The following is a 54,109-nucleotide window of genomic DNA, read 5'->3' on the forward strand; positions in this document are numbered from 1 at the left end:
CTTTCTGCGATGGCTCCCACAAAGGCAGCACGTTCGAGCCAGTCAAATACACCGCTGAGGCCAGCAAAAAGGTGTTCTTCTGTGGGTGTAAACATACGTCCAAGCAACCCCTGTGCGACGGGTCGCATTCCAAGCTCTGAAAGGCATTTCAGGTCCTGAGACTTCAGGCCTGTTCTGTTTGCGCGGCCTTGAGCGCGGCAAATTTCGCCCGATTCGGACAGGTCTGCGGTGCGTCTGTGCCCGCGGCCTGCCGATCCATCCATTCGGGGCAATCCTGCGCAGATGAGCACCCCCGGCAGAACTGGATCATCTCGGCCCATTCCTCTTGGCTGAGCTTACCGGACCGATGCGCATGAACAAGGTCTGCACCGGTTGTCTGCCCCATGCGCAGGACCAGACGGAAATGGGTCATGATGTTTCCCAGATGCGGCATCCCACTAACCCGCTCTAGGGCATCAGTTTGTGCAGCAAGTCTCGGTTGCGGCAATATTCAGGGGTCCGGCCTAGAGACGATGCTTGAGCCAGCAGCGTTTGGCAATTGTCGGGATTAGGGCAATCGGTGCAGCGCAGTACTGCGTCTGAAAGCTGGTCCATAGACACATCGCCCCGGATAGTGGCTTCCTCCAGATCGACATCCAGCATGTTTGCCATGTCGTCCACCAAACCGGCATGCAATCGCAGTGATTTCAGGCTGGGCATGTTGCGTCCTTTCCCTGTCGCGCTGGCAAACAGGGTAGCAAGCATGGACCATAGGACTTTGATTCAGGTCAAATTGGGGCGCTGATCCGGTCCAGATAGGTGCGCGTGGCGTCCTGAACACGACGAAAGCGGTCTCCGCCCAGTTTCTTGCCGCCATACCAGCGGGTGACGATGATCACGTGATTGCGCAGCCCCTCACGCTCCAACATACGTAGGATCACCATGCCAGCGCCGCTTTCGCCATCATCGGCCTTTAGCCCGCCAGTCGGCAAAACCGCCGCCCATGTATTATGCGTGGCCTTGGCATAGCTTTTGTCCGAACGCAGCGCGTCCAGCACCGCATCAATCTTGGCCCGCGATTCGACATGCGCGCCCGAGACCGCGTATTTCGAGCCCCGATCCGTCAGGACGACCCCCATCCGAAACACGTCCGTCATTGGGTCAATCCAAGCTGCCGGGCCGTTTCCTGAACGATCTGCACGCGCTGCGCGTTGGGCGGATGTGTGCTGAGGAACTTGTCAGCGGGATCCGGAATGCGGTCGAAATACTTGGCACCGACCAGAGGGTTATATCCGGCATTATAGGTAATGATGGTACCCAGTTGATCGGCCTCAAGCTCGAAGGTCTGGACATAGGCCTGCACACCCACTTTAGCACCCAGTTTCTGCGCCTCTTCAATCTCGGCGTCGCTGCCGCCGCGAAGCCGCGCCAAGTCTCCGAATTTCGCGGCACTGGCGCTGGCGTTTTCGCTTTGACGGGCGATATGACTCAGAACGTGATGCGCCGTCTCATGGCCCATGACAAAGGCCAGCTCATCCGCGTTCTGGGCAGACTGGATCATCGAGCGGGTAAAAATGATCACCGGCTGGTTTTTGTCGTCCAGTGTTTGAAACGCATTGGCCGGAGCCTTGGGGTTCAAGTCTACCAGAATCCGGAAGTCGCAGTTCTGCCCTTTTGAGGTACGCAGACATTGCGCGCGTGCTTCGTCACCGATTGCCTGGCTCACCTCACGGAAGGTCTCAACCGTCACGGGCGCGTCCGAGGCCTCCCACTCGGCGACGGATTGCTCACGCAGGGTTTCTGCGCTGCATGCCGCCAGAAACAGTGCAATCACCAGAAGAATGAGTCGACGCATCACGTTTCCTTCAAGCGGTCAGGCCTTAAGGGGAACATAGCGCGCGCGTGACGGCACGACCATACCCGGATCGCGCCCAAACGACTTGCATTGCGAGGCGGTCGCGCGCACTCTGAACTCATGTTTTCGATTGAGCATGAATTCGACTCGACGGTGATTACTCTGGTGGATGAAGGCGACAAGCCTTTGAACGAGGACGTTGTCATCAACAGCTTCGCGGAATGCGTGACACTGGAGCAATTTGATCCCCGCACCGGTGAGGTCCAGAAAATAACGCTGTCGCCTGAACAGGTGCGTGATCTGGCAGCCGCGCTGGACCTGCCCGAAGGCGTCTATCAGATTCGCGAAACGCAGGATTAAGACCCCCAGAGCGCGCGCATGGACGGCGACACGCCGATGCCTTAGATATCCCAAGTGTAGCCATTCAAACTCCTTTTCCGCAGGACGCATCGACCGGGCGGAAAAGACCCAGCGACCTTGTCCTGCCCCTTGAAACCCAAGCCGTGGCAACCAAAATACAAACCGCTGATGTAAAGGAAGTTAACATATGTCCCTGAAAAACCCCGCCGCGCTGGAATTTCTGCAGGTGCGCCGCTCTCGTCCGGCAAAAACGCTGATCGCTCCGGCTCCGACGCGGGATGAGCTGTTGCCGCTGCTGACCGCAGCCGCGCGCAGCCCTGATCATGGCAAGCTTGAGCCTTGGCGCTTCATCGTGCTGGAAAAAGGCGCCATGGCGCGTCTGGCCAGCCTGACCGAGGACTGCGGCACCGCTTTGGGCAAAAGCCCCGAAGACATCGCAAAGGCGCGCAGCCAGTTCGATTTGGGACATCTGGCGGTGGCCGTGATCGAGGTTCAGAAACCGTCCGAGAAAATCCCCACCATCGAACAGACCTATTCGGCGGGAGCGGTCTGTCTGGCGTTGTTGAACGCGGCATTGGCCGCAGGATGGGGCGCCAACTGGCTGTCCGGCTGGCAGACCCATGACCGTGCCTTCTGCCAAAAGGCATTTGGGCTGGCCGACAATGAGAGCGTCGCAGGCCTGATTCATATCGCCACCGAAGGCAGCGCCCCGCCCGAGCGTCCACGGCCTGATGTTGCCGCCCTGACGGAATGGGTCGCGGAATGATCATCCTCAACGCGTTTTTTGCAGCGCTGGGTCAGATCGGAGACCCAAAATTCCGCTCTGTCCTGTTTCGGGGTATCGGGCTGACAATCCTGTTGCTGATCCTAGCCTGCGCGGGCGCGATCTGGTTCATCAATTCGCTATCCGGCAACGAGATTTCACTGCCTTTCGTCGGCACGGTTTCGTGGCTGAACGACGTGCTGAACTACTCGGGTATTTTACTGGTGCTGGTGTTGCCGGTGTTCCTGATGGTGCCGGTCGCCTCGGCCATCACCTCGATCTTTCTCGAGGACGTGGCCCAGGCCGTTGAGGACAAGCACTATCCAACCCTGCCCAAAGCCCCAAGGATACCGGTCTCCGAGGCCGTCATGGATGCGTTGGGATTTTTGGGCGTTCTGATCCTGGCCAATATTCTGGCCCTGATCCTCTACGCGATCTTCCCACCCTTCGCGCCCTTCATTTTCTGGGCGATGAACGGGTTTCTGCTGGGTCGAGAGTACTTTACGCTGGCTGCCATGCGCCGTTTGGGCCGTGACGGGGCACGCAAGCTACGCGCCAAACACGTCACCACCATCTGGGCGGCAGGAACGCTTATGGCAATCCCGCTTTCCGTTCCTTTGGTGAACCTTGTGATCCCGATCCTCGGGGCGGCCACGTTCACCCATATCTACCACAAGCTTTCGGACACCTGAGGTTAACGCGGCTCCAACTGGTTCAACCAGTCGAAGTCGCGCACAGAAATCGCGCCTGATAGGATGATCCCGGCGATGATCGCCCATAGAATGATCGAAATGCCGGTGGTGATCCACATCTTCTTTTTCATGTGATGCTCTTCCGGCGCACCCGCATGGGTGCCCGGAACGATATCCCCCAGATCGCCCTGCGTCTTGATACGAATAGGCAGAACGATCAGCAGCGTCATGAACCAGATGACAGCAAACAGAACCAAAGCGGCAGTGATAGTCATGTCAGGCCCTCCGGGCTGGCGTTACACCTGTTCCAACTCGACCAGGCAACCGTTGAAATCTTTGGGGTGCAAGAACAGCACCGGTTTGCCATGGGCGCCGATCTTGGGTTCACCCGAGCCAAGGACGCGCGCGCCGGTTTCCTTAAGATGGTCACGCGCGGCGATGATATCGTCGACCTCGTAGCAGACGTGGTGGATACCTCCGGCGGGGTTCTTTTCCAGAAACCCGTTGATCGGGCTGTCATCACCCAGCGGATACAGAAGCTCGATTTTCGTGTTGGGCAATTCGATGAAGACGACCGTCACACCATGATCGGGTTCATCCTGAGGCGCGCCCACCTTGGCGCCCAGCGCATTGCGGTATTGATCCGATGCGGCCTCAAGGTCCGGAACGGCGATGGCAACGTGGTTCAGGCGTCCAATCATGATAGTCTCCTCTGTCCTGCGTTGCTTGGGTTATGGGGGCTGCCCGGTCAAAGAACAAGTGCGCCAAATTGCCCGTTAACCCTGTGTTAGCCAGAAGTTCCTAGCGTGAGGCATCTGCTGGATAGGAGAGCTGCCATGGACGATTCGGGACCATTGACCACCATTGCCACACCCACCGCGACCCGGCCGTTGCGGGGACAGACCATTCTGGTTGTCGAAGACAGCCGATACTCCTGCGACGTGATCCGCCTGATGTGCCTGCATAGCGGCGCCCGGATCCGGCGCGCAGATTGCCTGAAATCGGCCCGACGTCACCTGCAAATCTATCGCCCCTCGATTATCGTCGTCGATATGGGGTTGCCGGATGGCTCGGGCGCCGATCTGATTGCCGAACTGACGCAGGCTACCCCTCGGATCGGCGTGATCCTTGGCATGTCCGGCGATGACTGCACCCGCGAACAGGCGATGCAGGCCGGGGCAGATGGATTTCTGGATAAACCAATCAAATCCATGGCCTTCTTTCAAAGAACCATTCTCGAGCTGCTGCCCGAAGACCGCCGCCCCAGCGAACTACACGCGGTCCGGGATGAGCAGATCCATCCAGATCCCCTCGCCTATCAGGACGACATGGCCCATATCGCCGATGTGCTGGCCGGTCCGAATGATCACCGCACATTGGACTATGCAGCCCAGTTTCTCGGCAGCGTCGCGCGTGAGGCCAATGATCTGGTCTTGATCAAGGCGGCACAGGACCTTGCCGCGTCGCGCTCCGAGGGCACGCCGATCACCGCACGCGCCGCGCAAGTCGCCGGGATCGTTCAGGACAGATTGCAGCAGAAAGAGGCTATCTGAATTGATCACCGCCTATTTCATCACCGCATCGCTGTTGTGTTTGTGGATATACCGACAGGCCCGAAACTCGGCTCGGACCATCCGGGCGAAACGGGTCGGAGTGGCCAATCCTCTGGACTAAAGTGTGGCAGGGTATTCGTGTCGCAGGCTTAACCCGAAGCGATCTAGGTCAGGTTTGCTTGATGCGCTGAGCGACACCACCATCGCGGGAAGGTCACTGGCATATCAGGGGATTGAGGTGGCGAGACAGAACCGAAATACAAACGCAGTCTTGCCCCGGTGATCGACGCGATCAGGTGATACGCACTTAAAGCTTTGTTTCACCCCCTCAAAAGCAAACCGCCCGCTTGAAGCGGGCGGTAGTCTCTTTATTCCTGTGGGATGATACGAAGGCCCAGCTCCATCAATTGATCCGAGCTTGGATCGGACGGCGCATCCATCATCAAATCTTCGGCGCGTTGGTTCATCGGGAACATCATGACCTCGCGAATATTGGCCTCATCCGCCAACAGCATCACGATCCGGTCGATACCCGCAGCACAACCACCGTGTGGCGGCGCGCCGTAGTGGAACGCGTTGAACAGGGCGCCAAATCGGGATTTCACTTCGTCCTCACCGTAGCCTGCCAACTCAAATGCTTTCAGCATGATTTCCGGCTTGTGGTTCCGGATCGCGCCAGAAACCAGCTCATACCCGTTGCAGGCCAGATCGTATTGATAACCACGCACGTCCAGAGGATTGCCGTTCAGCGCCTCCATACCGCCCTGCGGCATCGAGAACGGGTTGTGTTCAAAGTCGATCGCGCCGGTTTCCTCGTCCTGCTCGTAAATCGGGAAATCCACGATCCAGGCAAAGGCAAAACGATCTTTCTCAGTCAGGCCCAGCTCATCACCGATCACATCACGCGCCTTGCCAGCGACCTTTTCAAAGGCCTTGGGCTTGCCCCCAAGGAAGAACGCCGCATCGCCGACGCCCAGACCCAGTTGCTGACGGATCGCCTCGGTCCGTTCGGGGCCGATATTCTTGGCAAGCGGGCCAGCGGCCTCCATCCCTTCGCCCTGATCGCGCCAGAAGATGTAACCCATCCCCGGCAGACCCTCTTTCTGGGCAAACGCGTTCATACGGTCACAGAACTTGCGGCTACCGCCAGTCGGCGCTGGGATGGCGCGGATTTCGGTGCCTTCCTGCTCCAACAGCTTCGCGAAAATCGCGAAGCCAGACCCGCGGAAGTGGTCGGAGACCACTTGCATTTTAATAGGGTTCCGAAGGTCGGGCTTGTCACTGCCATACCACAGGGCCGCGTCCTTGTAGGAAATCTGCGGCCAGTCCTGATCCACCTTACGGCCGCCACCGAACTCTTCGAACACGCCAGTCAAAACGGGCTGGATCGTGTCGAACACGTCCTGCTGTTCGACAAACGACATCTCAAGATCAAGCTGGTAGAAATCGGTCGGCGAACGATCAGCGCGCGGATCTTCGTCACGGAAGCACGGCGCGATCTGGAAATACTTGTCGAAGCCCGACACCATGATCAGCTGCTTGAATTGCTGCGGCGCCTGCGGCAGTGCATAGAACTTACCCGGATGCAGACGCGAGGGCACCAAAAAGTCGCGCGCGCCTTCGGGCGAGGACGCGGTGATGATCGGCGTCTGATACTCGCGGAAACCCTGATCCCACATGCGGCGACGCATTGATGCCACAACGTCCGAGCGCAGGGTCATATTCTGCTGCATCGCCTCGCGGCGCAGGTCGAGGTAGCGATAGCGCAGGCGGGTTTCCTCGGGGTATTCCTGATCGCCGAACACCATCAGCGGCAGTTCGTCGGCGGCACCCAGAACCTCAAGCTCTCGCACGTAAACCTCGATCTCGCCAGTTGGCAGTTTCGGGTTCACCAGATCGGCGTCACGCGCTTTGACGGTGCCGTCGATGCGGATACACCATTCCGAGCGAACTTTTTCAAGCTCGGCAAAAGCCGCGCTGTCGCCATCGCAGAGAACTTGTGTCACACCGAAATGGTCGCGCAGGTCGATGAACAGCACGCCGCCATGATCTCGGACCCGATGCACCCAACCGGACAGGCGGACGGTTTCACCGACATTGGCGGCGGTCAGAGCGGCGCAGGTGTGGCTGCGATAGGCGTGCATGGAATATCCCTTCGGGCGCAGAATTCGTCGCGCCGATACACCCTGTCAGGCTTGGAAAGTCAAGGCAGGTCGCGCCGTCAAAACGGCCTTTGAACGTTGCCGGAATAGAAATACACGCCCAGACCCACGGCAAAGATGATATTCCCTGCAATCGCGTGCAGCAGCACCGCGTAGAAGAAGGACCCTCGTTTGCGATAGGCCCAGCTGAACAGCAGGCCGCCAACAAAAGTCATGACGGCGACGATCCAGCTCCAGTACATCAGATGGGCGAAGGAAAAGATGGCCGCGTTCAGGAGGTCGGCCTTGCGGCCTTCAGGCAGGACCCCATGGTAGCGGCGGTAAAACAGCGGACGGAACAACAGCTCTTGCGGTAGCGCAGACAGTAGCGGATAGCCGACCCAGATAAAGGCCAGCATCTCGGGCCGGTGCATCAAAAGGAAAAAGGCGGCATCCGGGCGGGTCAGGTAGATAAGAGCAATGCAGAACAGTGCGGTAGCTGTCGTGAACGCGACCAGTTCACGGACCGACCAGTTTGCCCAATTGTAGCGAAGTTCGGCCCATTGGAAGCCCGGTGTGGCATGCAACAGGACAATGCCCAGCCCAGTGAATGCAAACAAAGCCGGGAACATCCAGTTGGGCGGGAACAGGACTGCAATCAGCAGAGGGACCGCAACGAAGAACGCACCGAACTCAAGCCGCAGACGCCCCATCGCCACCGGTCGGTGATCCAACGCGCTGTCGTTGCTCATAGTGCCACCAGCTTTGCGGGGATTAGGCCGCGCAGAGAGTTGCCCATATAAATCGCCTTGGCGGAACTCAGATCATTCATGGTTAGAACGGCCTCGGCCCAACCCTCCTCCAAAAGCTGTTCGCGCAGAATGCCCGGCAAAAGACCGCAGGACAGAAGGGGAGTAAGCCTGCGCCCGTCCGGCATTTCAATGAACAGATTGGTGATGGTTCCTTCGCACAGCTCTTCCCGCTCGTTGAGGAACATCAGCTCGTCAATGCCATCCGGCAGGGAGGCTCGGGCAGAATCGTAGACAGTGCGGCGCGTGGTTTTGTGCTGCAACCATATGTCGTCCGAGTTCAGCCGGGTCTGAGAAATCCCCAACCGCCAGATCTCAGGATTGCCAGCTAACGCGGCCGTGGTCAGGTCAAAGCCTCCATGGACATCCATGGTCAACCGACACCGCAAGGGGGCATCGCTAGTAGCGCCGGACAATATCGCAAGCACCGCATTGCGGTCGAAGGACAGCGCCAAGTCCTTTGCCGTACGTGCCATGCGGTCAAGGTGCCGATCACGCCGCACGAAGCCCTGATCGGGGTGAAAGCCAAGGGTTTCGATCAGGCGGAAATCAGGCTCAACTGGCGGGCGAATCGGGCTTTCCATAGTGCCTCCTCGTATTCAGATGGGGCTGTGCTGTCCCAAACCACGCCGCCGCCGACATTCAGGGTGGCGTTTCCATCGTCCATCATCAGTGTGCGGATGGCGACGTTGAATTCCGACCGGCCATCCGGCGCGGCCCAGCCGATAGTTCCGCAATAGATATCACGCGCCCAGGGCTCCAGCTCGGACAGGATCTCCATCGCACGGATCTTGGGCGCGCCGGTGATGGAACCACAAGGGAACAGAGCCGTGATGATGTCGGACAGCCCGGCCCCGACCTGCAGCTGCGCCCGCACCAGCGAGACCATCTGATGCACCGTAGCATAGGTTTCGACCTTGAACAGCTCGGGCACGTGAACCGAACCGGGCAGCGCCACGCGGCTGATATCGTTGCGCAGCAGGTCAACGATCATCAGGTTCTCGGCCCGGTTCTTCTCATCCGAGGACAGGAAGTTGCGGCGGCGGGCATCTTCTGCCATGTCCTCACTGCGCGGTTGGGTGCCCTTCATGGGCCGCGTTTCGATCCGGCCAGTCTCATCCGTGCGGAAGAACAGCTCGGGCGAGCGGCTTAGAAGGTCCGGCAGACCGTCCTGTTGAACCAGTGCTCCGTGGCCGACCGGTTGGCCGGACGTCAGCGCCGCGTAGAGCGCCGCGCTCTCCCCATCGACCTGCAGATCAATCGGGAAGGTCAGGTTCGCCTGATAAATATCCCCTGCCCCGATAGCATCATGCACTGCCCGGAAGGCCTGACTGTAGCGTGCTTCATCCCAACGCGGCTGAAACGCGGATACGCCGCCTTGCGCTTTGGGTAGCGCGCCTTGATCCGGTGCGTCATAGACGCCGAAACACAGCAGCGGCAGTTTCCGTTCACGCGGCAACAAACCAAGCAGCCGAGGTTCCAGCACATAGCCCAGCTCATAGCTGGCATAACCAGCCAGCCAACTACCCGCCGCGCGCGCGTCATCGAGGGCCGCCAACGCCTGTGGCACCTCGTCCGCGGCATCCGCCCGGATGATGTGGGATGGCCGGTCGAACCGGGTTCCCGGACCGGCAGGTCCCTGATCAAAACGAATACGCAAGTGCATCCTCATAAGCCGTGATGCGCGATATAGAGAATACTCTGCCAAGGGAAAGGGGGGAAAGCGGCAATTTCACCTCTGTTCCCGATACCTCTTGCACCTTTTCGCGCGGTCCCTATAACGCAGGACAATTTGGGCGCTGGGGCGGTGCCCTGACTCGCTGACAATCGAAGGAACAAGGCCATGCCGAGAAGAACCGACATCCAGTCGATCATGATCATTGGGGCGGGTCCCATTGTTATCGGACAAGCCTGCGAGTTTGACTATTCCGGTGCTCAGGCATGTAAGGCGCTGCGCGAGGAAGGGTACCGGGTCATTCTGGTGAACTCGAACCCGGCGACGATCATGACCGATCCGGGTCTGGCCGACGCGACGTATATTGAGCCGATCACTCCCGAAGTGGTCGCCAAGATCATCGAGAAAGAGCGCCCCGATGCCCTGCTGCCGACCATGGGCGGTCAGACCGGCCTGAATACCTCGCTCGCGCTGGAAGAGATGGGTGTGCTGGACAAGTTCGGCGTCGAGATGATCGGCGCCAAGCGCGACGCCATCGAAATGGCCGAAGACCGCGCCCTGTTCCGCGAGGCGATGGACCGGCTGGGCCTTGAGAACCCCAAGGCGACCATCGTGACCGCCCCCAAGCGCGAAGACGGCTCCACCGATCTGGATGCTGGCGTGCAGATGGCATTGGATGAGCTGGAAGAGATCGGCTTGCCTGCCATTATCCGCCCTGCTTTTACCTTGGGCGGCACAGGCGGCGGTGTGGCCTATAACCGCGAGGACTACATCCATTTCTGCCGCTCGGGCATGGATGCCTCGCCGGTCAATCAGATTCTCGTCGACGAAAGCCTGCTGGGTTGGAAAGAATACGAGATGGAGGTGGTGCGCGACACTGCCGACAACGCGATCATTGTATGTTCCATCGAAAACGTCGATCCGATGGGCGTGCATACGGGTGACTCGATCACTGTGGCCCCTGCCCTGACCCTGACCGACAAGGAATACCAGATCATGCGCAACGGCTCGATCGCCGTTCTGCGAGAGATCGGTGTCGAAACCGGCGGGTCGAACGTACAATGGGCGATCAATCCCGAAGATGGTCGCATGGTCGTGATCGAGATGAACCCGCGTGTATCGCGCTCATCCGCTCTGGCCTCCAAAGCGACCGGTTTCCCGATTGCCAAGATCGCCGCGAAACTAGCCGTCGGCTACACGCTGGACGAGTTGGACAACGACATCACCAAAGTCACGCCCGCGTCGTTCGAGCCGACCATTGACTATGTCGTCACAAAGATCCCGAAATTCGCCTTCGAGAAATTCCCGGGGTCTGAGCCCTACCTGACCACCGCGATGAAGTCGGTAGGTGAGGCAATGTCCATCGGTCGCACCATCCACGAATCGATGCAAAAGGCGCTGGCTTCGATGGAATCGGGTCTGACCGGTTTTGATGAGATCGAAATACCCGGCCTGAACGTCGGCGTTTGGGAAGAAGCGGACGACAAGGCTGCCGTGATCAAAGCGATCAGCCAGCAGACCCCAGACCGCCTGCGCACCATCGCGCAGGCCATGCGTCATGGTCTTTCCGATGATGAGATTTTCGGCGTTACCAAATTCGACCCTTGGTTCCTGGCCCGCATCCGCGAGATCATCGAGGCCGAACGCCAGGTCCGCAAAGACGGCCTGCCGGTCACCGAGGACGGCATCCGAAAACTGAAAATGCTGGGCTTCACCGACGCACGTCTGGGCAACCTGACTGGCCGTGACGAAGACAACGTCCGCCGCGCCCGCCGCAATCTGGGCGTAAAGGCCGTGTTCAAACGCATTGACACCTGCGCCGCCGAATTCGAAGCGCAGACACCTTATATGTACTCGACCTACGAAGCTCCGATGATGGGTGAAGTCGAGTGTGAGGCGCGTCCAAGCGACCGCAAAAAGGTCGTCATCCTCGGCGGTGGTCCGAACCGGATCGGTCAGGGCATCGAGTTCGACTATTGCTGCTGTCACGCCTGCTTCGCACTGACCGACGCGGGTTATGAGACCATCATGGTCAACTGCAACCCTGAGACGGTTTCGACCGACTATGACACCTCGGACCGTTTGTACTTCGAGCCGCTGACTTTTGAGCATGTCATGGAAATCCTGACGAAAGAGCAGGAAAACGGCACGCTGCACGGCGTCATCGTTCAGTTCGGCGGTCAGACTCCGTTGAAACTGGCCAACGCGCTTGAGGCCGAAGGCATTCCGATCCTCGGCACCACGCCCGACGCGATCGACCTGGCCGAAGACCGTGAACGCTTCCAGGCGCTGGTCAACGAGCTGGGCCTGAAGCAGCCGAAAAACGGCATCGCTTCGACCGATGAACAGGCGCTTGAGATCGCCGAAGAAATCGGCTTCCCGCTGGTGATCCGCCCTTCTTACGTTCTGGGTGGCCGCGCGATGGAGATCGTGCGCGATATAGATCAGCTGCGGCGCTACATCAACGAGGCCGTTGTGGTCTCGGGCGACAGCCCAGTTCTACTGGACAGCTATCTGGCGGGCGCGGTGGAGCTGGACGTCGATGCGCTGTGCGATGGCACCGACGTTCACGTTGCGGGCATCATGCAACACATCGAAGAGGCGGGCGTTCACTCGGGTGACTCGGCCTGTTCGCTGCCGCCCTATTCGCTTTCGAAAGAGATCATCGAACAGATCAAAGAACAGGCGTTCAAACTGGCCAAAGCGTTGAACGTGGTCGGCCTGATGAACGTTCAGTTCGCAATCAAGGATGGTGAGATCTACCTGATCGAAGTAAACCCGCGCGCCTCGCGTACCGTTCCCTTCGTCGCCAAAGCCACCGACAGCGCGATTGCGTCCATCGCAGCGCGGGTCATGGCGGGTGAGAAACTGGCGGACTTCCCGAAACGCCCGCCCTACAAAACAGTCGACGACAGCAAGATCGCCGACCAGATGACGCTGGCCGACCCGGACATGCCGTGGTTCTCGGTGAAAGAGGCCGTGCTGCCCTTCGCCCGCTTCCCCGGCGTCGACACCATTCTGGGCCCGGAAATGCGCTCGACTGGTGAGGTCATGGGCTGGGATCGCGACTTCCCGCGCGCCTTCCTGAAGGCACAGATAGGCGCTGGCATGGTGCTGCCGTCATCGGGCCGCGCATTCATCTCGATCAAGGACGCCGACAAAGGGCCGGACATGTTGGAGGCCGCGCGCGTTCTGGTCGATCAGGGCTTTGAACTGGTCGCCACACGCGGCACGCAAACCTGGTTGGACACGCAGGGCGTACCTTGCGAAGTGGTCAACAAGGTCTATGAGGGACGCCCCGATGTGACTGACCTGATGAAAGACGGCGGTGTTCAGCTGGTGATGAACTCAACCGAAGGCGCACAGGCGGTGGAAGACAGCCGGTCGATCCGCTCAATCGCTCTGTATGACAAGATCCCCTATTTCACCACCGCCGCCGCCAGCTACGCAGCAGCGTTGGCGATCAAGGCGCAGGCCGAAGGTGACGTCGAGGTGAAATCGCTGCAGGGCTGACCTGCAGCACCAAGGAAAAAGCAAAACCCCCGGTCGTTGACCGGGGGATTTCATTTAAGCAGCAACCGCTTGCCGTTTCTCATCTCGCTGAAAGAACAGCAGGTAGAAGACCGGGGCCGCGACCATGGTCAGGACCGTAGCAAAAGCCAGCCCGCCCATGATCGTAACTGCCATCGAGACGAAGAAAGCGTCGGTCAGCAGCGGGGCCATCCCAAGGATCGTTGTAATCGCCGCCAGCATCACCGGCCGCAGACGCGAGACGGATGCTTCGATGATCGACTCCTGCAGCGGTTTGCCCGTCGCGCGGACCAGGTCAATCTCTTCGACCAAAACGATACCATTCTTGATCAGCATCCCCGACAGGCTGAGCAGACCCAGAAGCGCCGTAAAGGTGAACGGCAGTCCGGTGCCCAGCAAACCGATCACCACACCGTTCACAGACATGGGAACCAAAAGCCAGATGATGACCGGTTGGCGGATTGCATTGAACAGCAGCACCGAGATCAGCACCATGATCAACAGGCTCAGTGGCAATTGCCTACCAAGGCTTTCCTGGGCATCGCCCGAGTCCTCGAACTCACCTCCCCATTCCATACGATAGCCGGGTGGCAGATCCATCTCTTCAATCGTTGCGCGCACCTCGGAATGCACCTGCGCTGCGGTCACATCTGGTAGGATATCCGCGCCAACGGTGATTGTCAGAACCCGGTTGCGCCGGTGGACCTCGGTGTTGAGCAACTGGTATTCGAACCCATCCACCATCTGTTCGATGGGCACGAATTGGCCCGACTGATCGGAATATACGACCTGATCGACAATCGAATAGTCACCCTCGGCAGGGCGGCGCAGAATGATCGGTATCAGGCGGTCACGCTCACGCAGGACACCTCCGGTGATGCCGTCGGTCGAGAATTGCAGCGTGGCCGCAATATCCTCACGCGATACGCCAGCCGTCTGCGCGCGTTCGGTCGCGTAGATCGGTTGCACCGCCAGCTCTTTCTCGCGCCAGTCATGATGGATGTTCAGCGCGTTCGGCGTAGCAGCCGCCATGCGTTGAACCGCTTCGTCAGCCAACTGCCGCAGCACGGCTGGGTCGCTACCCGAGAAGCGGGCTTGAATCGGCGTGCCTCCACCCGGACCAAAGACCAGCCGTTTGGTGCGAAACTCGCTTTCAGGGAACTGAGCCACCCCAAAGGCCTCAAGCTCGGCCTGTAGCGTTGGGATATCCTCGAGCGTTTCCGTCCGAATGATCATGTGACCATAGCTCGGGTTCGGGTCCTCAGCGCTGTAGGTCAGCATGAAACGGGTCGCGCCCTGCCCGACAAATGTGGTGACGGACACCACATCGTCACGTTCGGCCAGCCAATCCTCGACCACGGCCATATCTGCTGAGGTACGCGAGATTGGTGTGCCCTGAGGCAGCTTGTAGTGGACAAAGAACAGCGGCGTATTCGAATCCGGGAAGAACTGCTGCTTCATCAAGCCAAAGCCCGCATAACAAGCCACCGTCACAGAGATCAGCCCGGCCACAACGAGCCAGCGGAACCGCAACGCCCAGCGCAGGATCGCACCGTAAACACGGAAAAGAAGGCTGCCATAGGCGTCAACTTCACCCTCTTTGCCTTGCTTGAAGAAGTAATGCGCCAACATCGGGGTTACGGTGATTGCCAGAACCCAGCTAAGCAGCAATGAGATCCCGATAACTGCAAAGAGCGAGAACAGGAATTCTCCGGTCGCATCGGGGCTGAGACCGATGCCCGCAAAGGCCATGATGCCGATGACTGTGGCGCCCAGCAGCGGGATCTGCGTTTTCGAAGCCACCTCATCCGCCGCATCGCGCGAGGATTTGCCGCGTAGCATCGCGATCTGCATGCCCTCGGCCACCACGATGGCATTGTCCACCAGCATCCCCATCGCAATGATCAGGGCACCCAGCGAGATGCGCTCCATCTCAATCGAGAACAGCGCCATGAACAGTAGTGTCCCGACCACGGTCAGCAGAAGTGTCCACCCGACCACAACGGCAGCGCGCCATCCCATAAAGAGACCCAGAACAGCGACCACAATGATCACCGACATGGCGAGGTTCACAAGAAAGTCGTTCGAGGCTTGCTCGACCACCACATGCTGCTGGTAGATAGGCAGAATTTCCACGCCAAAAGGGATTTGCGTATCCAGTTCCGCAAATTTGGCATCCGCGCGTTTGCCGACTTCGACGATATTCTCGGCGGCCAAACCGGCAATGCCCAAAGTAAAGGCCTCGGTCCCATCGAAGCGGATCATGATATCTGGGTCGGTCTGACGGGCGCGGTAGACGTTGGACATGTCAAACAGGTTGATCACCTGTCCTTGCGAGCCGACGGACAACCCGGCGATGGCCGATACACTATCCGACCCTTCGGCTGTCAAAATGGTGGTGCGGTCGTTCTCGGACCGAACCGAGCCGGAGGAGTTGACCGAATCCGCGTTGGCAATTGCCTCGTTGATGGCTTGGATGGGGACGTTCTGGTTCACCGAGATGGACAGATCCGGTTCGATGAAGATCGCCTCTTGCGGCAAGCCCTGAACTTCGACATCGGCAACGCCGTCGACCGTTAACAGCTCACGCCGCAGAAAGGTCGCCAGTTCGTGCTTTTCAGCGTCCGAGAACCCTTCAGCAGTTACCGCATAGAACAAGCCGAACACGTCGCCGAAACCATCATTGACATAGGGCTGGTTTACACCGGATGGCAGGCCCCGCGCCGCATCGCGCACTTTGGCACGCAGGCGCGTCCAGATGGCGGGCAATTCGCTGCCGTCATATGTGGATTTGATCTCAACCTCGATCAGGGACTGCCCCGGCTGGTTCAACGAGGTGATCGTATCCACCTCACCCATTTGCTGGATCGCCGATTCCAGAGGTTCAGAGACTTCCAGCGCCACCTGCTCGGCCGTAGCGCCGGGGTATTGCGTGACGATCACTGCGTTTTTGATTGTAAAAGCCGGGTCTTCCAGGCGCCCCAGGGAAAGGAAGCCCCAAATACCGCCAAACAGGGCGATCAGGATGATCAGCCACGTGTAAAGCGGCCGGTCGATAGATGCGCGTGCAATTCTCATCCGCCCGCCCCTTAGTTCGAGAAGCCGGTGAAACGGCGCACGACTTGGCCGTCTGTCAACGCCGAACCGCCCGCGACAACAACCTCATCGCCATCTTCCAAGCCAGTTAGAACACGGACTTCGCCGGTCTGAGTCGGTTCGATGGTTACGGGTGCAAGGCGTACCGTGCCCTCATCTGCGCCAGCCGGAGAAAAGACCATCACGCCCAGTGCACCATCCGCGCCAGCGACGATGGCAGACGCCGGCAGAACGATCCCCGTGCGGCCATCCCTTACGTGTACGTTTACCGACACGGACGAGCCGGGCAGGATCTGCAGCCCCTCAGGCGGGGTCAGGCCGAACTGAATGCGGAAAGTCTGCCCAACACTTGAGGTCTCAGCGTCGAACTCGCGGATTTCCAGCGGGAAGACCTCGTCGCTTACGGGGAATTTTGCGGTGATCGTGATGTCATCCTGCTGCCCCGAGCGTTGGAACAGGATCTCGGGGACGTCCACCTCGATCCGCAGCTCCGACATATCGTGAATACGCACGATCGGCGTCCCCGCCGACACTGTTGTAAAAGCCTCAACTGCGCGACTTGACACAAGCGCGTCGAACGGGGCTGTCAGTGTCGCGTGTTCCAGCTCGTATTCCGCGTCGCGTACGGCGATAGCGGCCAGTTGCGCTTCGGTTTCGGAATCATCGACTGCCACTTGGCTGGCGGTAGTGCCGCGCAGCCGCGACAGGCGCGCGACGGTGCGGTCAGCCTGTTCTTTCTGCAGGCGGGCGCGATCCAGCCTGAGTTCAAATGGCTCCTGATCCAGACGGGCAATCAGACCGTCCTTTGGGATGACGAACCCCTCGGTGACGGGCATCTCGACAATCTGCCCCGGAACCTGAAAGGCCAAATCAACGGTCTGACGCGCAGCAACGCGGCCGAAAAACTGCCGTGTGAAACCCGGTGCCGTTTCCTGCACCTGCATTAGCTTGACCGGTTTCGCGGTCTCTTGCGCGACAAGCGGCGTCGCCAAAACGGCCAACAGAAGGCCCAGAGAAGTCAGCTGTTTCATTTCTTCAATCCCTCGGGAATTCCCGTTTTCAGTACGTTGTCACGAATCTTGCTCGCCATCCGGGCGAACTCGGCTGTTTCTTCTGCATTCAGGCCAGAGGCCTTGTGAAACAGATCTCCGGCTGCTGACACCAACATGTCACGCGCGCGCTCGCCTTGTTCGGTCAGCACCAGCAACCAGGCACGGCGATCGTTGGGATCGCGCTGGCGCGCCAGATAGCCGGCTTCTTCCAAAGCATCCGCAGTGGCCGTAATTGTGGATGGCACGCTGAGCATATCGGCTGCCAGAACACCCATTCGCTTGGGTTCATCCAGCTTGATCAGCATATGGCATTCCGGGTGGCTCAGGTCAGTTTCGATAGTGTCGAAGGTCTCTTCGAGTTTCCAATAGAGCGCATAGACGCCCATGATGGCCTGAATTTCTGGGCTCAGGCGGCCAAGCCTGTCGCTGATACTGTCTGACATTGAAGAGACTCCGAGACGTCGTTGCGGGTCATATACTTCAAATTATGAACTATTCAATAACTGAAGTGGAGAATCACCCTCCGGCCTAGCTTCCCTCGGGTAACCAAGACTTGATCAAATGCCCCTGTGACTGCATTTTGAGCAAACCCAAAACGTTCAGGACTTGCCATGTATATCCCTGCAATCACCGGTACAGGCGTTTTCACGCCCGAAAACGTCATCACCAATGCCGAGCTGGTGCAAGCCTTCAACGCCTATGCCGATAAGGTGAATGCAGAGAACGCCCAGGCCATCGAAGCCGGACAGATGGAGCCGATGCAGCATTCGTCCGAGGAGTTCATCGTCAAGGCGTCCGGCATCGAAAACCGCTATGTGATGGATAAATCCGGCGTGTTGGACCCCGACACCATGCACCCCGCTTTGCGCCAGCGCGGCGATGACGAGCCAGGGATCATGACCGAAATGGCGGTGGATGCCTGCAACAAAGCACTGGCGCAGGCTGGTCGGACGGCGGCAGATGTCGATCTGGTGATCTGCGCGGCCTCGAACCACGAACGGGCCTACCCGGCCATTGCCATCGAGATACAGCAGGCTTTGGGCATCAAGGGTTTTGGGTTTGACATGAATGTCGCATGTTCCTCGGCCACGTTTGGCATTCAGGCGGCAGCGGATATGGTGCGGTCGGGTTCAGTTCGGTCCGCATTGGTTGTGAACCCCGAGATATGCTCGGGCCATCTGGAATGGCGCGACCGGGATTGCCATTTCATCTTCGGCGATGTGGCCACGGCCACCCTGATCGAACGCATCGAAGACGCGCAAGGCCCGCATTTTGAGGTCCTGTCGACCCGCTGCGCCACCAGTTTCTCGAACAATATCCGCAACAATAACGGCTTTCTGCGCCGCTCGCGCCCTGATGGGATGATCGACCGGCGCGACATGCAGTTCATGCAGAACGGGCGCAAGGTCTTCAAGGAAGTACTGCCCATGGTCAGCCAGCATATCAGCGACCACATGGAGGCCGAAGGCATCGGCAGCGACGACCTGACACGTCTGTGGCTGCATCAGGCCAACAAGACTATGAACGATTTCATCGGCAAGAAGGTCCTTGGACGTGTCCCAGAGGCGGGTGAGCAACCCAACATCTTGCAGGACTATGCCAACACGTCCTCAGCCGGATCGATTATCGCCTTCTCCAAATACTCGGACGATCTTGAGGACGGGGATATCGGGCTGATCTGCTCATTCGGGGCTGGCTATTCGGTTGGCTCCGTAATTGTGAAACGGAAATCCTGATCTGACACTGTATAGTAGAAGCCGTCAGGTGGCGGTGCAAAAAGCACGTTCTAACAACGACCGCCCAAAGGCGCCTGGTGCCAACTCTTAACTGACGCTCTCTTCTTCGAGATGCAGTTTCATCTCGATCAGTACCTGCTGCAAAAGGCTGGTTTCCTTCAGCAGGCGCTTGGCTTCGTTGACGGTAATGATCCCGTCTTCGATGGCCGCCTGATACTCGGTCATCAGCATGGCAAACCGCTGGCTCAGGGCGATGACATCCGCGTTAACGCCACCTGTACGCGGGGAATCCGTATTGCGATCCCCGTAAGACAGGGTGATGTTCTTCAGATCCGCCAGTGCCGAGGTAACATGCGGATAGTTGGCCGCGTTCTCTAGCCGCGCCACCGCGTCAACGGGCATGAACCGATCCGCGTGTTCCGAGTTGTCCGAATAGTAGCGGCCGAGCGTTGCCTTTGATTTGCCTGTGATCTCGCACGCGGCTTCAATCCCGACATCTTTCACCAAGGCTTCGGTGTGTTTCTTAAGATAGGCCCCGATATCTGCCATAGTTCTACCTTTGCTACCTGCACGCGCCGCCCCTTCTGTCCGTTTTGGGGGAAAGCGTAGGGAAATTTCCCATAACCGAGTCATAATTGAAATGCCATAAATTAACTATCCCTCAGATATGCGAGGGTTTTGTGAGTGAGTGGCGGCCGTTCAGTGCCGGTAATGAGTAATCGTGAGGCAATATTGTTCAGCCTCACTCCGTTTTGGTCACATGTTGACCGACGGCGTCGCTGTTGCATGCGCAAGGTTCCATCCCCAAAGAGCATCTGCTCGGCCTCTGCAATGGTAACGGCGACGTCGCTTCCCCCTGCTCGATTGATGGCTTGTTCGATTGGCGTCCGCGCTTTAGACCCGCCGCATGGCAAAACTGTATTTCAACTACTCGACGATGAATGCGGGCAAATCGACCGTATTGCTGCAGGCCTCGCACAATTACCGCGAGCGCGGCATGAAGACCTATCTGATGACCGCCGCCGTGGACGGGCGCGCCGGTGTGGGGCGGATCGCCTCACGTATCGGGATTTCAGAAGAGGCCGATACCTTCCGCCCGGAGGATGACGTTTTTGCCATGATCGAAACGCGCCAGAAGGCCGATCAGATCGCCTGTGTCTTTGTGGACGAGGCCCAGTTTCTGTCCGAGGATCAGGTCTGGCAACTGGCTCGCGCCGTGGATGACCTGAAGCTCCCAGTGCTGGCTTATGGCTTAAGGGTAGATTTCCAGGGCAAACTCTTCCCCGGTTCAGCCGCCTTGCTGGCGTTGGCCGATGAGATGCGAGAGGTCCGCACCATCTGCGAATGCGGACGCAAGGCCACGATGGTGATTCGGCAGGACGAGAATGGCCGTGCGATCACCGAGGGTGCTCAGGTTCAGATCGGCGGGAACGAGACCTATGTCTCGCTCTGCCGCAAACACTGGCGCGAGGCGGTCGGCGACTAGACCGGATTCGGCAAGTCGCACCCGGCGACAAAGGCGGCCACATTGTCCAGAGCCATATGCCCCATGCCAGTTCGCACCTCTTCGGTGGCAGTGCCAAGATGCGGCAGCAGGGTGACGTTCTGCATCTCGCGCAGTTCCTGCGGCACGGCCGGCTCGAACTCGTAAACATCCAGCCCGGCCCCTGCGATCTGCCCTGCTTGCAGCGCGCTGATCAGAGCGGTCTCATCTACCACTTCGCCCCTCGCGATGTTCACCAGTATAGCTGAGGGGTTCATGGCCTCGAGCACTGCAGCATTGATCAGATGGCGTGTCTCAGCCCCGCCCGGAACGGCCAGAACAACATAATCGACCGAGGCCGCAAGTGCCGAGAGATCGGGGATGTACTCTGCCTCAAACTCCAACTGCTTGGCACTGCGGGATTGATAAGCGACATGCATGCCAAACCCGAAGTGACAGCGCCGCGCGATGGCCTGACCGATGCGACCCATGCCGACGATCCCCACTCGTTTGCCCGTTACATGATGCCCCAGCATCTGCGTGGGATGCCAACCCTGCCAGTTATTGGCCCGCACCAGACGCTCCCCCTCACCCGCGCGGCGCGCCGTCGAGAGCAACAAGGTCATGGCGATATCGGCGGTCGCGTCGGTGACCGCTCCGGGCGTGTTGGTGACACCGATGCCTAAAGCGCGCGCAGCCTCGACATTGATATGATTGTAGCCGACGCCGAAATTGGCCAGCAGCTTGCAGCGCGGCTCAGGCACTTTAGCGAAGATCTCGGCCGAGAACAGGTCGCCCAGAGTGGGTACGACCACGTCATACGCCTGCAACGCCCGCACCATCTCATCCTCGGAAAGCGGAGTGGTTGCGGGGCGAACCTCAACATCGAACTCAGCGGCGGCCCGCTCTTCGACCGCTGGAGTCATAGGGCGTGTGATCCAGAGTTTCATCAGTGCATCCTTCCGCCAACGGGGACTTTGCCATCCGGGCCGATCAACACGATCTCACCTTTTTCATCCGGCAGGCCAAGGACCAGAACCTCGGACATGAATTTCCCGATCTGGCGTGGCGGGAAGTTGACCACAGCCATCACCTGCTTGCCGATCAGTGTCGACGGATCGTAATGCGCGGTGATCTGGGCCGAGGTTTTGCGCTCGCCAATCTCGTCGCCGAAATCGATCCAGATCTTGATCGCGGGCTTGCGGGCTTCGGGATAGGGCTCGGCGCGGATGACCTCACCGACGCGGATGTCGACCTTCAGGAAGTCATCGAAGGAAATCTCACTCACGGCCCAACTCCTTGGAACGGTCGGTCGCGGCCTTGACGGCCCTGTGCAGCAGATTTGGGAAACCCTCTGCTTCGTGCATCAGAACCTCTAGCGCGGCCTGTGTTGTGCCATTGGGCGAGGTCACGTTGACCCGCAGTTGGGAGGGGTCTTCCTCGGCGGCCATGGCCAAGGCACCGGCGCCGGCGACCGTGGATTTCGCCAGCTTCATGGCCAGCTCATGCGGCAGACCCTGCGCCTGCCCTGCGGCGGCCAGTGTTTCGATCAAGTGGAATACATAGGCCGGGCCAGAGCCGCTGACGCCGGTGACCGCATCTATCTGAGCCTCATCCGACAGGCGCACGGTTTCCCCAATCGCCGACAGCAGGTTTTCCGCGAGGTCCAAATCGTCACCGGACACATGTGCGTTGCCGATCATCGCCGTGATACCCTGACGGATCGCCGCCGGTGTGTTCGGCATTGCCCTCACAATCGGGGTGCCTTCGCCCAGCACGTCTTCGAACGTTGCAATCGAGGTGCCCGCTGCAACGGAAACGAACAGGCTGCCACCACCACCGAGGGCCTGAATCGCAGGCAGCGCCTCACCCATCATTTGCGGTTTGACGGCCACCAGCACGACTGCGGGGGATTCGGGCAGTGGCGTGTTGATGTTGACGCCCTGCGCTTTCAGCCAGTCCGAGGGGTAAGGATCAATCACCCAAACGGAAGCGGCGGGCAGGCCGTGATCCAGCCAACCCGCCAACATCGCGGACCCCATCTTTCCGCAACCCAATAACACAAGGCCCTGCTCGGCCACGCGCGACATGTCCATCTGTGCCCCTCCCCTATTCAACGGTTCAGGGCAAAGGTTTACGCTCGGCCGTAGGCCTCTGCAATGGCGACTTGCATCGCCTCTTCCGGATCGCGATTGCCCCAGGTGACCAGCTGAATCGCCGGGTAGTAGCGCTCGGCGCTCAACACCGCGGCGTTGATCATCGTGTCGATCTGATCGGGGCTTGCGGTCTGACCACCGGCCAGAACCAGGCCGTAGCGATAGACCATCAGCTTCTGGTTCGCCCAATAGGTGAACGCGCCCGCCCAGCACTGATCATTCATTTTGTTGAGCAGCTCATACAGCTCACTCTCACGCTCGGCCGGAGGCTCCATCTCGAATGAGCAAACCATGCGCAGCGTTTCGTCATAGTTGGACCAGGCCAACGTGATCGAATAGGTTCGCCACTGTCCTTCGACGGCCATGGCGATCTGATCGTCACCGATGCGGTCAAAATCCCAGTCGTGATGTTCGGCCAGATGTTCAACAATATCGATTGGATGAAGGTCTTCTTCGAGAAACTGCTCGGAAAGGGCCATAATGCCACCTCACTACTCTCTAGCATTTCGGGGCTGGCAGCGCCCCAGCGCTAGTTGCCTGCTCTACAAGCCGGGCTTCCCCCTTAAGCCTGTACCAAATATGGTGCGCCGCGAGAGGGTGTCTGGCAACCCCATTTCTTGGGGATAACAGCAATAAGTTGTGGACAGTCGGCAACGACAATCAAAATATTGGCGCGTCATGCAGCTTTGCCTTGATTAATTTCTGCAAAGCGGCATGATACACAACACCGCACAATCCGACCCTGGATTGCGCGGCGCTAATCTTGTCTTCAAAATCTGGATATCGGCGTTACTTGTCCAGTTTCGCCTCAAGCGCGGCGATGCGCGCCTCAAGCGCGGCGTTCTCTTCGCGGGCCTTCTGGGCCATGGCGCGCACAGCGTCGAATTCTTCACGCGTTACGAAATCGCGGTCGGCCAGCCAACGGTCGATCATCGACTTCATCGCATTCTCAGCCTCTTCGCGTGCGCCCTGCGCCACACCCATGGCGTTGGTCATCAGCTGGGAAACGTCGTCGAGGATCTTGTTGCGGGTTTGCATGGCTTTTCTCCGAAATCGCGGTTGTATCCTATATGGGGAAGGAATGGCGCAGGCTCAAGGTTGACTTGCCCTGCAAACCCCGGGCAATGAGACGCACATGCAGGCTGTTCTGAATTTCCCCGATCTGTCGCCCGAGCTGTTCTCGATCTCACTGTTCGGGATGGAGTTCGCGCTCAGGTGGTACGCGCTGGCTTACATTGTCGGCATTCTGATTGCCTGGCGTCTGGCCGTGATGGCCCTACGGCGTCCGGCCCTTTGGCGCAATGAGACGCCACCCATGAAGCCCGAACAGTTGGATGACCTGCTGACCTGGATCATCATCGGCGTCATTCTCGGTGGGCGGCTGGGTTTTGTGCTGTTCTATCAACCGGTCTACTACTTGTCGCACCCGGCGGATATCCTAAAGGTCTGGCAAGGCGGCATGGCCTTTCACGGCGGGCTGCTGGGGGTGATCGTCGCCTCATACCTCTATGGTCGCCGTCACAACATTTCGACCCTGTCGCTAGGCGATTTGGTGGCCTATACCGTCCCGCCCGGCCTGTTGCTGGGGCGGCTTGCCAATTTCATCAACGCCGAGCTTTGGGGCCGACCAAGCGAGTTGCCCTGGGCCGTGATTTTTCCCGGCTTCGCAGCGCAGGACTGCCCCGGTGTCGTGCCAGGCATGTGCGCCCGTCACCCCTCACAGCTATACGAAGCCGCGCTTGAGGGTGTCTTATTGGGCGCAGTCCTTCTGTGGCTGGTCTACCGGCGCGGCGCGTTTCGGAAACCCGGACTGATCATGGGCGTTTTCCTGGCAGGCTACGGGGCGTCCCGTTTCGTGGTCGAGTTCGTCCGTCAGCCCGATGCGCAGTTCATCTCGCCCGGCAACCCGCTTGGGCTGGCGTGGCATATCGGCGGCTACGGCCTGACAATGGGGCAAATCCTGTCTCTACCAATGATTGCCTTAGGTCTGTGGTTCGCCCTGCGCGCCCGGCGAACGGCATGAGCCTGCACGAACTCCTGATCGCCCGAATCCGGCAAGACGGCCCGATGACGCTGGCCAATTACATGACCGAATGCCTGCTACATCCAACTTTGGGCTATTACTCAACGCGCGATCCGTTCGGCGCGCAGGGGGACTTCACGACTGCACCGGAAATCAGTCAGATGTTCGGCGAGTTAATCGGGCTATCACTGGCGCAAAGCTGGAAGGACCAGGGGCAGCCATCAACGTTTGCACTGGCCGAACTTGGACCGGGTCGCGGTACGCTGATGGCGGATATCCTACGGGCAACCCGCTCGCTTCCCGGTTTTCATACGGCGGCCAAGGTTGTTCTACTGGAAGCCTCCGAGACGCTCCGAGACGTGCAAAAGGCAACCCTGAAAGATCAAAATCCGCAGTGGATCAGCGATGTGGCGGAGCTGCCGGACTTGCCGATGTTTCTGGTGGCGAATGAGTTCTTTGACGCGCTCCCCATCCGCCAATTCCTGCGCGACGGCCCTGCTTGGCGCGAACGATTGATCGGAGAGGCCGATGGCGCGCTGAGTTTTGGCCTTGGCCCCGCTGCGCCGCATACTGCGCTGCAGGACAGGCTGTCCGATACGCGAGACGGGGATCTCGTCGAACTCTGCGCACCTGCCATTCCGATTCTGACCATCCTCGCCAGCCGAATCGCGCAGAACGGAGGGGCAGCTCTGATCGTGGACTATGGTGACTGGCGCTCGTTTGGCGATACGCTTCAGGCCCTAAAGGCGCATGAGCGTGTGGACCCTCTGCAAACCCCCGGTCAGGCAGACCTGACCGCGCATGTGGATTTTGAGCCCCTTGCGCTCGCGGCAAAGGCCGCAGGCTGTGCTCATACCCGCCTGACACCACAGGGCATTTTTCTGGAACGTCTGGGAATCACCGCCCGTGCACGGGCTCTGGCCAAGGGTATAGGCGGCTCCAAGCTTGATGAACTGGTGGCCGCACATCGCCGGTTGACGCATCCCGATGAAATGGGAAATCTGTTCAAAGTGCTGGGCCTCTACCCGCCCCAAGCTGCGCCTCCACCGGGACTGGAACCATGACTTTGGAAATTCTCACGTCGGATATGCTGGCCCCCGTAAAACACGGCTTTTTCAGCCGCAGAGGCGGCGCATCCTCGGGTGTCTTCGCTGGATTGAACTGCGGTTATGGATCATCCGATCAGACCGAGATCGTCGCCCTGAATCGCCGACGAGTTGCTGACGCGATGGATGTCACCCCCGAGGCGCTGGTTGGTATTCATCAGGTGCATTCACCCGACGTGGTGACCGTCGATGCGCCCCTTACGGGTGACAAACCTAAGGCGGATGCGCTTGTGACCGCCACGCCCGGGTTGGCGCTGACCATTCTGACCGCGGACTGCCAGCCTGTGCTATTCTGCGACCCTGACGCGAACGTGATCGGCGCCGCCCATGCTGGCTGGCGCGGAGCTTTGGACGGTGTCTTAGAGGCCACATTGGACGCGATGGAGGCATTGGGCGCCACGCGAGAAAACACACGTGCCGTGATCGGGCCATCCATTTCGCAGGCTGCCTATGAGGTCGGCCCCGAGTTTCTGGATGCGTTCATGGCAGAGTCTCCAGAAAACAGCCGATTCTTCGCCAATGGAACCGAGGACCGGATGCAATTTGATTTGCCAGCCTTTGGCCTGCATAAACTGCGCCAAGCGGGTGTCGGGCAGGCAGAATGGACCCGGCACTGTACTTATTCCGATCCAGATCGCTTTTATTCATACCGCCGGACAACACACGCCAAAGAGGCGGATTACGGGCGTTTGATTTCGGCGATCAGATTGTAGATTAGGCCCCAATTAAGGCAAGACCGCCACCTTTCCGCCACATTTATTGTGTTTATCTGACTCAGAATCGTAGTGAATTTTGTGCCAGTACTCAGAAGGTTATCTGTCTTTGCCGACAAATGAATGCTGGCACCTCAAACAGAGGAACCGCCAACCTTTATTTTTTGTCCGTTTTTGATCCCGGTTAAGCCTTATCCCTGCCGCAAACACGCGGCACGTTAAGTCTACACACACGGAATGAGGCTCAGACCTCCGATCGAGCAGGACCAGAAAATGAAACAGAAATCTCGCTTTCTCAGCGCGGTCATTCAGGCCGCACAGGACCCAAAACTGGACATGCCGTGGAAGCGAATTTCAAGCCATTCTGTCAGGGTTGCCCGCCGTCTGGCGACGCGACGCTGAAACAGAAAGCCAACGGAACCAAGCTGCCGGTTCCATTGGTCAACGCGCACCGGGTAGTGCTCCGGTCCGGTGTGCGGGGGATGCAACAAAAAACTGCATCCTGAGTTCGGAGCGTGTTTGTGGGCATTTTCGCCCGCGCTGTACGAGTTTGTCTGGGGGGTCAATGGATTGACCAATGGAATGCGAAATTGCTTCGCTGTGCGCTGCGGCCATCGCCGGTGCCCAGAGGTTACCCATTTATTTCAAGACAAAGAACCGAACCGACAGATGGGCCTGCATGGGGGTATGCCCCGTCTGATCCGGTTCTAAAAGGAACGGAATATTAATGACTATTCCAAAATCACTGGCCATTGCTGCCAGAAATGCTGTCGAAACCTCGGTATTGCTCCGCGACACTCCGCGTCCGACTACAAAACAAAAAGCCCAATTGCGCCGTTACGAAGTGAGCGCCCTGCTCAAAAACGGTGACATCGCGCAAACACGGCATATCGCACCTGCTCTGCCGATGTTCGAGGACGCCTTTTGCGCCTTCTCACGGGGGTCGCTTGTGGAAACCGAACAAGGGCCGATGGCGATCGAGGATCTGTTGCCCGGCGACACGGTACTAACGCAGGATGGGACCTCCGAGACCGTTTTGTGGAAGGGCTCGGTGACGCTGATACCGGGTCGCGAGGATTCTCGCGGGCGCACTCGTCCGTTGACCCGCATCATGGCCGATACATTTGGCATGCAGAAGCCAATGTCCGGTGTGATTGCCGGACCTGCCGCGCGCCTGCTTGGCACGCCAGCCCATTTGCGGCACCTACATGGAGGGTCACCGATTCTGGCGCCTGTGGCCGAATTTCAGGACGGAATGGGTGTTGTGGAAACAATGCCGCCAACTCCGGTGGAATTGTTTCACATTTGCCTGAAAAAACACTCCGTCATCCGTGTAGACGGCCTGCCCTTTGAAACCTATCATCCAGGTGCTAATGCGGTTCGCATGATCAGCCATTCGTTACGGTCGATCTATCTGAACCTGTTCGCGCATATCGAATCGTTGAACGATTTTGGCCCGTTGCTTATGCCGCGCGCCGGAGACGGAGAGATCGACGCGATATCGGCGTGAAGTGTTAAAGAGTACTGCAGAGTGGGGGCTTTATGCAGATTTTGATAGGATGGGCTTTGACCCTGGCGGTGGTGGCTATGCTGCCACCCTGCCCAACAGAAACACGACGGATGTGGTTTAGGCCGAGCGGTTCATTCGGTCTTCCAGCACATCGAACGGGACGCCTGGGTCGTCTTTTGCGCCGCGGATAACAAGCGATGTCTTGACGCTGGCCACGTTTGGCGTGGTCAGTAGTTCTCCGGTCAGGAACTGCTGAAAACTGCTGAGGTCGGGCGCGACGCATTTCAGGATGAAGTCAACCTCGCCGTTCAGCATGTGACACTCACGGACCAGCGGCCATAGTCCGCATTGCGCCTCGAACGCGCTGAGTTCCGATTCAGCCTGGCTGTCCAATCCAACCATCGCAAAGACCTGAACTTCGAACCCAAGCTCGCGGGCGTTCACTTCAGCGTGGTAGCCGGTGATATAACCCGATTCCTCCAACGTCCGGACGCGGCGCAGGCACGGAGGGGCCGAGATACCGACCCTTTTGGCCAATTCCACATTGGTCATGCGACCGTCCGCCTGCAATTCCGCCAGAATCTTGCGATCGATTTCATCCAGCCGGGTCGTGACCATAAAACGCTCCTGATTTTTCGGTTCTTATATCAGCACCCAGCCCACGCGCAATAATGTTTCGTAGCTGCGCAATTTTCTTTGTTTTCAAATCGCTCATTTGCGCAGAGTCATTCCAATAAGGCATATCAGCTTCCCTTCATGAAGGGGCTTTAAGCCATGCCCGCCCATCGCTATATCCTTGCGACGGGCAAAAGGCCCAATTCAGGCAGTTCGAGCGGGGGTACCATGGCCGACACACGACACACCAAGGTTCTGATCATCGGGTCGGGGCCCGCAGGCTATACAGCCGGGGTTTATGCAAGCCGCGCGATGCTGGAACCCATCCTGGTGCAAGGGATCGAGCCCGGCGGCCAGCTGACAACCACCACCGAGGTCGAAAACTGGCCCGGCGATACCGAGGTCCAAGGCCCCGATCTGATGGTCCGCATGCAGGACCACGCCAAGGCTATGGGCTGTGAGGTCATCGGCGATATCATCAGCGATCTGGATGTCTCGAAACGTCCGTTCACCGCAAAAGGGGATAGCGGCACGGTTTACACCGCTGATGCGGTCATTCTGGCAACCGGCGCTCGGGCCAAATGGCTTGGCCTGCCATCGGAAGAGAAATTCAAAGGCTTCGGCGTCTCGGCCTGCGCGACCTGCGACGGGTTCTTCTATCGCGGGCAAGAGATCGTTGTAATCGGTGGCGGCAACACCGCCGTGGAAGAGGCTCTGTTCCTCACTAATTTCGCCAGCAAGGTGACCTTGATCCACCGCCGCGACGAGTTGCGGGCGGAAAAGATCCTGCAGGATCGCCTGATGAAGAATGAAAAGATCGAACCGCTCTGGTTCCACGAACTGGACGAGGTCATCGGGACCGACGCGCCCTTGGGCGTCGAAGGCGTGCGGGTCAAGAACGTGAAAACGGGCGAGATCTCTGAAATTCCGTGCAAGGGCGTTTTTGTCGCCATCGGCCATGCCCCGGCCAACGAATTGGTCAAGGACACGCTGGAAACCCATATGGGCGGTTATGTCGTCACCAAGCCGGGATCGACCGAGACCTCGGTTCCGGGCGTTTTCGCAGCAGGTGATCTGACAGATCACATTTACCGTCAGGCCGTCACAAGCGCAGGCATGGGCTGCATGGCCGCTCTGGACGCCGAACGCTTTCTGGCCGAACAGGATTAAGGGGCCACAGGGTCAGGCCACACCGACTTGACCCTATCCCCGCGCGGCCTCACACTGGTGCAAAACATGAGGGTCGCGCGTGGTCACAACGGACAACGCTCTTTGGCGTGGCGGGTGGTCAACCCGGCTTAGGATCGGCAGCGGGCTGGTCCTTTTTGTCTTTGCCTTCTTCCATTTTCTGAACATCGGCCTGGGCCTGTTTCACACCGACTATCTGCATGGCATGCAAGATGGTCGAAAGGCCGTAACCCGCCACGACGCCATGAGCGCGCTTCTCTACCTTGCGCTGATCATACATTCGGGCCTTGCGCTAACGTCGATCATACAACGACGGACCTTGCGCATGCCGTTCAGCTCAGCCCTCCAAATCGTGCTGGGGCTGCTGATCCCGATCCAGCTGATCGTCCACATCATTCACACGCGGTACGCGCATGAGATCTACGATGTGAATGACGAAATGGGCTATATCATCATTCTAATGTGGCCAAGCTCTGCGATTTGGATGCAAAGCCTGCTGTTGCTGATCGTGTGGGTACATGGCTGCATCGGGTTGCACATGTGGCTGCGGTTGACCCGGTGGTGGGGCAAGACCCTGCCCTACCTGATCGGTCTTGCGGTTTTTGTCCCCTGTTTCGCCCTCGCCGGTGTGCTGACCGAGGGGCGCCGGATCTGGGCCGATTTTGCCGATGACTTCCTGCGCGAACAGTATATCGAACACTATAACTGGCCCTCGGCCGAGGCCTTTGAGGCCATGTTCCGCGTCGAAGACAACGCCATGACGGGGTTTTGGGCCGCACTCGGGGCCACGGCGGCCTTCTATCTTGGCCGCAAGCTGTGGAGACGTCGGCATTCCGTGCAGGTCACCTATGCCCGAGGGCCCGAGGTTTTTGCCGAGAAAGGCATGACGCTGCTTGAGATGTCTCAGGCCAACGGAATTCCGCATGCCGCCCTATGTGGCGGCAAGGGCCGCTGCACCACCTGCCGCGTGATCGTTGAGGATGGCGGAGATCACCTGCCCCCGCCCAGCGAGATCGAAGCCCGCAGTCTGGCCGCTGTTGGGGCCTCGGCGCAGACGCGTCTGGCCTGTCAGATGCGCCCGACCGAGCCGGTAAAGGTCTTTCGTGTTTTCCGCCCCGACGGCAAGCACGACCGGGCTCATGCCAGTCAGGGGCAGGAACGTCAGTTGGCCGTGCTGTTTCTGGACATGCGCGGTTTTACCGCCCGAACGGCGGGGCAACTACCCTATGATATCGTCTTCCTTCTTAACAGGTTCTTTGATGCGATTGTGCCTTCGATCACCTCTCAAGGCGGGGTCGTCGACAAATATATGGGGGATGGGTTGCTGGCGGTTTTTGACAAACCCGACCCCCAGCAATCCGCCCGCGCCGGGCTGAAAGCCGCGATTGAGATCAGCCATGCGCTGGAACAATTCAACCGGCAGCTTTCATCCGAAGATAGCCCGCATATCCGCATCGGCATGGGGCTGCATCTGGGCGATCTTGTGCTTGGGGAAATTGGTGCGGCCGGTCATGCCGCGCAAACCATCATCGGGGACGCGGTGAATGTCGCCAGCCGCCTTGAGGCCGAAACAAAGCCGCTGGGGGTTGAGCTACTGGTGTCCGCCGAGCTGCTACAGGCCGCCGAGATGGATATCTCGGACGATCGTATTCAGCCCTTCAATCTGCGCGGCGTGTCGGAACCCGTTCCCGCCCTGCCGGTGCCCCGCGCCGCAGAACTGGAAACGACCTGAGACAACAGGAACACGCATACTTACTGTGGCACGTTTGCGCTAGATTGCCGGAACTTTGATCGCCCGTTTTCCGCCGAATTGGAAAATTCTTCCAATCACAAGAAAAACCGCTCATATCCTCCTTAGTTTTATCTGACCCTGTGGACTCTGACTCAGTGGCGGGGCACATGCCGTTTCAAATGCCAAGGTCACACTGGCGCACCATCACATCGACAAGAGAATTCCGATGACAATGTTAAGCAACCTCGCCCCCATTCCCGAACTCTACGTCTCTTATGACTCGGCCCAGAAGCTGAAGGTTGAGGCAGCGGATCTGACCAGCCATGACCTGTCTCCGCGCCAGATCTGCGATCTGGAACTGCTGATGAATGGCGGCTTCAACCCGCTTAAAGGGTTCCTGTCCGAGGCCGACTACGACAACGTGGTCGAGAACATGCGACTGGCCGACGGCACGCTGTGGCCGATGCCGATCACACTGGATGTGAGCGAAGAATTCGCCGAAAGCATCGAACTGGGCCAGGACATTGCCCTGCGCGACCAAGAGGGTGTGATCCTCGGCACCATGACCGTGACCGACCGCTGGACCCCGGACAAATCGCGCGAGGCCGAGAAGGTCTTTGGCGCGGATGACGATGCGCACCCGGCCGTCAACTACCTGCATAACGTGGCAGGCAAGGTCTATCTGGGCGGTCCCGTTGTCGGCATTCAGCAGCCCGTCCACTATGATTTCCGTGGCCGCCGGGATACTCCGAACGAATTGCGCGCCTATTTCCGCAAACTGGGCTGGCGCCGCATCGTTGCGTTCCAAACCCGCAACCCGCTGCATCGCGCTCACCAGGAACTGACCTTCCGCGCCGCGAAAGAGGCGCAGGCCAACCTGTTGATCCACCCGGTTGTTGGCATGACCAAGCCGGGCGACGTGGACCACTTCACCCGCGTGCGCTGCTATGAGGCGGTGCTGGACAAGTACCCGGCCTCAACCACCTCGATGTCGCTGATTAACCTGGCGATGCGCATGGCTGGCCCACGCGAGGCCGTCTGGCACGGCCTGATCCGCGCCAACCACGGCTGCACCCATTTCATCGTTGGCCGCGACCATGCCGGCCCCGGCAAAAACAGCCAAGGTGAAGACTTCTACGGCCCTTATGACGCGCAGGATCTGTTCCGCAAATACCAGGATGAAATCGGCGTTGAGATGGTCGACTTCAAGCACATGGTCTATGTGCAGGAACGCGCCCAGTACGAGCCGAATGACGAGATCCTCGACAAGGACAACGTCACGATCCTGAACATCTCGGGCACCGAACTGCGCCGCCGTTTGGCCGAAGGTCTGGAAATCCCCGAATGGTTCAGCTTCCCCGAGGTTGTGGCTGAGCTGCGCAAAACCAAACCACCGCGCAGCCAGCAGGGCTTTACCGTGTTCTTCACTGGCTTCTCGGGTTCGGGTAAATCCACCATCGCCAACGCGCTTATGGTCAAGCTGATGGAGATGGGCGGCCGCCCCGTGACGCTGCTGGATGGGGACATTGTGCGTAAGAACCTGTCGTCCGAGTTGGGCTTCTCAAAAGAGCACCGCGACCTGAACATCCGTCGCATCGGCTATGTCGCGTCCGAGATCACCAAGAACGGCGGTATCGCCATCTGCGCACCGATTGCGCCCTATGCCGCCACCCGTCGGGCCGTGCGGGAAGAGATCGAACAGTTCGGTGCCTTCTGTGAGGTTCACGTGGCCACCAGCATCGAGGAATGCGAACGCCGCGACCGGAAGGGCCTCTATAAGCTTGCCCGCGAAGGCAAGATCAAAGAGTTCACGGGCATCTCAGACCCTTATGACGTGCCTCAGAACCCTGAACTGAGCGTCGAAACCGAGAATGTCGAGGTCGACAATTGCGCGCATCAGGTTCTGCTGAAGCTCGAGAGCATGGGCCTGATCGCTGCGAACTAAGCGATTGAGCTAAGCCAGATTGGAAACGGCCTCCGGTCACCGGGGGCCGTTTTTCGTGCAAACCAACGACCGAGATTGACAAAGATGCGTGGCCTTGATGCAGTCAACCCAGTCAAGTTCGGTACGGCCCATCCACGATGCACCGCCTTCCTCAAATCGCCAGCTTCTGGTTTGGCTCCGATCTCAGCTGGCTCGAGGCGCTGTGCATTCAATCCTATCTGGACCATGGTCATTCCTTCACCCTCTACGCGGCGCATGACATCGCGAATATCCCGCCTGGCGTCGACCTGCGGCATGCGTCCGAGATACTGTGGCCCGCCCCTTTTGATCTACGGCCCGAAGATCGGCTGGGCGTTGCGGTGTTTTCGGACATTTTCAGGCTGAGGTTGCTGGAACGCACAGATTTCATCTGGGTGGATCTGGATGCGCTCTGTCTGAAGCCTTTCGATTTTGCGTCCCCTTTTGTCTTCGCCCCCTCTCAATCCGGCAAGTTTCCCAATGGGGTGCTCCGTCTGCCGCAAGAGTCCCAAACGCTTGCGCAGATGCTGGCATTTGTCACCTCTGCCAACCCGACCCAACCTTGGCGCGGGGCCAAACTGCGCAGACGCAATGAGCATCGCATCGCGGCGGGTGAGGCCTGGGGGATCGAGGCGTTGCCATGGGGATGTTCCGGCCCAAAGGCGCTGGGGCATTTTCTGCGTGAGACCGGAGAAGACATCCACGCTATGCCCGCCGATATGTTCTACCCGCTGGCGAATGAGGGGCTTTGGAAGCTGCACGACCCACGACTTCTGCCATCTGTCATTGAACGGGACGGTGTGCATTCCGTGCATGTCTTTGGGCATCAGAAGAAATTCATGGCCCAACAGACTGCTGGCCTGCCGGTGCGAGGATCGTTTCTCAGCACGCTATGCGCGCGCCACGGGATTGACCCACAAGACAACCCAATCGCACCGATGGCTTGGATGGGGTTTTAACCGGACGCGCCCGATAGCTCATGCCGCAGCGCCCGCACGGCGCGTTCTTCGAACTGACCGTATTCTGCGGCTGAGTCCTGAATCGCCTTCAGATGGGGTAGACGCTGTGCGTAGTCTTCTTCGGATGCAGACTGAATCGCTTGCTGTATCTCTGCCTGTGTCTCGCAGAGGATCATCCCCGCGGTGTCCATGAAATCCCCGATATTCGGGCAGCCCCAGTAGATCGGAACAGTCGCGCACAAGATCGAGTCGATCAGTTTCTCCGAGAAGTAATTCCGCTCCCGTACGTTCTCGATCACGACCGAATAGCGGTAAGGGGCCAGACCATCCGACTTCTGGTCGAAAGGCGTGTATCCCCGCCCCATGATGTCCACATCGGCCCCGGTTTCGCGGATCCAGTCGATCACGTCATGGCGTAGCTGGTGGCCCACGAGGTCTCGCTTGGCCGAGGCAATCAGCGAGCAGGATTTGACCTTCTCAGCCTGTAGCTCCTGCCAGTCTGGCACCATCGTCACGCCATAGGGTAGAAAAACGGCATTGGGCAGGTTTTCCAGTAGAACGTCGTGAAAGGTGAACACCCGAAAGAACCGCCGCCATGTCAGGCGCAGCTGTCGGTCATGCTTGGCGTGGATGGCCGACGGCTCGCCCATCACCAGTGAAATCCGCGCTTTCGTGCCCCGCCGCAATCGCCAGTGAACCGTTGAATTGGGATACATGATCAGATGATCCGTCGGCGCGAGGTCACCGACTGTTTTGCCCAGCAAACGATCGGGGCAGCCCTCGTGCCAGATCAGCTCGGACAGATGCAACTCGGCCAGTTTCGGGCCCAGACGGTGCCCGTAAGGCAAAACAGCAATCGCTTGAGTCATTGATCCGCCTCAGGCAAGTCGACCTGTCCGCGCATCAGAACATAGCCTTGCCCCGCCACCTTGATCCCGGTCATGGCATCGCTCGGACCGACACGCGTCACCGTTGCTTGCCCCGGGCGCCCCATGTCATGGCCTTGCTCAGCGATGAATTGGTCTTTCTTCATCAAACCGTATTTCCAAAGATAGGCCGCCATCGCGCCCGTGGCAGACCCAGTAAATGGGTCCTCGGGCGGGCTGGGCGGGGCCAGCAGCAGGCGCGAGAACGTATCCCCCTGTGTCGTCGCTCCCTGCAAGGTGACCAAAAACGGCTCTGCCATATCGGAACCAGAAAATCCCGCTAATGCTGCCACCTCGCGCAAAGGACCTTCGGCCAGCCGCGCTGCGCGCAAGGCGTCGTGATCCCGCAGCACGGTGATACAGAACGGCAACCCGGTAGAGACAAATCGCGGCGGAGAGATAATGGCCTCTTCAGGCAACGAAATCGCGCTGGCAACCAGATCGGCGGGAACATTTGCCCCAAATTCCGGCGCAACCTGCGTCATCTCAATCTCATCACCATTCAGACGAATGGCGACAAGGCCCGCCCCGGTTTCCAAAGTAAGAGAGTCACCCTCAACCAGACCGCGCGAACGAAGTGCCGCGACCGTTGCGATGGTCGGATGACCGGCAAAGGGGATTTCGCGACTGGCCAGAAAATACCGCACCCGGATATCGGCGACATCCGACGGGCCGGTAAAAGTACACTCGACCAGAGATGTTTCGCGCACATAGGCCATGCAGACCTCATCCGACAGATGGGCCGCGCCATGGACTACGGCGCAGCCATTGCCACCAAAGGCTTTGTCGGTAAATGCATCCACCCAGTCAAAATCGAACCAGCTCATCCAGCGTTTCCTTACATGCACATGCCATCCCGGATGCAATCCGGAGCTTGCGCATGTTTCGCTGGTGTCGGGCGGAATGTCACGCGCAAACGCGTGTGGCTGGGGCCGTTCAGTGAACGGCCACTGGCGAGAGATCATGCTCGCGGGCCAGCACAAAGGCCAGCTTGCGGTCGGCGACAAGCGCCAGTTGCTGCCCGTCTGAGTCATGAACGGCGTAAAGCTGATCCAGATCACCCGCCTGATCGCGCAGATCGCTGGGCAGATCGGCAACCTCAACCGTTTTGACATACACGATACGGTCGCCTTCGGTGTTGATTTCAATCGGTGTATTCATCGCTCTTACCCCTTCCGTATGTTGATTGTCTGCACCACGGTTTCCGGCACGGCGCGGGTTAGATCCACGTGCAGCAGACCGTTCTCCATTATCGCCTCGCCCACCTCGACACCGTCGGCCAGCACGAACATGCGCTGGAATTGACGCGCCGCGATGCCACGATGCAGAAAGATGCGCCCCTCGCTATCGTCGCGTTGACGGCCTCGGATCACCAGTTGGCGATCCTCGATGGTGATCGACAGATCCTCTTCCGCGAACCCGGCCACCGCCAGAGTGATGCGGTAGGAAAAATCCGAGGTCTGTTCGATGTTGTAGGGCGGATATCCTTCATTGCCAGCCTTTGCAGACCGTTCCAGAAGGCGTTCCAATTGCTCGAACCCCAACAGATGCGGGTATGAGCCCAAGGTAAGTTTTGACACGTGTTCTCGTCCTTTTATGTCAAAGCGACGTTTTGGGCGGCCCCGTTCTGGCAACCGCACAAGATAGAATATGGGAAGAAACCGGGAAGTCCACAAGGTCTGGCGCGATAACGTCTTGCACACTATCTTGTTGGGTAAGCACCACAACAAGCCCGAGTCGCCAATGAACGCGCCCACTGACCTTTCCATGAAAACCGACGAAGTTCTGCGGGTTGAGCTGGAGGTTTTTCGCCGTCAGCACCGCGATCTTGATGAGGCGATCGAGGCGTTGCAGGCCACGGGTACATCGGATCAATTGACGATCAAACGCTTGAAAAAGCAGAAACTGCGGCTGAAAGACATCATCCGCCTGATCGAGGATCGCCTGACCCCCGACATCATCGCCTGACGCATTGCCACGCATGCGGATTTGGCTATAGTGCGCGCTCTTTCGAACGGCAGGGACGCAAGCGGATGAGCGATGTGAAAGTGGGGATCATCATGGGCAGCCAATCGGATTGGCCCACGATGAAAGAAGCCGCCAATATCTTGGATGAATTGGGCATCGCGTATGAAAAACGCATCGTTTCGGCCCACCGCACCCCTGACCGCCTATGGGATTACGGCAAGACCGCTGCGTCGCGCGGATTGCATGTGATCATCGCAGGCGCTGGCGGGGCTGCACATTTGCCCGGCATGATGGCGTCGAAAACCCGCGTGCCGGTGATCGGTGTTCCGGTTCAGACGCGGGCGTTGTCGGGCGTCGACTCACTGTATTCGATTGTCCAGATGCCGAAAGGGTTTCCTGTGGCGACCATGGCAATCGGCTCGGCCGGTGGTGCCAATGCGGGTCTGATGGCGGCTGGTATTCTGGCCTTGCAGGACAGTGCTCTGGCCAAACGGTTGGACGCGTGGCGTGAGGCTCTGTCCGCCTCGATCCCGGAGGAGCCCGTCGATGAGTGACGCTTTGAAACCCGGCGCCCGGATCGGTATTCTGGGCGGAGGCCAATTGGGCCGGATGCTATCGGTCGCAGCCTCCCGCTTGGGGTTTGTGACACATATCTTTGAGCCGGGCGCGAATCCGCCTGCGGCGCAAGTCGCCGACCGCGTGACAACCGCGCCCTATGACGACGCCGACGCGCTGCTCGCTTTCGCCGACTCGGTCGATGTCATCACCTACGAGTTCGAGAACATCCCGACCGAGGCGTTGGACCTGCTGGAAGCCCACCGCCCAATCCGTCCAGGACGCGAGGCGCTGCGGGTCAGTCAGGACCGGCTGACCGAGAAGAATTTCCTGCAAGGTCTGGGCCTCAACACAGCACCTTGTGCGGACGTCACCGATCTGGCAAGCCTGAATACGGCCATTGAGGAAATCGGCACACCCGCGATCCTGAAAACCCGCCGGTTCGGCTATGACGGCAAAGGTCAGGCCCGCCTGCGCGCACCTGAGGATGCCGAGGCTGCTCTGGCCGATATGGCGGGCGCGCCTGCAATCCTTGAGGGATTTGTGGAGTTTTCGCACGAGGTCTCGATCATCGCGGCCCGCGGACTTGATGGTCAGGTCGCCTGCTTTGACCCCGGTGAGAACGTCCACCGCGACGGCATCCTGCACACTACAACGGTCCCTGCCCGCCTGCGCCCGGCGCAACGGACGGATGCGGTTCTGCTCGCGGCCAACATCCTGAATGCGCTGGACTATGTGGGCGTAATGGGGGTTGAGTTGTTCGTCACACCCTCGGGCCTGATCGTGAACGAAATCGCGCCTCGGGTGCATAACTCGGGCCACTGGACGCAGAATGGCTGCGCCGTCGACCAGTTCGAGCAGCATATCCGTGCCGTGGTCGGCTGGCCTTTGGGAGACGGGCAGCGGCATTCGGACGTGGTCATGGAGAACCTGATCGGCGACGATATGGACCGTGTGCCGGACCTGGCGCAGGAGCGGGACGTCGCCTTGCACCTGTATGGCAAAGCCGAGGTCAAGTCGGGCCGGAAGATGGGTCACTTCAACCGCATTGCTCGCTGAGGGAAATCGCGCAGTCTGCGCGATGCCTCCGGCGGAGGTATTTTTGAACAGAAGAAGATGGGGGGTCAGGCGAAAAATCTGGCCGCGATGTCGCCGGACATATGGCTGACACGCCCGCCAGCAAAGGTGGCGGCGACGCGGTGGGTTTTAGCGTCAAGGATGACGATATCGGCGCGTTGACCCGGCATCAGCGTGCCGCGATCTTTCAGGTCGAGAACTCGCGCGGGGCCGGATGAAACCAACGCCCAGGCCGCCGCAAAATCCAGCAACCCGCTTTTTGCCAACATCAACGCAGCGCGGCGCGGGCTGGGGTAGTGGTAGTCCGAGGCCAGAGCGTCACACAGCCCCATCGCGATCAGGTCCAGCGCGCTGGCGTTGCCCTTATGGGAGCCTCCGCGCACCACGTTAGGTGAGCCCAGGATGATGTGATCTCCGGCCGCGCGTGCGGCTTCGGCTGCAGCGAGGGTTTCGGGGAATTCAGCGATCGAAACACCGCGTTTGCGCCATCCTGCGCGGGTCTCAGGCGTGGCATCATCATGGCTGCCCAAGCGCACGCCGCTTTGGGTCAAGTCAGCGCAAAGCGCGTCAAGTGCGGCGGGGACTTCATCGCTGCGGGCATGCATGGATAGCAGCATCTCAAAATGCACATCGGGGTTGCGCCCCGCTTTCAGGGCCTGCCCCGTCAGACGCGGAGGTTTTCGCCCTTCGGCTAGGCGGTCATGCGGCAGGTGGTCGTTGAAGACGACATAAGGCACCTGCCAATCCGCAACCTTTTCGGCCAGCTCGTTATAGTCGTCCAGCATATGCGTCTCGAACCGCAATTGCGGGATCAGATCCGTGACGGTGCTGTCCTTGACATCGGCAATCGCCTTGAACACCTGCGAGGCAAAATCCGGCCCACGCACCCCGCCTTCCCAGCTGTAGAACTGGGCCAGAACGCCGGTGGTGATCCCATTGGCGGCAAGCTCGGCCTCGACCGACAGGATACCTTCGTTCATCTGCTTCATGGCACCACGGCGCGGGGCAATATGACGTTCGAACCCGTCCCCATGCAGGTCGATTATGCCGGGCAGAACCAAATAGCCTGACAGATCAACGTGTCGCCCGGTCCGGTCGCCCTGTACGACCCCTTCGGCAATTGACAAATCGGCGCGCGACAACCCAGCCTCCGGCAGCAGAACCTCTGCTCCGGTCAACGTCAGTTCCAATGCCGTCATTCCGTGCGCTCCGAGTCCGGCTCCGAGCAATCCTGCCCGATACAGATCTCGTCAATGACGTCCATCACCCCATCAAGCCAAGTGATTTGCGGGTCGAACTGTCCATATTCGATGAAGTGCAGCGCCTGGGCCATGACGCGGGGATTGTTCATCATAAAAGTATGCGTCACAGGCAGAACGATATGATCCGCCATACCTTCAACTCGGGTCGTGCGGATCGACACTTTGCCATCGTCTGGCCCATCAATCATCGACGAAAAGACCGGGTTCAGAGAGTTTTCACCCGCGATCACCCCAAGCTCGAACTCTACTGGAGGCAATTGGCGCGGGATACCCTCTGGGCCCGTGCCCAACTGCAGCCCTGCCGGACCGTTGAGGTAGCCGAACACCTCCCATGCGCCTAATTCATCAACCAACTGGCTGCCTTGATTGGGCGGCCCAAGCATGACAACGCGACCCAAATTCTCTGGTTCGTGATCCTGCAACCAATAGCGCAACAGGATACCGCCCATGGAATGCGCCACGACATTTGCGGTGTCGTCCCCGCATTTGGCGAACGCATCGGGCAGAGTTTGCTCGGCCAGTTCCGGAATGCCCAAATCGGTCGACGGATAACCAGGGCGAATGACTGTGTAGCCATGCACCTCGAACAATTGCTCCATCACCGAAAAGGACGCCTCGGTCCGAGCCAGCCCATGCAGCAGGATCACGCATTTCGCCTGGGCCGCAGCCGGGAGCAGGAGAAAAAATATGGCAAGCAGAACTCTCATACCCGCCAGATAAGGCCTAATTCGGTTCGGGGAAAGATGTGACCTCAGGTTCTGCGCTGTACTGCCAGCGCGATCCCGCCCAAAACCAGTGCCGCGCCGATGATCAAGCGCATGCTTGCCACCTCACCCAACAACACAATTCCCGCAACGATTGCGATGACAGGGACGCTGAGCTGTACGACCGCAGCGACCGAAGGGGCAAGCTGCGGCAACACGCGATACCAAAGCGCGTAACCAAGACCCGAGGTCACGCCTCCGGACAGAGCCGCCAGAAAGTAGCCAAACCCAGTCATCTGCCAAGTGCCGCCCGCCACCAACAAGGCCATAGCCGTGACGGGCAACGCGACGACAAAATTGGCCGCCGTGCCCTCTAACGCGTTCGGTTCGGACCGCCCGGCCAAGGAATAGGCGGCCCAGCCGATCCCTGCCGCAACCATCAGTGCAGCCCCCAAGGCGTCTACTTGCAAGGTCCCCGATGGCCAAAGCACATAGGCCAACCCGCCCAGCGCAACCGCTGCGCCTGCCAATTGGCGCACCGTCGGGGTCGCTCCGGTCATAGCCCCGACTGCGAACATGGTGATCTGAACGACACCAAACAGGATCAACGCCCCCAACCCGGCGTCCAGCGTCAGGTAAGCCACAGAAAAGCCAATCATATAGAGAGACAGTGACCCCGCCCCGATGATCCGACGTGGTGAGCGAAGCGGCAGAACCCCGCCTTTCAAAAGAACCAACACGGCCAGAACAACCGCCCCCGCGAGAACACGGACAACGGCGAACCCCGCAGGATCACTCGCCCCGCTCTCAATCGCCAGCCGGTTCAAAATCGAATTGGCCGCAAAGGCGCACATGGTGAGGGAGGTCAGAAGAAACAGTCTCATGAAACCCGCATAGCGCGTTGGCCACGCTTTGCACACTCACTTTCCAGCTAAGTGCAAAGCTCGCCCTTCTTCTGTTCAAAAATACCTCCGCCGGAGGCATGCCCGCGCAGCGGGTGTTCCAAACGCAAACGGGGCCGCCCAAAGGCGACCCCGCTCGTAAGCAGTTTTGCTTTCCCTCTCGGCAGCTTGGCCTTTCGGCCAAACGCCTGTCGGGGTCGGCAGAATTTCCTAACGGAAATTCGCCGTGCTTACATCATGCCGCCCATGCCGCCCATGTCGGGCATGCCGCCGCCCGCAGGCGCGCCTTCTTTGGCGGGTTTGTCGGCAACCATTGCTTCGGTGGTGACCAGCAGACCAGCAACCGAGGCCGCATCTTCCAGCGCGGTACGGACAACTTTGGCCGGGTCGATCACGCCGAACGAGAACATGTCGCCATATTCTTCGGTCTGCGCGTTGAAGCCGAATGCTGCGTCAGCGGATTCACGGACTTTGCCCGCAACAACCGCACCGTCAACACCTGCGTTCTCGGCGATCTGGCGCAGCGGCGCTTCGATTGCCTTGCGAACGATGTTGATGCCAGCGTTCTGGTCAGCGTTTGCACCTTCCAGAGTTTCCAGCGCTTTGCCGGCCTGAACCAGAGCAACACCACCGCCGACGACAACGCCTTCCTGCACAGCAGCGCGGGTCGCGTTCAGAGCATCGTCCACACGGTCCTTGCGCTCTTTCACTTCAACTTCGGTCATGCCGCCGACGCGGATAACAGCAACACCGCCTGCCAGTTTGGCAACGCGCTCTTGCAGCTTCTCACGGTCGTAGTCCGACGAGGTTTCTTCGATCTGAGTGCGGATCTGAGCAACACGTGCTTCGATCTCGGCTTTCTCGCCTGCACCGTCAACGATGGTGGTTTCGTCTTTGGTGATCTCGATCTTCTTGGCGGTACCCAGCATGTCCATGGTGACGGACTCGAGCTTCATGCCCAGATCTTCGCTGATGACCTGACCACCGGTCAGGATCGCGATGTCCTGCAGCATGGCTTTACGGCGATCGCCGAAGCCCGGTGCTTTGACGGCAGCAATTTTCAGGCCGCCGCGCAGTTTGTTGACAACCAGAGTTGCCAGCGCTTCGCCTTCAACGTCTTCCGCGATGATCAGCAGAGGCTTCTGCGACTGGATCACCTGCTCGAGCAGCGGAACCATCGGCTGCAGCGAGGACAGTTTCTTTTCGTGCAGCAGGATCATACAGTCGTCGAGTTCTGCGATCATCTTGTCTGCGTTGGTGACGAAGTAAGGCGACAGGTAGCCACGGTCGAACTGCATACCTTCGACAACATCGGTCTCGGTTTCCAGACCTTTGTTTTCTTCGACGGTGATAACGCCTTCGTTGCCAACCTTCTGCATCGCGTCTGCGATTTGGCTGCCGATTTCAGCTTCACCGTTGGCCGAGATGGTGCCAACCTGAGCAACTTCGGCCGAGTCTTTAACTTCGCGCGACGCTGCCTTGATGCCTTCAACAACCTTGGCTGTTGCCAGGTCGATGCCGCGCTTCAGGTCCATCGGGTTCAGGCCCGCTGCAACCTGTTTCAGACCTTCTTTGACGATGGACTGAGCCAGAACGGTTGCCGTGGTGGTGCCGTCGCCGGCTTCGTCATTGGTGCGGCTGGCGACTTCTTTCACCATCTGCGCGCCCATGTTTTCGAACTTGTCTTCCAGTTCGATTTCCTTGGCAACCGATACACCGTCTTTGGTGATGCGCGGTGCGCCGAAGGATTTGTCCAGAACCACGTTGCGGCCTTTGGGGCCCAGGGTCACTTTAACAGCGTCGGCCAGGATGTTCACACCTGCCAGCATGCGGTTACGGGCATCGGTGTCGAACTTGACGTCCTTTGCAGCCATGTCGTTTCTCCTTGAGAAATAAGTTGTAAATGAAGATCAGAGTGAAGCGCGGCGGCTTACTCGATGATCCCCATGATGTCGCTTTCTTTCATCATCAGCAGCTCTTCGCCGTCGACCTGAACCTCGGTGCCCGACCATTTGCCGAACAGGATCTTGTCGCCAGCTTTGACCGCCATCGCGATCAGCTCGCCGCTGTCCTTGCGTGCGCCTTCGCCAGTTGCGACGACTTCGCCTTCGCTGGGCTTTTCTTTTGCGCTATCAGGAATGATCAGGCCGCCTGCGGTTTTCTCTTCGCTTTCTGTACGGCGAACCAGCACACGGTCATGAAGCGGTTTCAATGCCATCTTTGTAGCTCCTTGGGCTCAAAGTTTATCTATCCTCCCCCCGCCGACTGGCGAGGCGTTAGCACTCAAGGGTAAAGAGTGATAACGACGCATAGCTAGGGGGTGCAAATCCCCGAGTCAACAAGCTGTGATGGATTTTTTTCGACCCAGACCCTCAATCAGGCTGGTCCCAACTATAGGCCCAGTGCTTCAAGCCCTCCTGCCCCGCATCCGTCAGGGCATAAACACCTTTTTCAACCTTGTCGAACCAGCCGTAGTGATTGGTGCGCATCAGCCGAGTGGCCTCGGCTACGCCTGTCGACTTCGCGACCTCGGCCCCTTTGCAGGCGCCATGTTCGGCAAGATGCGCCGCGCATTTCAAAGCATCCTGACGATAAGCGGTGACAATGCCGTGCCGCGTTGCGCCGCCAGAGTTCGGGTCGCCTTGCAGCCGATCAAACTCTCGCAGCATCAGGCCTGCTTTGACCTTGTTCTTGCGCGGGGCATAGGGGCCGGGATCGCACTGCACCTCGACCGCTCCGTCCGCGCGCACGGTGATCAGGCCCAAGCCCAACCTGCGGCAGAGCGCCAGATTGTCCCGCAACGCTCGACGCGCAGTGCGTCCGGTTGGCTTGCCGACCCCCAGATAGACCTGATCCGTGATCCTGAGCCGCGCGACGGCCTGATGGAACAAAGCCAGCGAAAAGCGCAGTTTCAGCTCGACAATCACCGGCTCGGACCCGTCGCGCACGGCCATGATGTCGGCTGCGCCAACCTCACCTTTTACGGTATAGCCCTGCCTCTCGAACAATGCCTTGATGGGGGGATAAAGATCCTGCTCGCGCTCCATGGCCCAATGCTATGCGTTTCGTGTCGAAATACCAGATGGGTCGCCTTGAATATGCTGTATTTGGATGCCTAAATCTTATGTCGTCTGTTTGACCAACCGAGGAAGGACCGCCTATGCGCCTGATGGCCCTTTTTGGACTATTGCTTCTGCCCCTGACTGCACATGCCGCCTGCGAAGGTCACGACCTGCGGCCCTTGATGTCGGAAGAGGATCAGGCCGCCCTGCAACAATCCCTTGCCTCGGTCCCCTACCCCGAGGGCAATCACTGGATCGCCACCAAGGGCGACACGACCCTGCACCTGATCGGAACACTGCACACCAACGATGCACGGATGGGGCCGGTCGTCGAACGGCTGACACCCATCGTAGCCCATGCAGACGCGATCTATTTCGAGGTCACCGAGGCCAAAATGGAAGCGTTCGAGCAAGGCCTGGCCAATGACCTGAGCCCGGTGATGATCACCGAGGGTCCCACCCTGATCGACCTGATGAGCGCCGAGGACTGGGCGGCCCTTTCGACTTCTTTGGCCGAGCGCGGCATTCCCAGCTGGATGGCAGCCAAAATGCGGCCCTGGTTTCTGAGCATGATGCTGGGCATCCCGCCCTGCCTGATGCAGAACCCGGATGCGAACCATGGAATGGATGCCCGCCTAACGGACGTGGCCGAGGCGCACGGGATTCCGCAACACTCGCTGGAGCGGATCGAAGACCTGATGGCGATGTTCGACACGCTTTCACTGGAACAACAGGTCGACTCACTGGTCCGCCTGTCCGGAGCAATGCAGGCCGATGCAAACCACCTCGCCACGATGGCCAATGCGTATCTCGAGGAAAAACATGCGCAGATCCTGCAACTAGCCCGGATTCAGGGGTTCGAGGCCTCGGGCCTGTCGCAAGAGGATTACGACGCAGAGTGGGCGCAGTTCGAACAACAATTGCTGGTAGATCGCAATAGCAGTTGGATGGACCATATCCTGCGCATTCAGGATCAGACGGCAGTCGTCGCGGTAGGTGCCGGGCATCTTAGCCAGACATACGGCTTGCTCTCGCTTTTGGAAAAGGAAGGCTACACGTTGACACGCGCGCCGTTCTGATTTCTCGGCATGTCAGACCAACGGTCGCAGCGGCCCGCAAGCGGGTGACAAGCCCTGTCTCGCGCCCTATAAGGCGCGCAAATTTCCAATCCGCAGGACGCTGACATGACAACCCTAGTATTTGGTCACAAATCTCCCGACACCGATTCCACCGGCTCTCCGATCCTGTGGTCGTGGTACCTGAACGAAGTCAAAGGCGAGCAGGCTGAACCCGTGCTGCTGGGCGAGCCCAACACCGAAGCCGCTTTCATGCTGCAGCGCTGGGACCTGCCCAAGCCGCGCATCATCGAAGACGTGGAAGCGGACGCTCCGGTTATTATCGTCGACACCAACAACCCGGCCGAGCTGCCCGCCAGCGTCAACAGCGCCGACATCCGTGCCATCATCGACCACCACAAACTGGTTGGAGGTCTGGAAACCAAAGGCCCTATCGATATCACCGTTCGCCCTCTGGCCTGTACTGCGACCATCATGGTCGACCTGATGGGTGACGACGCCGCCAAGATGCCTGAAGCCATCAAAGGCGCAGCGCTGACTTGCATCCTGTCCGATACGCTGGAATTCCGCTCGCCCACCACCACCGCGCATGACCGCGAGGTGGCTGAGAAACTGGCCGCAGAACTGGGTCTGGATGTCTCGGCCTATGCGGCGGACATGTTCGCGGCAAAATCGGATGTGTCCTCGTTCTCGGATGCCGAACTGATCCGCATGGATAGCAAGGAATACGAAGTTGACGGCACCAAGTTCCGTGTCTCGGTTCTGGAAACCACTGCTCCGGGCGTTGTTCTGGACCGCAAGGGCAGCTTGGCCGCGTCGATGGTTAACGTAGCAAAGGAAGACGGCGTCGATCAGGTGCTGCTGTTCGTCGTCGACATCCTGAACGAAGAAGCCACCCTGCTGGTCCCAAATGAATTGGTCAAAACCGTTGCCGAGAAAAGCTTCGGTGCATCGGTCGACGGCGACGCTGTGGTCCTGCCCGGCATCATGAGCCGGAAAAAGCAGATCATTCCGAACCTCAAGGTCTGAGACCTTACTCTAAGGCGCCCCAAGCGGGCGCCTTTTTCTTTGTGCGAGGCTCTGCCTCGCGCTCCGGGATATTTTTAGCCAGATGAAGTGCGGATCCCCTGCTTCTTCTGTTTCAAAATACCTCGGGGGAGTCGCGGCTTGCCGCGGCGGGGGCAGCGCCCCCTCTGGCAAAACCTGCCAAGCTCTGCCATAGGCTTGGCTGTCCGCAGACCATGCCAAAGGGAATCCCATGACCCAGATCATCTCCGCCCTCCACGAGATCTCCGACCGTTACAAAGTACTTTTTGTCGATCTTTGGGGCTGCGTTCACAATGGGATCACTGCGTATCCAGAAGCGGTTGCCGCGCTGCAGACCTACCGCTCGAAAGGCGGTTTCGTTGTTCTGGTGACAAACTCTCCGAAGCCGCGCGCGGGCGTCGCCGCGCAGCTTTCGCAGTTCAACGTCCCCGCTGACGCCTATGACACCATCGCAACAAGCGGCGACTCTGCACGTTCAGCCATGTTCCGCGGAACAGTAGGCGAAAAGGTTTACTTCATGGGCGAATGGGAACGCGATGCGGGGTTTTTTGAGCCGCTGAAGCTGTTGGACCATCCTGTTCATATCGAGCGCGTCCCTCTGGATCAGGCCGAGGGGATCGTCTGCTGCGGGCCGTTTGATACGATGGCAGATCCCGACGTCAATCGCCCTGACTTCCTCTATGCCAAGCAAAAAGGCATGAAGCTGCTATGTGCGAACCCTGACATCGTGGTCGATCGAGGCGAAGTACGGGAATGGTGCGCGGGCGCTTTGGCGAAGCTCTATACCGAGATGGGTGGCGAGAGCCTGTATTTCGGCAAACCCCATCCTCCGATCTATGATCTGGCGCGTCGGCGTGTGCAGGAAATGGATGTTGACGTCTCGGACAGCGACATTCTGGCTATCGGTGACGGTCCGCATACCGACATCCTTGGCGGCATGGGAGAGGGAATCGATACGCTCTTTATCTCAGGCGGGTTGGCCGCGGCCGAGACGAAAACGTCGCACCACCCCCACGCAGAATCCCTAAGCGACTATATAGAAAGTGAAAAGATCAATCCCACCTATACAATCGGGCGTTTGCGCTAGTCATTTTTCACTTGATTTTCTGCAGTTGCGAAGTAATAAAGTTGCCAACGGATGGCCGATGGTAGACTTTTATTGCTCGGCAGATTTCAAGTGAGGGCACCATGTTGGACAATCTTCCACGCGGAACGATCTGTATTGAAGACATCGAGATGGGCATGTCTCGCCACCTTCGCAAAGTGGTGACGGATGAAGATATCGAGATGTTCGCGCAGGTCTCGACCGACAGGAACCCTGTGCATCTGGACGATGACTACGCCCGCGATACGATCTTCGAAGGTCGCATTGCGCATGGGATGCTGACGGCCGGTTTGATCTCGGCCGTGATTGGCGAGCAATTGCCCGGTCATGGGACGGTCTATATGGGTCAGTCGCTGAAGTTTTTGGCCCCGGTGCGTCCCGGCGACATGGTCTATGCCGAGGTCAAGGTGATCGACATTGATTTTGCCAAACGCCGCGTGAAGCTGGACTGCCACTGCGCAGTCGATGGCAAAAAGGTTCTGGTCGGTGAAGCCATGGTCCTTGCCCCATCACGTAAGTTCGACTGAGCGAGTAGGCACGCAACCTTGCCGAAGAGGGGCTCAATCTCTGCGGCAATGACCGGCGCGCTGTATCCGTCATCGCTGAACCGAATGCCGCATTGCCCCTCACCATCGGAACGGGCTGAATTGTACCAAATTCTCAAAGGTCACGCTTGAACATACTGTTGATGAACAGTACCCAAAGCGCATGCAGATCATCCGGGACTTCCAGTATATCGAGCCAGAAGATCGCGGCGCCAGCGTGGCGATCGGGAACTTTGATGGCGTCCATGTGGGGCATCAGTCGGTTATCGAGCTGGCGCGCAATGCGGCTCCGAATGCGCCTCTGGGCGTGCTGACGTTTGAACCGCATCCGCGTGAGTATTTTGCACCCGATGCGCCTCCGTTTCGATTGATGCGCGGGAACGCGCGGGCGCACCGGCTTGAGAAGCTGGGTGTGCAGAAGCTATACGAGCTACCCTTCAATGCCGCTTTGGCTGGGCTGGCCCCCGAGGAATTCGCGCGTAGTGTGATCTGCGACGGTCTGGGCTTGTCTCATATCGTTGTGGGTGCCGATTTCTGCTTTGGCAAAGGGCGGGTTGGAACGGCGCAGGATATGGTCCGCTTTGGCGAGCAAATGGGGTTCGGCGTGACCATCGCCCCCTTGATGGAGCGTTCCGAGAACGTCGTCTCTTCGACCGCGATCCGAACCGCTCTCAGCGAAGGCCGCCCTGGCGATGCGGCAACCATGCTGGGCCATTGGCACCGCATCGAAGGCGAGGTCATCGGCGGCGAGCAGCGCGGGCGCGAGCTGGGCTTTCCCACCGCAAACATGTCGATAGAGGGCCTGCACCCGCCGAAATTCGGTGTTTATGCCGTACTGGTGGATGTTCTGGACGGCCCCAACAAGGGCTCCTACCAAGGCGCCGCGTCGATTGGCGTGCGACCAATGTTCAATGGTGAGGTCCCCAATATTGAGACGTTCCTGTTTGATTTCTCCGGCGATCTTTACGGTGCAACCCTTTCGGTCGGATTGGTCGAGTTTCTGCGGCCTGAAATGAAGTTCGATGGTTTGCACGGGCTGATTGCCCAGATGGATGCCGATTGCGCGAAATCACGCGACATTCTGGCCGCGCGATGAGCGTGGATCCGATCAACCGCGCGGGTCTGTCTCCGCGCTTTTGGGAACGCAAACCCCTGCGCAAGATGAACCAGCGCGAGTGGGAAGCCCTCTGCGATGGGTGCGGCAAGTGTTGCCTGAACAAGCTGGAAGACGAAGACACAGGCGAGGTCGCGCTGACCTGCGTCGCCTGCCGCCTTTTGGACGATGAAAGCTGCCGTTGCACCCAGTATGATATCCGGCACCAGTTCGTGCCCGAATGCATCGTCATGACCCCAGACAACATCGACTCACACGCCTACTGGCTGCCCCAAACCTGCGCCTATCGCCTGCTGTGGGAGGGCAAGCCTCTCTATGATTGGCACCCCTTGCTGTCTGGCACAGCCGATAGTGTGCATGCCGCCGGCGTCTCGGTTCAGGGGCGTACCGTTTCCGAGTTCGAGACCCCCATGGAAGAGTGGGAAGACTATATCATTGAGGAGCCGACCTGATGTATTTTGCCTCTGACAACTCCGGGCCTGTCCATCCGCAGGTACTGGCAAAACTGGCCGAGGCCAATCAGGGCTATCAGATGGCCTATGGGGCGGACACGCTGATGAATGAGGTCCGGGACCGCCTTCGCAGCATTTTCGAAGCCCCCGGCGCGGCGGTCTATCTGGTGGCGACCGGAACGGCGGCGAATTCACTGGCGCTGGCCACCCTCTCCAACCCGTGGGAGACGATCTTTTGCTCTCCGGTAGCGCATATCCACGAGGACGAATGCAATGCGCCCGAATTCTACAGTGGCGCCAAGCTGACCCTTGTGCCGGGTACTGACAAGATGACCCCCGCGGCCCTGCGCCGGACGATTTCCGTAGAAGAAACGCGTGGTGTGCATGGACCGCAAAGAGGACCGGTGTCCATCACACAAGTGACCGAGCGAGGGTCGGTTTATTCACTGGAAGAAATGCAAGCGTTGTGTGCGGTTGCGAAGGAGTATGACCTGCCGGTGCATCTGGATGGCGCGCGGTTTACGAATGCTCTTGTCGCGTTGGGATGTTCACCGGCCGAGATGACATGGAAGGCTGGCGTGGATGCGGTCAGCTTTGGCGGCACCAAGAACGGGTTGATGGGGGTCGAGGCGGTGATCTTCTTCGACGAATCCAAAGCCTGGGAGTTCGAGCTGCGCCGCAAACGCGGGGCGCATTTGTTCTCGAAGCACCGGTATCTGTCTGCCCAGATGGCAGCCTATCTGGACGATGATCTTTGGCTGACATCTGCCCGTCAGGCGAATGCAAACTGTGCTCGTCTGGCTGAGGGTCTTCGGGCGAAAGGAGCCGATTTCCTGCATGAGCCACAGGCCAACATGATCTTCGCCTCCTTCCCGCGCGCCAAACACCGCCAGCTTCATGCGGTGGGCGCCGTCTATCACCTGTGGGGGGCGCAGTTGGAAGGCGAAGATGAGTCAGAGCCTCTGCCCTGCCGTCTGGTCTGCGACTGGTCGATCAGCCATGAACAGATCGACCAGTTTCTATCCCATCTGTAGGCTCAGCCTTTCAACTCGGCCAAATGTTGGTCGAGGTCGTCAAGGCTGTCCTGCCCCCAGAACCGCTGACCATCCGGCGTGATGTAGAACGGAGCGCCGAAAGCGCCGTTCTCCACGGCCTCTTCCAGATTGGCAGCGTAGGTCTCCGCCCCCACCAAAAGGCCGCTATCGGCCAGGTCGGCATCGAACCCGGCTTGCGTCAGACAGTCACGGATCACGTCGTCCTTCGCAACGTCTTTCTCTTCAGCCCAACAGGCCCGCAGCAGGGATTGGCATAGTTTACCCACATCCCCCGATCCATCTTTGGCTGCCGCAATCACAGCGTAAGAGGACGGAGCCATATTGGTCGGCCAATGCGCCGGTTTTAGGTTAAACGGTACGCCAAGCTTTTTCGCGACCCGCACCAGATTTTGTGCGCGGTATTCAATGCGGGAGATATGCCGGTCTTTTGGTGGCGTCCCGCCCGTGCGCCCGAACAGCGCCATGATGTCCAGCGGTTTGTAATTGATCGTCGCGCCGTGCTTGGCTGCGATCTCCTCCAGCCGTGTGCCCGCCAGATAGGTATAGGGTGAAATTGTCGCAAAATAGTAGTCAATCTGGGTCATCTGCACTTTCTCCGCTGCGTTGTCTTTGCGGAACGGTAAGGCCATGCTAAGCGGTGTCAACATCACGAATCTGTCACATTGCCAACGCTGCCCGGGGACTCCAGCCGATGCCGACACTCCACGAACCCAAGCTGATTGCTGGGAACGCTAACCTTCCGCTTGCCGAAACCATTTCACGCCGCATGAGCCTGTATCGTGGCGTAGATCAGGGCCTGGTCGATGCCCGCGTCGAGCGCTTCAACGACGGCGAGATCTTCGTCGAGGTGTTCGAGAACGTCCGTGGCGAGGATATGTTCATCATCCAGCCGACCTCAAACCCGGCGAATGACAACCTGATGGAGCTGCTGATCATCGCCGACGCGCTGCGCCGCTCGTCCGCGCAGCGCATCACCGCCGTGATCCCTTACTTTGGCTACGCCCGTCAGGACCGCCGCACCAAGGCGCGCACACCGATCTCGGCCAAGCTGGTCGCCAACATGCTGACCGGCGCAGGGATCGAGCGGGTTCTGACCATGGACCTGCACGCGGCCCAGATTCAGGGCTTTTTCGATATCCCGGTGGACAACCTTTATGCCTCACCGATCTTTGCCTTGGATGTTAAAAACCAGTTCAAAGACCATATGGATGAGATCATGGTGGTCTCGCCCGACGTCGGAGGCGTGGCCCGCGCGCGCGAACTTGCCAAGCGGATCGAAGCCCCCCTGTCGATCGTCGACAAACGCCGCGAAAAGGCCGGTGAAGTGGCCGAGATGACCGTCATCGGCGATGTCAAAGACAAGATCTGCCTGATCGTCGATGACATGTGCGACACCGCTGGCACCCTGTGCAAAGCGGCGCAGGTGCTGCTGGACAACGGCGCGAAAGAGGTCCACTCCTACATCACCCACGGCGTCATGAGCGGCCCTGCGGTCGAACGTGTGACGAATTCGGTGATGAAGTCTCTGGTTTTGACCGACACGATCCAGCCAACCGACGCGATCCTGAAAGCCAAGAACATCCGCATCGTGCCGACCGCGCCGATCTTTACCCAGGCCATCCTGAACATCTGGAACGGCACCAGCGTCTCGTCCCTGTTCGAGGACAAGACCCTGACACCGATCTACGAATCCATGTACCAGATGGACTAGTCTGACAGGGCGGCTTGCGATAGCCGCCCTTTTCTTTTCAGCAGCGGCAGATTAGGACGCCCCTGCCCTTTCTCCACCACCATATAGCGGGACAGCGTTCTCATGACTGACACCAAACGCGTCGTTCTTTCCAGCGACCACGCCGCCATCGACCTGCGCCAAGCCCTTGCCGCACATATCGCCCAAGCCGGGTGGGAGGTCGTCGATATCGGCCCCACAACGCCCGAAAGCACGCACTACCCTCTGCACGGCAAGGCAGCGGCGGAACGTGTCGCCTCTGGCGATTGTACGCTGGGTATCCTGCTGTGTGGCACTGGCCAGGGGATCATGATGGCTGCGAACAAGGTTCCGGGTATCCGCTGTGGCGTCTGCTCGGATACGTTCTCGGCCCGTATGATCCGCCAGCACAACAACGCCAACATGCTTTCCATAGGCGCGCGCGTCATTGGAGAGGGTCAGGCCCTCGATATCGTGGATGCGTTTCTGACGGCTGAGTTTGAAGGCGGCCGCCACGCAACACGCGTGGACATGATCGAAGAATAACCAAAGCAATGGCCCGCATGAACTGCGGGCCAGAGAAGCGTCTTATGAGATGTCCCAATCATCCTCATGGGCAACCTCACCAATTGCCGTCCATGAGGCGCGGATACGCGCGATCTTCGTATCGGACCATGTGCGAAACACGGCCGTGAACCCTTCGGCGGTGATCTCTTCGGCCTGAACCTCGGCACGCAGAGCCGAGGATGTATCCACATCCCACAAAGACACTCCGATCTGGATCACCGGGGTTGACCGGAACGGCTGGCTGAATTTCACCGGGGAACGGCGTTCACGCGGGCCATTGCCTGTCCACATCTC

General features: G+C 59.1%; 61 protein-coding genes (2 of these 61 running past the window's edge). 29 read left to right on the forward strand and 32 right to left on the reverse strand.

The window, feature by feature from the left end; genetic code table 11:
* On the forward strand, nucleotides 1-140 hold the 3' portion of the coding sequence (locus ACR0NO_RS03690) for a CDGSH iron-sulfur domain-containing protein (protein WP_170689272.1). It extends 103 nt beyond the left edge of the window; only the last 140 of its 243 coding nucleotides appear in the window; the start codon falls outside the window, past its left edge; it ends in the stop codon at nucleotides 138-140.
* Between the two features lie 23 nt (nucleotides 141-163).
* Here the strand turns inward: ACR0NO_RS03690 and ACR0NO_RS03695 are convergent, their stop codons facing one another.
* From ACR0NO_RS03695 to ACR0NO_RS03710, 4 genes are all read right to left on the reverse strand, one after another.
* Nucleotides 164-433: a DUF6455 family protein gene (locus ACR0NO_RS03695; protein ID WP_170468240.1), complete on the reverse strand. Its 270-nt coding sequence runs from the start codon at nucleotides 431-433 to the stop codon at nucleotides 164-166.
* A 14-nt stretch (nucleotides 434-447) separates the two neighbouring features.
* Complete coding sequence (locus ACR0NO_RS03700; protein ID WP_170374740.1) at nucleotides 448-699, reverse strand: DUF6455 family protein; 252 nt, start codon at nucleotides 697-699, stop codon at nucleotides 448-450.
* A gap of 68 nt (nucleotides 700-767) precedes the next feature.
* Entirely contained in the window at nucleotides 768-1,136 is a 369-nt protein-coding gene (locus ACR0NO_RS03705) for a YigZ family protein (protein WP_480723016.1), read from the reverse strand.
* Nucleotides 1,133-1,834, reverse strand: a complete 702-nt coding sequence (locus ACR0NO_RS03710; RefSeq protein WP_480723017.1) for a M48 family metallopeptidase — start codon at nucleotides 1,832-1,834, stop codon at nucleotides 1,133-1,135. The genes ACR0NO_RS03705 and ACR0NO_RS03710 overlap by 4 nt, the downstream gene beginning before the upstream one ends.
* Nucleotides 1,835-1,954: 120 nt before the next feature.
* On the opposite strand from ACR0NO_RS03710, the gene ACR0NO_RS03715 reads away from it, so the two are divergent.
* From ACR0NO_RS03715 to ACR0NO_RS03725, 3 genes are all read left to right on the forward strand, one after another.
* Nucleotides 1,955-2,194 (forward strand): hypothetical protein, encoded by a 240-nt coding sequence (locus tag ACR0NO_RS03715; protein WP_170460576.1) that lies wholly within the window; start codon nucleotides 1,955-1,957, stop codon nucleotides 2,192-2,194.
* 187 nt (nucleotides 2,195-2,381) lie between these two features.
* Complete coding sequence (locus tag ACR0NO_RS03720) at nucleotides 2,382-2,960, forward strand: nitroreductase family protein (protein ID WP_480723018.1); 579 nt, start codon at nucleotides 2,382-2,384, stop codon at nucleotides 2,958-2,960.
* Entirely contained in the window at nucleotides 2,957-3,649 is a 693-nt protein-coding gene (locus ACR0NO_RS03725; RefSeq protein ID WP_480723019.1) for an EI24 domain-containing protein, read from the forward strand. The genes ACR0NO_RS03720 and ACR0NO_RS03725 overlap by 4 nt, the downstream gene beginning before the upstream one ends.
* Nucleotides 3,650-3,651: 2 nt before the next feature.
* Here ACR0NO_RS03725 and ACR0NO_RS03730 read toward each other — a convergent pair whose 3' ends face one another.
* Nucleotides 3,652-3,924 (reverse strand): DUF1467 family protein, encoded by a 273-nt coding sequence (locus ACR0NO_RS03730; RefSeq protein WP_480723020.1) that lies wholly within the window; start codon nucleotides 3,922-3,924, stop codon nucleotides 3,652-3,654.
* 21 nt (nucleotides 3,925-3,945) lie between these two features.
* On the reverse strand, nucleotides 3,946-4,350 hold the full coding sequence (gene mce, locus ACR0NO_RS03735) for a methylmalonyl-CoA epimerase (protein WP_170374728.1): 405 nt from the start codon (nucleotides 4,348-4,350) through the stop codon (nucleotides 3,946-3,948).
* Between the two features lie 135 nt (nucleotides 4,351-4,485).
* On the opposite strand from mce, the gene ACR0NO_RS03740 reads away from it, so the two are divergent.
* The gene (locus ACR0NO_RS03740) at nucleotides 4,486-5,202 is read left to right on the forward strand and encodes a response regulator (protein WP_170643123.1); all 717 of its coding nucleotides are present in this window, start codon (nucleotides 4,486-4,488) and stop codon (nucleotides 5,200-5,202) included.
* 368 nt (nucleotides 5,203-5,570) lie between these two features.
* Here ACR0NO_RS03740 and aspS read toward each other — a convergent pair whose 3' ends face one another.
* The 4 genes from aspS to ACR0NO_RS03760 form a co-directional block, all read right to left on the reverse strand.
* Nucleotides 5,571-7,346: an aspartate--tRNA ligase gene (aspS, locus tag ACR0NO_RS03745; protein ID WP_480723021.1), complete on the reverse strand. Its 1,776-nt coding sequence runs from the start codon at nucleotides 7,344-7,346 to the stop codon at nucleotides 5,571-5,573.
* A gap of 77 nt (nucleotides 7,347-7,423) precedes the next feature.
* Complete coding sequence (locus ACR0NO_RS03750) at nucleotides 7,424-8,095, reverse strand: CPBP family intramembrane glutamic endopeptidase (protein WP_480723022.1); 672 nt, start codon at nucleotides 8,093-8,095, stop codon at nucleotides 7,424-7,426.
* Nucleotides 8,092-8,736, reverse strand: coding sequence for an aminotransferase class IV family protein (locus tag ACR0NO_RS03755; RefSeq protein WP_480723023.1), 645 nt, complete (start codon nucleotides 8,734-8,736; stop codon nucleotides 8,092-8,094). The genes ACR0NO_RS03750 and ACR0NO_RS03755 overlap by 4 nt, the downstream gene beginning before the upstream one ends.
* A complete protein-coding gene (locus tag ACR0NO_RS03760; RefSeq protein ID WP_480723113.1) occupies nucleotides 8,691-9,818 on the reverse strand; it encodes an aminodeoxychorismate synthase component I in 1,128 nt (375 codons plus the stop codon). Before ACR0NO_RS03760 ends, ACR0NO_RS03755 begins: the two co-directional genes overlap by 46 nt.
* A gap of 177 nt (nucleotides 9,819-9,995) precedes the next feature.
* Between ACR0NO_RS03760 and carB the strand changes: the two genes are divergently transcribed.
* On the forward strand, nucleotides 9,996-13,340 hold the full coding sequence (gene carB, locus ACR0NO_RS03765) for a carbamoyl-phosphate synthase large subunit (RefSeq protein WP_480723024.1): 3,345 nt from the start codon (nucleotides 9,996-9,998) through the stop codon (nucleotides 13,338-13,340).
* Nucleotides 13,341-13,394: 54 nt separating this feature from the next.
* On the opposite strand, the gene ACR0NO_RS03770 is transcribed toward carB, so the two are convergent.
* Genes ACR0NO_RS03770 through ACR0NO_RS03780 form a run of 3 tightly spaced genes read right to left on the reverse strand, consistent with a single transcriptional unit; the run spans nucleotide 13,395 to nucleotide 17,949 of the window.
* The gene (locus ACR0NO_RS03770; RefSeq protein ID WP_480723025.1) at nucleotides 13,395-16,436 is read right to left on the reverse strand and encodes an efflux RND transporter permease subunit; all 3,042 of its coding nucleotides are present in this window, start codon (nucleotides 16,434-16,436) and stop codon (nucleotides 13,395-13,397) included.
* Between the two features lie 11 nt (nucleotides 16,437-16,447).
* Nucleotides 16,448-17,485, reverse strand: a complete 1,038-nt coding sequence (locus tag ACR0NO_RS03775) for an efflux RND transporter periplasmic adaptor subunit (RefSeq protein ID WP_480723026.1) — start codon at nucleotides 17,483-17,485, stop codon at nucleotides 16,448-16,450.
* A complete protein-coding gene (locus ACR0NO_RS03780) occupies nucleotides 17,482-17,949 on the reverse strand; it encodes a MarR family transcriptional regulator (protein WP_170718857.1) in 468 nt (155 codons plus the stop codon). The genes ACR0NO_RS03775 and ACR0NO_RS03780 overlap by 4 nt, the downstream gene beginning before the upstream one ends.
* Nucleotides 17,950-18,117: 168 nt before the next feature.
* Between ACR0NO_RS03780 and ACR0NO_RS03785 the strand changes: the two genes are divergently transcribed.
* Nucleotides 18,118-19,242 carry a beta-ketoacyl-ACP synthase III gene (locus ACR0NO_RS03785; RefSeq protein ID WP_480723027.1) on the forward strand — a complete coding sequence of 375 codons (1,125 nt, stop codon included), beginning with the start codon at nucleotides 18,118-18,120 and terminating at the stop codon, nucleotides 19,240-19,242.
* A gap of 87 nt (nucleotides 19,243-19,329) precedes the next feature.
* Here the strand turns inward: ACR0NO_RS03785 and ACR0NO_RS03790 are convergent, their stop codons facing one another.
* Nucleotides 19,330-19,791: a hypothetical protein gene (locus tag ACR0NO_RS03790; protein WP_170374695.1), complete on the reverse strand. Its 462-nt coding sequence runs from the start codon at nucleotides 19,789-19,791 to the stop codon at nucleotides 19,330-19,332.
* Nucleotides 19,792-20,149: 358 nt separating this feature from the next.
* Between ACR0NO_RS03790 and ACR0NO_RS03795 the strand changes: the two genes are divergently transcribed.
* The gene (locus ACR0NO_RS03795; RefSeq protein WP_480675852.1) at nucleotides 20,150-20,728 is read left to right on the forward strand and encodes a thymidine kinase; all 579 of its coding nucleotides are present in this window, start codon (nucleotides 20,150-20,152) and stop codon (nucleotides 20,726-20,728) included.
* On the opposite strand, the gene ACR0NO_RS03800 is transcribed toward ACR0NO_RS03795, so the two are convergent.
* The 5 genes from ACR0NO_RS03800 to ACR0NO_RS03820 form a co-directional block, all read right to left on the reverse strand.
* Nucleotides 20,725-21,675, reverse strand: coding sequence for a 2-hydroxyacid dehydrogenase (locus ACR0NO_RS03800; protein ID WP_480723028.1), 951 nt, complete (start codon nucleotides 21,673-21,675; stop codon nucleotides 20,725-20,727). The two genes, ACR0NO_RS03795 and ACR0NO_RS03800, sit on opposite strands and share 4 nt — an antisense overlap.
* Nucleotides 21,675-22,013 (reverse strand): tRNA-binding protein, encoded by a 339-nt coding sequence (locus ACR0NO_RS03805; protein WP_170527202.1) that lies wholly within the window; start codon nucleotides 22,011-22,013, stop codon nucleotides 21,675-21,677. The genes ACR0NO_RS03800 and ACR0NO_RS03805 overlap by 1 nt, the downstream gene beginning before the upstream one ends.
* A complete protein-coding gene (gene proC / locus ACR0NO_RS03810) occupies nucleotides 22,006-22,821 on the reverse strand; it encodes a pyrroline-5-carboxylate reductase (protein ID WP_170460524.1) in 816 nt (271 codons plus the stop codon). Before proC ends, ACR0NO_RS03805 begins: the two co-directional genes overlap by 8 nt.
* Nucleotides 22,822-22,859: 38 nt before the next feature.
* Complete coding sequence (locus tag ACR0NO_RS03815; protein ID WP_170468281.1) at nucleotides 22,860-23,360, reverse strand: type III secretion system chaperone family protein; 501 nt, start codon at nucleotides 23,358-23,360, stop codon at nucleotides 22,860-22,862.
* Nucleotides 23,361-23,670: 310 nt separating this feature from the next.
* Nucleotides 23,671-23,919, reverse strand: a complete 249-nt coding sequence (locus ACR0NO_RS03820; protein ID WP_050604795.1) for an accessory factor UbiK family protein — start codon at nucleotides 23,917-23,919, stop codon at nucleotides 23,671-23,673.
* 97 nt (nucleotides 23,920-24,016) lie between these two features.
* Here ACR0NO_RS03820 and lgt point away from each other — a divergent pair, with 97 nt between their 5' ends.
* The 5 genes from lgt to ACR0NO_RS03845 all read left to right on the forward strand — a co-directional run bounded on the left by lgt (nucleotide 24,017) and on the right by ACR0NO_RS03845 (nucleotide 28,233).
* Nucleotides 24,017-24,904 (forward strand): prolipoprotein diacylglyceryl transferase, encoded by an 888-nt coding sequence (gene lgt, locus ACR0NO_RS03825; protein ID WP_480723029.1) that lies wholly within the window; start codon nucleotides 24,017-24,019, stop codon nucleotides 24,902-24,904.
* Nucleotides 24,901-25,968 carry a class I SAM-dependent methyltransferase gene (locus tag ACR0NO_RS03830; RefSeq protein ID WP_480723030.1) on the forward strand — a complete coding sequence of 356 codons (1,068 nt, stop codon included), beginning with the start codon at nucleotides 24,901-24,903 and terminating at the stop codon, nucleotides 25,966-25,968. Before lgt ends, ACR0NO_RS03830 begins: the two co-directional genes overlap by 4 nt.
* Complete coding sequence (gene pgeF, locus ACR0NO_RS03835; RefSeq protein WP_480723031.1) at nucleotides 25,965-26,723, forward strand: peptidoglycan editing factor PgeF; 759 nt, start codon at nucleotides 25,965-25,967, stop codon at nucleotides 26,721-26,723. Before ACR0NO_RS03830 ends, pgeF begins: the two co-directional genes overlap by 4 nt.
* Before the next feature lie 273 nt (nucleotides 26,724-26,996).
* Nucleotides 26,997-27,125, forward strand: a complete 129-nt coding sequence (locus ACR0NO_RS03840) for a hypothetical protein (protein ID WP_480564292.1) — start codon at nucleotides 26,997-26,999, stop codon at nucleotides 27,123-27,125.
* 325 nt (nucleotides 27,126-27,450) lie between these two features.
* Nucleotides 27,451-28,233: a Hint domain-containing protein gene (locus ACR0NO_RS03845; RefSeq protein ID WP_480564289.1), complete on the forward strand. Its 783-nt coding sequence runs from the start codon at nucleotides 27,451-27,453 to the stop codon at nucleotides 28,231-28,233.
* Between the two features lie 117 nt (nucleotides 28,234-28,350).
* Here ACR0NO_RS03845 and ACR0NO_RS03850 read toward each other — a convergent pair whose 3' ends face one another.
* A complete protein-coding gene (locus ACR0NO_RS03850) occupies nucleotides 28,351-28,851 on the reverse strand; it encodes an Lrp/AsnC family transcriptional regulator (protein WP_170637470.1) in 501 nt (166 codons plus the stop codon).
* Between the two features lie 225 nt (nucleotides 28,852-29,076).
* On the opposite strand from ACR0NO_RS03850, the gene trxB reads away from it, so the two are divergent.
* The 4 genes from trxB to ACR0NO_RS03870 all read left to right on the forward strand — a co-directional run bounded on the left by trxB (nucleotide 29,077) and on the right by ACR0NO_RS03870 (nucleotide 34,690).
* Nucleotides 29,077-30,018 carry a thioredoxin-disulfide reductase gene (gene trxB, locus ACR0NO_RS03855; RefSeq protein ID WP_170460512.1) on the forward strand — a complete coding sequence of 314 codons (942 nt, stop codon included), beginning with the start codon at nucleotides 29,077-29,079 and terminating at the stop codon, nucleotides 30,016-30,018.
* 79 nt (nucleotides 30,019-30,097) lie between these two features.
* Nucleotides 30,098-31,768 carry an adenylate/guanylate cyclase domain-containing protein gene (locus ACR0NO_RS03860; protein WP_480723032.1) on the forward strand — a complete coding sequence of 557 codons (1,671 nt, stop codon included), beginning with the start codon at nucleotides 30,098-30,100 and terminating at the stop codon, nucleotides 31,766-31,768.
* Between the two features lie 226 nt (nucleotides 31,769-31,994).
* On the forward strand, nucleotides 31,995-33,713 hold the full coding sequence (locus ACR0NO_RS03865) for a bifunctional sulfate adenylyltransferase/adenylylsulfate kinase (RefSeq protein ID WP_480723033.1): 1,719 nt from the start codon (nucleotides 31,995-31,997) through the stop codon (nucleotides 33,711-33,713).
* A 137-nt stretch (nucleotides 33,714-33,850) separates the two neighbouring features.
* Nucleotides 33,851-34,690: a hypothetical protein gene (locus ACR0NO_RS03870; RefSeq protein WP_480723034.1), complete on the forward strand. Its 840-nt coding sequence runs from the start codon at nucleotides 33,851-33,853 to the stop codon at nucleotides 34,688-34,690.
* On the opposite strand, the gene ACR0NO_RS03875 is transcribed toward ACR0NO_RS03870, so the two are convergent.
* From ACR0NO_RS03875 to ACR0NO_RS03890, 4 genes are all read right to left on the reverse strand, one after another.
* Nucleotides 34,687-35,559: a hypothetical protein gene (locus ACR0NO_RS03875; RefSeq protein ID WP_480723035.1), complete on the reverse strand. Its 873-nt coding sequence runs from the start codon at nucleotides 35,557-35,559 to the stop codon at nucleotides 34,687-34,689. The two genes, ACR0NO_RS03870 and ACR0NO_RS03875, sit on opposite strands and share 4 nt — an antisense overlap.
* Entirely contained in the window at nucleotides 35,556-36,443 is an 888-nt protein-coding gene (locus ACR0NO_RS03880) for a PhzF family phenazine biosynthesis protein (RefSeq protein WP_480723036.1), read from the reverse strand. Before ACR0NO_RS03880 ends, ACR0NO_RS03875 begins: the two co-directional genes overlap by 4 nt.
* A 109-nt stretch (nucleotides 36,444-36,552) precedes the next feature.
* The gene (locus ACR0NO_RS03885; protein WP_170374662.1) at nucleotides 36,553-36,777 is read right to left on the reverse strand and encodes a DUF1150 family protein; all 225 of its coding nucleotides are present in this window, start codon (nucleotides 36,775-36,777) and stop codon (nucleotides 36,553-36,555) included.
* Nucleotides 36,778-36,782: 5 nt separating this feature from the next.
* Nucleotides 36,783-37,196 carry an Hsp20 family protein gene (locus ACR0NO_RS03890; RefSeq protein WP_058275530.1) on the reverse strand — a complete coding sequence of 138 codons (414 nt, stop codon included), beginning with the start codon at nucleotides 37,194-37,196 and terminating at the stop codon, nucleotides 36,783-36,785.
* A 163-nt stretch (nucleotides 37,197-37,359) separates the two neighbouring features.
* On the opposite strand from ACR0NO_RS03890, the gene ACR0NO_RS03895 reads away from it, so the two are divergent.
* The 3 genes from ACR0NO_RS03895 to ACR0NO_RS03905 all read left to right on the forward strand — a co-directional run bounded on the left by ACR0NO_RS03895 (nucleotide 37,360) and on the right by ACR0NO_RS03905 (nucleotide 39,198).
* Entirely contained in the window at nucleotides 37,360-37,584 is a 225-nt protein-coding gene (locus ACR0NO_RS03895; RefSeq protein WP_037308505.1) for a YdcH family protein, read from the forward strand.
* Nucleotides 37,585-37,649: 65 nt separating this feature from the next.
* Nucleotides 37,650-38,138 (forward strand): 5-(carboxyamino)imidazole ribonucleotide mutase, encoded by a 489-nt coding sequence (gene purE / locus ACR0NO_RS03900; protein WP_480723037.1) that lies wholly within the window; start codon nucleotides 37,650-37,652, stop codon nucleotides 38,136-38,138.
* Nucleotides 38,131-39,198: a 5-(carboxyamino)imidazole ribonucleotide synthase gene (locus ACR0NO_RS03905; protein ID WP_480723038.1), complete on the forward strand. Its 1,068-nt coding sequence runs from the start codon at nucleotides 38,131-38,133 to the stop codon at nucleotides 39,196-39,198. The genes purE and ACR0NO_RS03905 overlap by 8 nt, the downstream gene beginning before the upstream one ends.
* 65 nt (nucleotides 39,199-39,263) lie before the next feature.
* On the opposite strand, the gene ACR0NO_RS03910 is transcribed toward ACR0NO_RS03905, so the two are convergent.
* The 6 genes from ACR0NO_RS03910 to ACR0NO_RS03935 all read right to left on the reverse strand — a co-directional run bounded on the left by ACR0NO_RS03910 (nucleotide 39,264) and on the right by ACR0NO_RS03935 (nucleotide 45,131).
* Nucleotides 39,264-40,415: an alpha-D-ribose 1-methylphosphonate 5-triphosphate diphosphatase gene (locus ACR0NO_RS03910; RefSeq protein ID WP_170689251.1), complete on the reverse strand. Its 1,152-nt coding sequence runs from the start codon at nucleotides 40,413-40,415 to the stop codon at nucleotides 39,264-39,266.
* Nucleotides 40,412-41,185 carry an alpha/beta fold hydrolase gene (locus tag ACR0NO_RS03915; RefSeq protein WP_480723039.1) on the reverse strand — a complete coding sequence of 258 codons (774 nt, stop codon included), beginning with the start codon at nucleotides 41,183-41,185 and terminating at the stop codon, nucleotides 40,412-40,414. Before ACR0NO_RS03915 ends, ACR0NO_RS03910 begins: the two co-directional genes overlap by 4 nt.
* A 44-nt stretch (nucleotides 41,186-41,229) precedes the next feature.
* Nucleotides 41,230-42,066 (reverse strand): DMT family transporter, encoded by an 837-nt coding sequence (locus ACR0NO_RS03920; protein ID WP_480723040.1) that lies wholly within the window; start codon nucleotides 42,064-42,066, stop codon nucleotides 41,230-41,232.
* A gap of 248 nt (nucleotides 42,067-42,314) precedes the next feature.
* Complete coding sequence (gene groL, locus ACR0NO_RS03925) at nucleotides 42,315-43,958, reverse strand: chaperonin GroEL (protein ID WP_480671808.1); 1,644 nt, start codon at nucleotides 43,956-43,958, stop codon at nucleotides 42,315-42,317.
* 56 nt (nucleotides 43,959-44,014) lie between these two features.
* Nucleotides 44,015-44,302: a co-chaperone GroES gene (gene groES / locus ACR0NO_RS03930; RefSeq protein WP_170352338.1), complete on the reverse strand. Its 288-nt coding sequence runs from the start codon at nucleotides 44,300-44,302 to the stop codon at nucleotides 44,015-44,017.
* A 154-nt stretch (nucleotides 44,303-44,456) separates the two neighbouring features.
* Nucleotides 44,457-45,131: a DUF2161 family putative PD-(D/E)XK-type phosphodiesterase gene (locus ACR0NO_RS03935; RefSeq protein ID WP_170643144.1), complete on the reverse strand. Its 675-nt coding sequence runs from the start codon at nucleotides 45,129-45,131 to the stop codon at nucleotides 44,457-44,459.
* 122 nt (nucleotides 45,132-45,253) lie between these two features.
* On the opposite strand from ACR0NO_RS03935, the gene ACR0NO_RS03940 reads away from it, so the two are divergent.
* The 7 genes from ACR0NO_RS03940 to ACR0NO_RS03970 all read left to right on the forward strand — a co-directional run bounded on the left by ACR0NO_RS03940 (nucleotide 45,254) and on the right by ACR0NO_RS03970 (nucleotide 51,519).
* A complete protein-coding gene (locus tag ACR0NO_RS03940; RefSeq protein WP_480723041.1) occupies nucleotides 45,254-46,225 on the forward strand; it encodes a TraB/GumN family protein in 972 nt (323 codons plus the stop codon).
* A gap of 105 nt (nucleotides 46,226-46,330) precedes the next feature.
* The gene (locus ACR0NO_RS03945) at nucleotides 46,331-47,251 is read left to right on the forward strand and encodes a manganese-dependent inorganic pyrophosphatase (RefSeq protein WP_170680358.1); all 921 of its coding nucleotides are present in this window, start codon (nucleotides 46,331-46,333) and stop codon (nucleotides 47,249-47,251) included.
* A gap of 229 nt (nucleotides 47,252-47,480) precedes the next feature.
* Nucleotides 47,481-48,356 (forward strand): TIGR01459 family HAD-type hydrolase, encoded by an 876-nt coding sequence (locus tag ACR0NO_RS03950; RefSeq protein WP_480723042.1) that lies wholly within the window; start codon nucleotides 47,481-47,483, stop codon nucleotides 48,354-48,356.
* A 101-nt stretch (nucleotides 48,357-48,457) separates the two neighbouring features.
* Entirely contained in the window at nucleotides 48,458-48,901 is a 444-nt protein-coding gene (locus ACR0NO_RS03955; protein ID WP_074736482.1) for a MaoC family dehydratase, read from the forward strand.
* Between the two features lie 181 nt (nucleotides 48,902-49,082).
* Entirely contained in the window at nucleotides 49,083-50,015 is a 933-nt protein-coding gene (locus tag ACR0NO_RS03960; protein ID WP_480723043.1) for a bifunctional riboflavin kinase/FAD synthetase, read from the forward strand.
* Complete coding sequence (locus ACR0NO_RS03965) at nucleotides 50,012-50,485, forward strand: YcgN family cysteine cluster protein (protein ID WP_480723044.1); 474 nt, start codon at nucleotides 50,012-50,014, stop codon at nucleotides 50,483-50,485. Before ACR0NO_RS03960 ends, ACR0NO_RS03965 begins: the two co-directional genes overlap by 4 nt.
* Entirely contained in the window at nucleotides 50,485-51,519 is a 1,035-nt protein-coding gene (locus tag ACR0NO_RS03970) for a threonine aldolase family protein (RefSeq protein WP_480723045.1), read from the forward strand. The genes ACR0NO_RS03965 and ACR0NO_RS03970 overlap by 1 nt, the downstream gene beginning before the upstream one ends.
* A gap of 2 nt (nucleotides 51,520-51,521) precedes the next feature.
* Here the strand turns inward: ACR0NO_RS03970 and ACR0NO_RS03975 are convergent, their stop codons facing one another.
* A complete protein-coding gene (locus ACR0NO_RS03975; protein ID WP_480723114.1) occupies nucleotides 51,522-52,124 on the reverse strand; it encodes a DsbA family protein in 603 nt (200 codons plus the stop codon).
* 107 nt (nucleotides 52,125-52,231) lie between these two features.
* On the opposite strand from ACR0NO_RS03975, the gene ACR0NO_RS03980 reads away from it, so the two are divergent.
* Nucleotides 52,232-53,251: a ribose-phosphate pyrophosphokinase gene (locus tag ACR0NO_RS03980; protein ID WP_170555864.1), complete on the forward strand. Its 1,020-nt coding sequence runs from the start codon at nucleotides 52,232-52,234 to the stop codon at nucleotides 53,249-53,251.
* A 102-nt stretch (nucleotides 53,252-53,353) separates the two neighbouring features.
* Nucleotides 53,354-53,794, forward strand: a complete 441-nt coding sequence (gene rpiB, locus ACR0NO_RS03985; RefSeq protein WP_480723046.1) for a ribose 5-phosphate isomerase B — start codon at nucleotides 53,354-53,356, stop codon at nucleotides 53,792-53,794.
* 42 nt (nucleotides 53,795-53,836) lie between these two features.
* Here the strand turns inward: rpiB and ACR0NO_RS03990 are convergent, their stop codons facing one another.
* Nucleotides 53,837-54,109, reverse strand: partial view of an H-type lectin domain-containing protein gene (locus ACR0NO_RS03990; RefSeq protein ID WP_480723047.1) — the 3' portion only. The gene runs 78 nt beyond the window's last position; 273 of the gene's 351 nt are visible here — the last part of the coding sequence; its start codon lies beyond the right edge, outside the window; it ends in the stop codon at nucleotides 53,837-53,839.

This window comes from Ruegeria sp. CL3, from assembly GCF_056536505.1.

Coding starts and splice junctions, on each gene's coding strand:
- ACR0NO_RS03750 (WP_480723022.1), bottom strand. CDS start 8,095: ATGAGCAACGACAGCGCGTTGGATCACCGACCGGTGGCGATGGGGCGT.
- ACR0NO_RS03880 (WP_480723036.1), bottom strand. CDS start 36,443: ATGAGCTGGTTCGATTTTGACTGGGTGGATGCATTTACCGACAAAGCC.
- pgeF (WP_480723031.1), top strand. CDS start 25,965: ATGACTTTGGAAATTCTCACGTCGGATATGCTGGCCCCCGTAAAACAC.
- ACR0NO_RS03760 (WP_480723113.1), bottom strand. CDS start 9,818: ATGCACTTGCGTATTCGTTTTGATCAGGGACCTGCCGGTCCGGGAACC.
- ACR0NO_RS03710 (WP_480723017.1), bottom strand. CDS start 1,834: ATGCGTCGACTCATTCTTCTGGTGATTGCACTGTTTCTGGCGGCATGC.
- ACR0NO_RS03770 (WP_480723025.1), bottom strand. CDS start 16,436: ATGAGAATTGCACGCGCATCTATCGACCGGCCGCTTTACACGTGGCTG.
- trxB (WP_170460512.1), top strand. CDS start 29,077: ATGGCCGACACACGACACACCAAGGTTCTGATCATCGGGTCGGGGCCC.
- ACR0NO_RS03785 (WP_480723027.1), top strand. CDS start 18,118: ATGTATATCCCTGCAATCACCGGTACAGGCGTTTTCACGCCCGAAAAC.
- ACR0NO_RS03790 (WP_170374695.1), bottom strand. CDS start 19,791: ATGGCAGATATCGGGGCCTATCTTAAGAAACACACCGAAGCCTTGGTG.
- ACR0NO_RS03705 (WP_480723016.1), bottom strand. CDS start 1,136: ATGACGGACGTGTTTCGGATGGGGGTCGTCCTGACGGATCGGGGCTCG.
- ACR0NO_RS03955 (WP_074736482.1), top strand. CDS start 48,458: ATGTTGGACAATCTTCCACGCGGAACGATCTGTATTGAAGACATCGAG.
- ACR0NO_RS03795 (WP_480675852.1), top strand. CDS start 20,150: ATGGCAAAACTGTATTTCAACTACTCGACGATGAATGCGGGCAAATCG.
- ACR0NO_RS03885 (WP_170374662.1), bottom strand. CDS start 36,777: ATGAATACACCGATTGAAATCAACACCGAAGGCGACCGTATCGTGTAT.
- ACR0NO_RS03980 (WP_170555864.1), top strand. CDS start 52,232: ATGCCGACACTCCACGAACCCAAGCTGATTGCTGGGAACGCTAACCTT.
- ACR0NO_RS03895 (WP_037308505.1), top strand. CDS start 37,360: ATGAACGCGCCCACTGACCTTTCCATGAAAACCGACGAAGTTCTGCGG.
- ACR0NO_RS03780 (WP_170718857.1), bottom strand. CDS start 17,949: ATGTCAGACAGTATCAGCGACAGGCTTGGCCGCCTGAGCCCAGAAATT.
- ACR0NO_RS03695 (WP_170468240.1), bottom strand. CDS start 433: ATGCCGCATCTGGGAAACATCATGACCCATTTCCGTCTGGTCCTGCGC.
- ACR0NO_RS03905 (WP_480723038.1), top strand. CDS start 38,131: ATGAGTGACGCTTTGAAACCCGGCGCCCGGATCGGTATTCTGGGCGGA.
- ACR0NO_RS03970 (WP_480723045.1), top strand. CDS start 50,485: ATGTATTTTGCCTCTGACAACTCCGGGCCTGTCCATCCGCAGGTACTG.
- ACR0NO_RS03935 (WP_170643144.1), bottom strand. CDS start 45,131: ATGGAGCGCGAGCAGGATCTTTATCCCCCCATCAAGGCATTGTTCGAG.
- ACR0NO_RS03755 (WP_480723023.1), bottom strand. CDS start 8,736: ATGGAAAGCCCGATTCGCCCGCCAGTTGAGCCTGATTTCCGCCTGATC.
- ACR0NO_RS03960 (WP_480723043.1), top strand. CDS start 49,083: ATGCAGATCATCCGGGACTTCCAGTATATCGAGCCAGAAGATCGCGGC.
- groL (WP_480671808.1), bottom strand. CDS start 43,958: ATGGCTGCAAAGGACGTCAAGTTCGACACCGATGCCCGTAACCGCATG.
- mce (WP_170374728.1), bottom strand. CDS start 4,350: ATGATTGGACGCCTGAACCACGTTGCCATCGCCGTTCCGGACCTTGAG.
- ACR0NO_RS03870 (WP_480723034.1), top strand. CDS start 33,851: ATGCACCGCCTTCCTCAAATCGCCAGCTTCTGGTTTGGCTCCGATCTC.
- ACR0NO_RS03840 (WP_480564292.1), top strand. CDS start 26,997: ATGAAACAGAAATCTCGCTTTCTCAGCGCGGTCATTCAGGCCGCACAG.
- ACR0NO_RS03800 (WP_480723028.1), bottom strand. CDS start 21,675: ATGAAACTCTGGATCACACGCCCTATGACTCCAGCGGTCGAAGAGCGG.
- ACR0NO_RS03715 (WP_170460576.1), top strand. CDS start 1,955: ATGTTTTCGATTGAGCATGAATTCGACTCGACGGTGATTACTCTGGTG.
- ACR0NO_RS03975 (WP_480723114.1), bottom strand. CDS start 52,124: ATGACCCAGATTGACTACTATTTTGCGACAATTTCACCCTATACCTAT.
- rpiB (WP_480723046.1), top strand. CDS start 53,354: ATGACTGACACCAAACGCGTCGTTCTTTCCAGCGACCACGCCGCCATC.
- ACR0NO_RS03850 (WP_170637470.1), bottom strand. CDS start 28,851: ATGGTCACGACCCGGCTGGATGAAATCGATCGCAAGATTCTGGCGGAA.
- ACR0NO_RS03845 (WP_480564289.1), top strand. CDS start 27,451: ATGACTATTCCAAAATCACTGGCCATTGCTGCCAGAAATGCTGTCGAA.
- aspS (WP_480723021.1), bottom strand. CDS start 7,346: ATGCACGCCTATCGCAGCCACACCTGCGCCGCTCTGACCGCCGCCAAT.
- ACR0NO_RS03720 (WP_480723018.1), top strand. CDS start 2,382: ATGTCCCTGAAAAACCCCGCCGCGCTGGAATTTCTGCAGGTGCGCCGC.
- ACR0NO_RS03830 (WP_480723030.1), top strand. CDS start 24,901: ATGAGCCTGCACGAACTCCTGATCGCCCGAATCCGGCAAGACGGCCCG.
- ACR0NO_RS03815 (WP_170468281.1), bottom strand. CDS start 23,360: ATGGCCCTTTCCGAGCAGTTTCTCGAAGAAGACCTTCATCCAATCGAT.
- ACR0NO_RS03940 (WP_480723041.1), top strand. CDS start 45,254: ATGGCCCTTTTTGGACTATTGCTTCTGCCCCTGACTGCACATGCCGCC.
- ACR0NO_RS03740 (WP_170643123.1), top strand. CDS start 4,486: ATGGACGATTCGGGACCATTGACCACCATTGCCACACCCACCGCGACC.
- lgt (WP_480723029.1), top strand. CDS start 24,017: ATGCAGGCTGTTCTGAATTTCCCCGATCTGTCGCCCGAGCTGTTCTCG.
- ACR0NO_RS03865 (WP_480723033.1), top strand. CDS start 31,995: ATGACAATGTTAAGCAACCTCGCCCCCATTCCCGAACTCTACGTCTCT.
- ACR0NO_RS03920 (WP_480723040.1), bottom strand. CDS start 42,066: ATGAGACTGTTTCTTCTGACCTCCCTCACCATGTGCGCCTTTGCGGCC.
- carB (WP_480723024.1), top strand. CDS start 9,996: ATGCCGAGAAGAACCGACATCCAGTCGATCATGATCATTGGGGCGGGT.
- ACR0NO_RS03915 (WP_480723039.1), bottom strand. CDS start 41,185: ATGAGAGTTCTGCTTGCCATATTTTTTCTCCTGCTCCCGGCTGCGGCC.
- ACR0NO_RS03730 (WP_480723020.1), bottom strand. CDS start 3,924: ATGACTATCACTGCCGCTTTGGTTCTGTTTGCTGTCATCTGGTTCATG.
- ACR0NO_RS03775 (WP_480723026.1), bottom strand. CDS start 17,485: ATGAAACAGCTGACTTCTCTGGGCCTTCTGTTGGCCGTTTTGGCGACG.
- purE (WP_480723037.1), top strand. CDS start 37,650: ATGAGCGATGTGAAAGTGGGGATCATCATGGGCAGCCAATCGGATTGG.
- ACR0NO_RS03945 (WP_170680358.1), top strand. CDS start 46,331: ATGACAACCCTAGTATTTGGTCACAAATCTCCCGACACCGATTCCACC.
- ACR0NO_RS03875 (WP_480723035.1), bottom strand. CDS start 35,559: ATGACTCAAGCGATTGCTGTTTTGCCTTACGGGCACCGTCTGGGCCCG.
- ACR0NO_RS03700 (WP_170374740.1), bottom strand. CDS start 699: ATGCCCAGCCTGAAATCACTGCGATTGCATGCCGGTTTGGTGGACGAC.
- ACR0NO_RS03965 (WP_480723044.1), top strand. CDS start 50,012: ATGAGCGTGGATCCGATCAACCGCGCGGGTCTGTCTCCGCGCTTTTGG.
- proC (WP_170460524.1), bottom strand. CDS start 22,821: ATGGACATGTCGCGCGTGGCCGAGCAGGGCCTTGTGTTATTGGGTTGC.
- ACR0NO_RS03820 (WP_050604795.1), bottom strand. CDS start 23,919: ATGCAAACCCGCAACAAGATCCTCGACGACGTTTCCCAGCTGATGACC.
- ACR0NO_RS03910 (WP_170689251.1), bottom strand. CDS start 40,415: ATGACGGCATTGGAACTGACGTTGACCGGAGCAGAGGTTCTGCTGCCG.
- ACR0NO_RS03725 (WP_480723019.1), top strand. CDS start 2,957: ATGATCATCCTCAACGCGTTTTTTGCAGCGCTGGGTCAGATCGGAGAC.
- ACR0NO_RS03950 (WP_480723042.1), top strand. CDS start 47,481: ATGACCCAGATCATCTCCGCCCTCCACGAGATCTCCGACCGTTACAAA.
- groES (WP_170352338.1), bottom strand. CDS start 44,302: ATGGCATTGAAACCGCTTCATGACCGTGTGCTGGTTCGCCGTACAGAA.